Source organism: Bacteroides zhangwenhongii (genome assembly GCF_009193325.2).
GTDB lineage: Bacteria > Bacteroidota > Bacteroidia > Bacteroidales > Bacteroidaceae > Bacteroides > Bacteroides zhangwenhongii.
The window spans coordinates 3,455,927-3,513,597 of the sequence record NZ_CP059856.1 but is presented as its reverse complement, the minus strand read 5'-3'; the positions used below and the strand labels follow the sequence as shown (position 1 = coordinate 3,513,597).

Below are 57,671 nucleotides of genomic sequence, written 5' to 3'. Positions count from 1 at the left end.
GGAATCACCGTTTGCGGATAAAATCCGTTTTTATATAGGTGATGCGTTGAGCCTGGTTCCCGATTTGGGGATTATTTTTGATATGGCTTTTATAGATGGAGATAAACGCAAGTATATTGAATATTACGAAATGACGCTGGCGCATCTCTCACAAGGAGGATATATCATTGCCGATAATACGTTGTGGGATGGTCATGTGTTGGAACAACCTCGTAGTGCTGATACTCAGACGATCGGGATTAAGGCATTCAATGATTTCGTAGCAAAAGATGAGCGGGTGGAGAAAGTGATATTGCCCCTGCGTGATGGGTTAACGATTATAAGAAAGAAATAAAGGAGTAGATTTATGGAAACAACTAGACAGAATAAGATATCTCGACTGTTGCAAAAAGAGCTTAGTGAGATATTTCTGCTTCAGACAAAAGCAATGCCGGGTGTTCTGGTATCTGTAAGTGCTGTTCGTATCAGCCCGGATATGAGTATAGCCCGTGTTTATCTTAGTGTCTTTCCGTCCGAGAAGGCAGAAGAAATAGTGAAGAATGTCAATGATAATATGAAGACCATTCGCTATGAGCTTGGAACCCGTGTACGCCATCAGTTACGTATTATTCCGGAGCTGAAGTTTTTTGTGGATGATTCATTGGATTATATTGAGAAGATTGATTCTTTGCTGAAATGAAATAATTTGTTGCAGAGTTGAATTTTCCTTTTTATATAGCCCGGCGTTATCTTTTTTCGAAGAAGAAACATAATGCCATTAATATCATATCCGGCATTTCTGTGTGCGGAGTAGCTCTTGCTACGCTTGCATTGGTCTGCACGCTTTCTGTTTTTAATGGATTTCAGGATATGGTAGCCGGCTTTTTTACAGCATTCGACCCGCAACTAAAAATTACTGTTCGTGAGGGGAAAGTCTTTGATGGTCAGGACAAACGGATTGGCGTAGTTTGCCTGCTTCCTGAAGTAGATATATTTACAGAAACTCTCGAAGAGAATGCGATGGTACAATATAAAGACCGTCAAGCTATGGTTGTTCTAAAGGGGGTAGAGGATAATTTTGAAGAATTGACAGCCATCGATAGTATTCTCTATGGAGCCGGTGATTTTCTTCTTCATGATTCTATTGTGAATTACGGTGTGATGGGGGTAGAGTTGGTGGCAACCTTGGGTACGGGACTTCAATTTGTTGATCCTCTTCAAGTGTATTTACCCAAACGGAATGCTAAAGTAAATATGGCAAATCCGAGTGCTTCCTTTAATCGTGATTATCTTTATTCTCCCGGAGTTGTCTTCGTTGTTAATCAGCAGGAATATGACGGAAAGTATATTCTTACCTCTCTTGATTTTCTTCGTCAACTGCTGGATTATACAACAGAGGTTTCCGCTATAGAATTGAAATTGAAGCCTGGTGCAAATGTTTCATCTGTACAAGCCAAAATTGAGAAAATACTAGGTAATGATTTTATCGTTCAGAACCGCTATCAGCAGCAAGCGGATGTTTTCCGTATCATGGAGATCGAGAAATTGATCTCTTATTTATTCCTTACTTTTATCTTGATGATTGCTTGCTTCAATGTAATCGGTTCTCTTTCTATGTTGATTTTGGACAAGAAGGATGATGTTGTAACATTACGTAGCTTAGGAGCGGATGATAAACTGATCTCTCGTATCTTTTTATTCGAAGGTCGTCTTATTTCTCTTTTCGGTGCCGTTTCCGGGATTGCTTTAGGGTTGCTTTTGTGTTTCATCCAGCAGGAATTCGGGATTATCTCATTAGGTGGTGGAGGTGGTACTTTTGTTGTGGATGCCTATCCTGTGAGTGTTCACGCTTGGGATGTGTTACTTATCTTTGTGACAGTTCTAACGGTCGGCTTTCTTTCTGTATGGTATCCGGTGCGATATTTGAGTAAAAGACTTTTGTAATATTTATTGTATATACTTTTCTATAATTGATAACTTTTAATTCGGTTTTTATTTTTATATTTCCTAATATACTACTATATTTGGCACAATTTTGTTAATTAGAAGTAATCTGTAAAACACTTCCGTGAAACTTGAAAGTAATGACATAGACAGAATTGTAAACAGTGATGAAGCGGCTTTTTGCCGCTTTATGGAACATTATTCCTCACGTTTATACCACTATGTTTATGCTTTGATTGGTCAAAAGGAGCCATCTGAAGAGGTTGTAAGTGATGTTTTCTTTGAAGTTTGGAAAAATAGAAGAACTTTGGCTGGCATAGAAAATATGAATGCTTGGATACAAACAATAACCTATCGGAAGGCTCTTTCTTATCTGAGAAAAGAAAAGGGAAAGGCAGACTTATTGCTTGATGATATAGGAGATTTTATATTTGCCCCAATCCAATCTCCGGATGAGGCTATGATTAGCAGAGAAGAAATGGAGAAAATAAACAATGCTATTCAACAGTTACCACCGAAATGTAAACATGTTTTTTTCTTGGCGAAAATAGAAGGCCTACCTTATAAAGATATTGCGGCATTATTAGATATATCCGTGAAGACTATAAATAATCATATAGCTTTTGCATTGGAAGAAATTGCTAAGAAACTAAATATTCGCTTTTGAGAATAATATTTTTATTCTTGCCTTATTTGTTTGATTATCAATAGCCTATTCGTGAAACAAATCTGTCTTATATATTTTTTTTACATGAAATGAGAAAAAAGTTCATTTTTAACTAGGAGATTCTTTTTTTAATTGCGTCTTTAATTATAGAACAACATTAAAAAAGATTATGAACTTGAAAGAATACTTTCGCCTTGCAAATTTATTTGGTAAGTTGAATTCTCAGGAAAAACTTGAGGATGATTTTACCACTATGCCTGAAGGTGAGACGTTGAGGTTCTTTTGGGAAAGCTGCGAACAAGAGAAAATTGATGCTTCTTCCATTATAGAGAGAACTCGTATGAAAATACAAAAAAGCGAAAAGAAGCGCAAACGGAACTATTTGTTAATAACTTCCGCTTCTATTGCTGCTTCTATTCTAGTTTGTATATCAACTATTTATTTTATGAATCTAGAAACTGCAGTTGATTTAGACTTACAAGCTATTGCGGAAGGTCTAGACAGCCAGACTGTTGATGAAGTAACTCTGATAACTGCTAAAGAACAATTGAACTTAGATGAAGATGCCTTTATTAAGTATTCAAAGGAAGGAAAAGTTGCGGTTAATTCTCAGGTTATTAAAGAAGAAAAGGTAAAAGATGAACAAGAATATAATCAGTTGATTGTTCCCTCAGGTAAGAGGGCTAGAATAGAGTTGTCAGATGGGACTCGTCTAGTGGTAAACTCCCAGTCTAAAGTTGTTTATCCTCGTCGTTTTAAAGGTGACATTCGTAAGATATATACTCAAGGGGAAGTTTTTCTAGAGGTTGCTCATGATAAGAAACGTCCTTTTATTGTTGAATCTGAGGATTTTAAATTACGGGTACTTGGTACAAAGTTTAATATTTCCAATTATCGGGGAAGTGCGACCAATATTGTATTGGTAGAAGGATCAGTAGAAGTAACTGATAAGAATGAGAAGAAGGCACAATTGGCTCCACATGATTTATTGAATATAGCAGATGGTTCAATTGTCTGTCAGAAGCAAGTGGATGTAGCTGAATATATTAGTTGGATAGATGGAATTATGCTGTTGAATGGCAATACTTTATCGCAGATTATTCAGAAGCTAAGCATTTATTATGGTGTATCCATACAATGTGATCCATTGGTAGGTAGTGAGAAGGTCTATGGAAAACTAGATTTGAAAGATGATATAGATGAGGTGATTGAATGTATTCAGCAAACATTGCCATTTACGATAGAAAAAAGAGATACTAGTATATACTTGAATAAATAATAATTTTTTAATTAATCTTTTAAATATGCTTGCCTATGAAGAACAGATTATCATCATGACACAAAAAATCGGATAAATATTGCCGTATTTACCCGATAGTAATTCCTTAGTTAAATCAATAAATCCCAAATTGTTAACCTAAAAAGAAATTTTTATGGTAAAGAAAAGTATTTTTTTACACTTAAAAAAAAGACTTAAGCTTTTTTGCATTATAAACGTCTTTTTTATGATTCCTAGTTCTTCGTTCGGTACTAATTCTATCCGATGGAATTCCGAAGAAGATTTGTTCTCGGTACAATATGAGAATACCACAGTTAAAGATATCTTAGATTATATCGAAAAACATAGTAAGTACATTTTTATTTATTCAGCGAATGTTCAAAAAAATCTGAATAATAAAGTCTCCATTTCAGTTTCCAATAAGAAAATAGATGCTGTGTTGAAAGAATTGTTTTCAGAGACAGGGCTGAATTATAAGATGTCGGGAAGGCAAATTACGATTTCGGTCCCAGAAGCTCCTAAAGTGCAGCAAACTACACAGCAAAAGGGTATTAAGGTAACAGGTAACGTATCAGATGAAAAAGGGGAGCCGCTAATTGGTGTAACAATCATTTTGAAGAATGATTCTACAGTACATTCATTGACAGACATGAATGGTAATTATAGCATTATGGTTCCTACGAGAAAGTCAGTACTTTCTTTCCGTTATATTGGCTTTGTGCCTAAAGAAGAAATTGTTGATAACCGGAAAGTTGTTAACGTGCAGATGGTAGAGGATGTAGGTCAGTTGGATGAGGTCGTGGTTGTTGCTTACGGTGCACAAAAGAAAGAGTCGGTAGTCGGTTCTATTACTACGTTGGCGCCTGAGAAATTGAAAGTATCTACAAGCCGTTCATTGAGTAATAATTTGGCCGGTGTTGTTTCAGGTGTACTTGCGGTACAGCGCTCCGGTGAGCCGGGCTATGATAACTCCACCTTTTGGATTCGTGGTATCAGTACATTTGGAAAAGCCGGTGGGGATCCTTTGGTCCTGGTGGATGGAATTGAACGTGATTTGAATAATATTGATCCGGAGGAGATTGAATCTTTTTCTGTATTGAAGGATGCTGCTGCAAGTGCTGTCTACGGTGTTCGCGGTGCTAATGGCGTAGTGCTTATTAATACGAAACGCGGGCAGGTCGGTAAGCCGCGTGTTGTAGTAAAGAGTGAGTTCTCATTTACTCAACCGGTTAGATTGCCTGAATATATTGGAGCAGCTGATTATATGCAAGTATTGGATGATGCTCTGATTGATACTGGACAGTCTCCTATGTATGCTGATAGAATTGCAAAGACTCGTTCAGGATATGACCCTGATTTATATCCGGATGTTGATTGGATTGATGTAATCTCTAAAGATAATGCATCTAATCAGCGAGTGAGTGTTGATATCTCAGGAGGTACAGAGCGTCTGCGCTATTCGTTTGTTGCGGCTGTGTTCAATGAGCAAGGTATCTTGCAACGAGATAAGAAGCAAGAATGGGATCCTTCGATCAAGTTACAGCGATATAATGTTCGTTCAAATGTTGATTTAAAACTTTCTCCGACCACTCAATTACGTTTTAACATTGGTGGTTATTTGCAGGACCGTAATTCTACTACTCAGGATGTTAGCTTGATTTTTAGTCGTGCATTCCGAGCTGTTCCTTTTACCTTTCCTGCGCAGTATTCTTCAGGAGAAATGGCTGGAACGGAAGAAGGTAATGTTTGGGCAATGGCTACTCAAAGTGGTTATCAACGTACTAGTGCGAGTAAAATTGAAACATTATTTTCATTGGAACAGGACTTGAAATTTATAACACCGGGTTTAAAAGTTAAAGGTGTATTTTCTTTTGACCGTTATTCAAGCGGTACAGTGAAACGTTCAAAAACACCGGAATATTATAATGCTGCTACATCTCGAAATGAAGAGGGAGAACTTGTTTTGACAAAAAAGCAAAACGGTAGTAATTTTTTGGGTTATGATAAATCTGCTGATTATGGGAATAAGAGTGTGTATATGGAGGCAAGTCTGATGTATGATCATACATTTGCAGAGAAACATGCAGTTTCTGGTTTGCTTTTATTTAATCGCCGTAATTATGATAAAGGTGAAAAGTTACCATATCGTACTCAAGGATTGGCTGGACGTGCTTCTTACACTTACGGTGGAAAATATATAGCTGAATTTAATTTTGGTTATAATGGTTCTGAAAATTTTGCAAAAGGTAAGCGATACGGTTTTTTCCCATCAGGGGCAATTGGCTGGATTGTATCTGAAGAATCATTTATGCAACCAATGAGAAATATTATTTCAAAGTTGAAGTTGCGTGCTTCTTATGGACAAACAGGTAACGCAAACTTGTCAGGACGTCGTTTTGCTTATCTTTCTACTATATTGGATGATTATGCGACTTTGAAACTGTATAAATGGGGAGTAGAGTCTGGATATTCAAAAAATGGTATGGCAGAAGGAGAATTTGCAGTTCCTGATTTAACATGGGAAATTGTAAATAAAGCCAATATCGGTTTAGAATTAGGTTTATTGAAAGGTCTGGTTGACTTACAGGTTGATGTTTTCGAGGAACGGCGTCATAACATTTTTATGGAACGTGCTTCGGTTCCGGCAACAGCCGGCTTTATTAAAAAGCCGTGGAGTAATTATGGTAAAGTAACTAACCGTGGTGTTGAATTGTCATTGAATGTCAACAAACAGTTTAATAAGAACTTATATATAAGTTTAATGGGTACTTTTACTTATGCTCATAATGAAATAATAGAGAAAGATGAACCTCAGGCTGTAATTGGTACAAATAGAGCTGAAACGGGGCACCCGGTCAATCAGTTGTTCGGATATGTGGCTGATAGGCTTTTTACTGAAGATGATTTTGCAGATGTGGCAACAGGAACATTAAAAGAAGGAATTCCAGTGCAAAGCTTTACTGCTAAGGTACGACCGGGTGATATCAAATATGTAGATGTGAATAAGGATGGAGCGATTGATGCATTCGACCAATCACCGATAGGAGGTACAGTTGATCCCGAGATTGTATATGGTTTTGGACTGAATATGAAATGGAAAGATCTTGATTTTGGTGTATTGTTCCAAGGAATTGGAAGAAGTTGGAATATTCTTTCAGGAAACATTATACCGGCTTCTAACAAAGGTACTACTTATAATATATTCACTAATTATAATGATCGTTGGACTGTAGATAATCCTAGCCAGGATGTCTTTTATCCTCGTTTGGATTATGGAACTAACTCAAACAATAGTCAGCCTTCTACATGGTGGTTGCGAAATATGAGCTTTATGCGTCTGAAAAATATTGAATTAGGATATTCATTTCCCAAAAAATGGATGCAGAATATATTTATTTCTGGTGCGCGTGTCTTTGTCAGAGGTACTAATTTGTTGACTTTCTCGAATTTTAAATTATGGGATCCTGAAGTAAAAGATAAAACGGGTGCTGCTTATCCTGTAATGAAATCATTATCTGCAGGTTTTGAAATCAGATTCTAAAGATATAATAGTATGAAAAATAAAATAATAGTATTTATTGCATTAGGCTTAATAGCTTTAGTTCCTATGTCTTCTTGTTCTGATTATTTGGACAAAGAGCCGGATGATCAGTTGACATTGGAATCTGTATTTGAAAATAAGAATAATATGGAACGTTGGTTAGCATATATTTATAGCTTAGTTCCTAAATTTTATACATATGATGGTGCAGATGCTGTTGCTGATGAATTAGCGCCTTCTGTAGGATGGGAGTCTCAAGGCTTTAAAGCTATTTTCTATCAGAACGGAAACTGGACGGCGAATAATGAAGGGGTAATTAGCTATTGGACAACTTTTCCAAAGGCTATTCGTTCGGCATATACTTTTATAAAGTATGCACATGCAATTGCAGATGTTTCGGAGAAAGAGGTTAATTATATGAAAGCCGAATGTCGCTTCCTTATTGCACAATTTCATGCGATGATGGTTATGACTTATGGAGCTATTCCTATTATTCGTGAAGCTGCTGAGGAAACTACAGGAGAAAGTTTATTATTAAAACAAGAGCCTTTCTATACAGTAGTAGATTGGGCTGCAAATGAAATGCTTGAGGCCTCAAAAGAATTACCTCCGTTCTATGACGATGATAATAAATATGGTCGTATTACTTCTCTTACCTGTTTGGCTATACGTGCCCGTCTACTTACGTTTGCCGCTAGTGATTTGGTGAATGGAAATCAGGATACAGACATGAAAAATATGAAGAACTGTGATGGTACGCCGATTTTTAATTCAGAACATGACCCAAATCGTTGGAAACAAGCAGTTGAAGCTAATAAACTGGTGATTGATGAGGCTGAGAAATCGGGGCATAAATTACATATTGAATATTTGAGTAATGGAGAAGATATCGATCCGTTCCTTTCTTATCAGAATGCATTGATGCTTCGGCGTAATCAAGGTAATTTAGAAATAATATATCCTAGAACTTATGACGATGCAGGGTATTTCGATCGTCAGGCAAACCCGCGTAGTATGGGTGGGGCTGGTGCCATTGGGGTTACCCAGTCATTGGTTGATGCTTTCTTTATGAGGAATGGGTTGGTTCCTATTACTGGATATACGAATGATGGTGGCACTCCTATTAAAAACGAGGCTTCAGGCTATAGTGAAGATGGATACTCAACGGCAGATGAATCTTTTAATACAAGATGGATGTATGGGACAGCGAAAGGAGATGCAGCAAAGGATCAGAATGTAATTGTACCGGCTAATACATATAAAATGTATTGTGGACGTGAACCCCGTTTCTATATATCTGTCTTATACAATGAAGAATATCATTGGGGTAAAAAGAAAGCAACAAACTTTTTTAATGGTGGTGAGGATGGAGGTCCCTCTCATGATTCACCATGTGCTGGTTATTTGATTCGTAAGCGTGTAGACCCTTCTGCAATTCCTACAGAAAGTAGTGGTAATTATAAGAATCGTCAAGGATGTCTTTATCGTTTGGCTGAAGCTTATCTGAGTTATGCTGAATCTTTGAATGAATATAGTATTGATATGGGAACTTATGATTCTAATAAAAAGGAAATATTGAAATATATCAATAAGATTCGTGAAAGAGCGGGTATTCCTCAGTATAGTGAGGGTACGGAAGCTGGAAAAATAACAGCTCCGACTGATCCGAAAGAGATGCGTCAGTTAATTCGTAGAGAGAGACGGGTAGAAATGAATTGTGAAGCAGGATTACGTTTTGATGATTTACGCCGTTGGAAGGAAGCTGAAACTGCGTTGGACGGAAAGTTTTGGGGAATGAATATGTTGGCGAAGAAGGAGGATAGGGACTCTTATTACAAGCGTACTGTTTACCAAACAAGAAAGTTCATCAGCTATTGGTGGCCTATACCTCAAGATGAGATGGATGTGAATATAAATTTGAGACAACTGCCCGGATGGTGGAAATAATGTTTTACCTTAAAAACAATAAGTATGAGTAAAATAGGATCATTATATAAGTGGTTGCCGATGGCTGCTGTAATATGCCTGAGTGCATGTAATGATGATGACAAGAATAATAATCAATCTGATGCTGTAGAGTGTCTGGAACTGACTGCTTCGACTACGGATATAGAATTGGATGGCGACAGACTGGATGATGTAGTGCTGACTTTTGAATGGACCCCAGCCCGGGAAATGCCAGAGGAATACATGATTTCTTATGTGACTAAGATAGATATTGAAGGAAGCAATTTTAATTCCTGTGTGCGTAATGATGAAGAAGAAGGTGTGTTTAGTAAAAGCTACACAACGGCAGAATTACAGAACTTGCTGACAGAAAAATGGGGGCAGTCCAGTAATAAATCTGCAACGATTCAATTTCGTGTCATAGCTAAATGGGATGGTGGAACCCGTTGGGCAAAACCGGAAGTTCGTACGGTATCAGTAAACGTTCGACCTTATAAACCAATTGTTTTCGATGCAGATAGAGTTTATCTTGATGGAACTGCAATGACCGGAGGTAGAATCACGATGAGTAAGACGGTGGAGAATGAGTATCAATATGCTTTCTTGGGCGATTTGAAACAAGGAGAATTGGAGATTCCCGTAGAATTTGAAGGGGAAACTAATTATATCTGTCCGGCAGATGGGGAAGGTACTTTGCAAGATGGTGAAGCTGAAAATGTTATGATGAAGGCAGAACCTATTGCATGGAATATTCCGAAAGATGGTGAATATCGTATCGTAGTTAATATGGAGAAAAAGACTGTGACGATTTATTCTCCAGATAAAAAGCTGGAGCCGGTAGTTGTTAAATGGATGGATGTGGCTACTCCACCGGAAGAACATACTACCGTAGTTACAAATTTGTGGATGTATGGAGATGGAACAGGTTGGGGATGGTGGACAGGATTTACGCCAAGTCTGGCAGATCCTCAAGTATTGGTATATTCGGGTAATGCAATAAAGGGAGCTAAGGGAGTGAAGTTTGTTGTAGATGGTGGTACATACAGAAATAACGCTTGGGCATATAGTTGTAAACCGATTGATGATCAAACAGCCGGAAGTGCTTCGTTAGCTTTAGGAGTGACAGGAGAATTGTATGGCGGTTCTAGTAGAGGACAACGTAACTCTTATTATAACCTTCCGGTTGGCGCAAATTTCATTGTTCTTGATTTGAGAAATATGACAATTCGTGCAGAGAAACGTTGACGCAGTAATGTAATATTAATTATTGCCGTATCGGAATAGCGATTCAGATACGAAAGGACTCTCTTGATAGATACGGCAATATTTTTTAATTAAATAAGATTGGAATATATGAAAATAGAGAAAATGTTATCGGTTGTAAGACTATGGAGTTTGGCTTGTTTACTTTCTTGTTCGGGGACTTTATCTGCATGTTCAGGTGGCGATGACGGAGCGGTTGATGAGGGAGATAAAGGGCTTCCTGCCGGGAATGTAACAGTCAAGGTTATTGGAGATAAAAAGACAGTTCTTCGTAATCCGTTAAATGGATGGGTTATGTATATGGGACGTGGTTGGGATGAAAATTTCTGGACCACTATGGGATACGATAACATGAAAGTGCCGGAATTAGCAACACCGGTTAAGGTTTCCGATTATGCAAGTACTTGTTATATTCGTACTAGTTGGAGTTCTTTAAATCCGAGTGAAGGTGTGTATGTTTGGAATGATCCGAACGCTCGACTGACAAAATTGTTCAAAAGTGCGCTAGATAGAAATATGCGATTATCTTTTCGTATAGTTGTAGATGGGCGTGACCAAGGTCTGAATACCCCACAGTATGTATTCGATGCAGGTGCTGCCTCCTATCCGGATCCTAATGGAAATAATGGCGAAAGCCGTAAATCTCCTTATCCTGATGATGAAATATTTCAGCAAAAATATGCTGCTTTTATTGAAGCATTTGCCAAAGAGTTTGATGATCCGGATAAAGTCGATTTTATTGATGCCTATGGGCTAGGTAAATGGGGAGAGGCGCATACTATGGTTTATAAAGATTATGCAAATAAGGAAAAAGTTTTTGAATGGATTACAAGTTTGTATTCGCATTGTTTTAAGAAAGTTCCTTTGGTCATCAATTACCATAGATTGGTAGGTGCTAATAATACTTCCGGTTGGGGGGCAGTAGCCTCAGACACAGAAAAACTTTTGAATAGTGCGATAAATAAGGGTTATAGTCTACGCCATGATGCTTTTGGTATGACAGGTTATTATCAAGACTGGGAAAAACAGTTTGCTGAAAGATGGAATTATAAACGTCCTATAATAATGGAAGGTGGTTGGATTACTGGAGGAACACACCGTTATTGGATTGACCCGAGTGGAAAATATAGAGAAGGCCATCCGGAAGATGTTCGTCAAGGGGAATTTGACGCTTCTGCCGAAGCACATGTAAATATGATGGATTTTCGTGTGGGAGATGAAACAAATTCATGGTTTACCAAATGCTTTTCTTTGGTACAGCGTTTTGTTACTGAAGGTGGATATCGTTTATATCCCGATATGATTTCTTTGCCGAAAGATGTGACAAGTGGACAGAAAGTGTCAATTGTTCATCGTTGGAATAATATGGGATGGGGATATTGTCCTACGAATATACCACAGTGGAATCAAAAATACAAAGTTGCATTTGCATTGTTAGATAATAACGATAAAGCGGTAAAAGTATTTGTTGATGAGCAAACTGACTTATCTACCTGGTTAAAGGGCAAACCGACTACATATAACTTTGATTTAACAATGAAAGGAGTTTCTGTTGGAGTTTACAATTGGGCTGTAGGGCTTGTTGATACGACCAAGGATAATGAGATTGGTTTGCAAATGGCTGTAACAAAGAACCTGACAGATTCTGGTTGGGTGAGATTGCTGCAGGTTACTGTAAAGTGATTTACTGAGTAGTCTTATTCATTTCTTGAATTTCATTGGACATAGTAACTAAAATTAATTATTATGAGAAATTTGTTTTGGAAAAGCAAATCACTTTGGGGTGGTTTACTTCTATTATATATATTTCTGTCGTTTGGAAATGTTTTTACTTCATGCTCAGATGATGAAAAGCCTTATCCTTATTTGAGCAATAAATGGATGATAGTAGCCTCTGAGCAGGTGACTGTGATGACAGGTGAGGAAACTAATGTAAATATTACATTTAGCTCAGATGAAGAACGTGAATTGGAGTATGTTTGTACTTCTTCTAATCCAGATGTGGCTACTGCTATTATGAACTATGATAAAAGTATTACCATAGCGGGTGTTTCGTCTGGAAAGGCTTCTATAAAGATAGAATGCCCGGGGGAAACAAAACGTCTTTCAGCTTTTATTTCTGTGACGGTTAATCAAAGCCCGACAAGAATATTGGCAATAGGTAATAGCTTTTCTCAGGATGCGGTAGAACAATATTTGTACGAACTGGCTCAGGCGGCTGGTATTGAGGTTGTCATTGGTAATATGTACATAGGCGGATGTGACTTGGATAAACATCTGAATAATATGAGAGGTGATAATGCTGCTTATGAATATAGAAAGGTGAAAGATGGTAAGAAGGTTAATAAAAGTGGTTACCGCTTGTCTGATGCCTTAATTGATGAGAAATGGGATTACATTAGTTTGCAGCAGGCAAGTGGAAAATCAGGTAAGTATGAAACTTATGCCGCATTAGCGGACTTGATAGCCGAAGTGCAGACATTTCGTCCTAAAGCAAAGCTGATGTGGCATCAGACATGGGCTTATGCTTCTACGTCAACACATGAAAGTTTTCCGGAGTATAATAAGGATCAGATGACTATGTACAATGCGATTGTGTCGGCAGCCAACCAGGCAATGGAGGATAATACGGAACTCAACATATTGATTCCTTCAGGAACAGCTATTCAGAATGGACGCACTTCTTTCTTGGGAGATGCTTTCAACCGGGATGGTTATCATTTGGAAGTAACTTATGGGCGTTATACGGCAGCATGTACTTGGTTTGAGGCTATATTTAGACAAACAGTAGTTGGAAATTCATATGCGCCTCAAACTATTGATCCGCAAATAGTCAAGATTGCTCAGAATGCCGCACATTTGGCAGTAATGAAACCGGATGAAGTTACTGATATGATTGATTTTAAAAAACCGGATATTATATCGGGAGGATTGAAAACACCTATTTATGTAGATTTCGGTTCGAACTCTTTATCGTCTCTTCCATGGAATAATGTAATATCATACGTTGCATCTTCCACTCCTGTATGGTTGAAAAATGCCGATGGAGATTATACGAATATAGTTTTGAAAGTTCTTGGAGGATTTACTGGAAATTATGCGGGAGTTGGTGGTGAAGATAGTCAAAAAGCTATAACTGTAGATGGAATGGATTTTCCTATCTCAGCATGGAAAGATGGATTGATGCTAATTGGAACCAAAGGCGAAGGTGATACAGGAGCTGGGCAGATTGAAATTTCAGAATTAGATCCCGCTAAAAAATATAATTTTACGATTTTGGCTGTGCGCTATGCGGGTAGTAAGGATGCACGAGTTTCTGCTTATAAATTGAAAGGTAAGATTGAGAGTGAGACGAAAGTAATTAAAACAGGTTTGAAGATTGCAACCTCTGGTGATGGAGTTTATCCTTCTTTTGATGCTGTTCCATTTGCCGAGTATGTTACTAATTTTGAGAATATTGAACCTGATAGTAACGGAAAGATTATAATAGAAGTTGTTGGCAAAGATACAGGGCTTGCTGCAGATGGGCATATTAATGCTATGCGTATCAGTCAGGTAGAATGATATAAAATGGGACAGATTTAGATAGAACGAGGTCATCGGATTGATGACCTTGTTTCCCTATAGATTTGTATGAAAATCAGTGACAGACAATGTGTTTGTCTGAAGAGCTATTTGGATTAATAAAAATAACTAACTGACGAAAACGTAATGAGAAGAAAAGCATTAATTTTCGGTTTATGCCTGTGGGGAGTAGCATGTACTCTTTTGGCAAAAGATAAAAAGAATCTTCCTTTGTATAAGGATGCAGAAGCACCGATTGAAAAAAGAGTCGATGATTTGTTGTCACGTATGACTTTGGAAGAAAAAATTCTGCAACTGAATCAATATACCATGGGGCGGAATAACAATGTGAATAATATAGGAGAAGAGGTTAAAAAAGTTCCGGCGGAAATTGGTTCGTTGATTTATTACGATACCAATCCTACTTTGCGTAATAATGTGCAAAAGAAGGCTATGGAAGAATCCCGTTTGGGCATTCCTATTATTTTTGGTTACGATGCCATTCACGGATTTCGTACTGTGTATCCTATTTCTCTGGGACAGGCTTGCTCTTGGAATCCTGAACTGGTAGAAAAAGCGTGTGCAGTTACTGCGCAAGAAGCCCGAATGTCGGGGGTGGACTGGACATTCTCACCGATGATTGACGTAGCGCGCGATCCCCGTTGGGGACGTGTTGCCGAAGGATACGGTGAAGACCCGTATACGAATGGAGTATTTGCTGCTGCATCGGTGCGTGGTTATCAAGGAGATGATATGTCTGCCGAAGACCGCATAGCAGCTTGTTTGAAACATTATATCGGTTATGGCGCTTCCGAAGCTGGACGTGATTATGTTTATACCGAAATCTCTAGACAAACTCTTTGGGATACTTATCTGCTCCCTTATGAAATGGGCGTGAAAGCGGGTGCAGCGACTCTGATGAGTTCTTTTAATGATATCAGTGGTGTCCCTGGATCTGCCAACCACTATACGATGACGGAAATTCTGAAAGAACGTTGGGGACACGATGGTTTCATCGTTTCCGATTGGGGAGCAATCGAGCAACTGAAAAATCAGGGACTGGCAGCTAACAAAAAAGAGGCAGCAGTGTATGCCTTCAATGCAGGTCTTGAGATGGATATGATGTCTCATGCTTACGACCGCCATATGAAAGAGTTAGTTGAAGAAGGAAAAATAACGATGGCTCAAGTGGATGAATCAGTCCGTCGTGTTTTGCGTGTGAAATTCCGTTTAGGTTTGTTTGAACGTCCCTATACTCCGGTTACAAGTGAGAAAGAACGTTTTTTCCGTCCGCAAAGCATGGATATTGCCGCCCAGCTTGCGGCTGAATCCATGGTATTATTGAAAAATGAGAATCAGATATTACCACTGACAGATAAAAAAAGGATTGCCGTAGTAGGTCCAATGGCAAAGAATGGCTGGGATTTGTTAGGCTCCTGGTGTGGGCATGGAAAAGATACGGATGTAGCAATGCTTTATAAAGGGGTGGAAACTGAGTTCGCCGGAAGAGCCGAACTACGTTATGCGTTAGGTTGCAGTACTCAAGGAGATAACCGTGAAGGATTTGCAGAAGCACTGGAAGCTGCACGCTGGTCTGATGTAGTCGTTCTTTGTTTGGGTGAGATGATGACCTGGAGTGGTGAAAACGCTTCCCGTTCTTCCATTGCCCTGCCTCAGATTCAGGAAGAACTGGCAAAAGAAGTAAAAAAAGCCGGCAAGCCAGTTGTATTGGTACTCGTTAACGGCCGTCCGTTGGAACTGAATCGGTTGGAGCCAATTTCAGATGCGATACTGGAAATCTGGCAACCGGGTGTAAATGGTGCTCTCCCGATGGCGGGGATATTGTCAGGACGTATCAATCCTTCGGGTAAATTAGCTATGACTTTCCCTTATTCAACAGGTCAGATCCCTATCTATTATAATCGTCGTAAAAGTGGGCGTGGTCATCAGGGATTCTATAAAGATATAACAAGTGATCCTTTGTATCCTTTCGGGCACGGTCTGAGCTATACTGAGTTCAAGTATGGTGTTGTTACTCTTTCCGCTTCTAAAGTAAAACGCGGCGAGAAATTGTCGGCTGAGATAGCCGTTACTAATACAGGGAAACGTGATGGTTTGGAAACGGTACACTGGTTCATCTCCGATCCATATTGCTCGATTACACGTCCTGTAAAAGAGTTGAAGTACTTTGAAAAACAATCTATCAAAGCCGGAGAAACGAAAACCTTCCGTTTCGACATAGATTTGGAACGTGATTTGGGCTTTGTAGACGGAAATGGTAAACGTTTTCTGGAAACTGGAGAGTACTATATTCAGGTAAAAGACCAGAAAGTGAAGATAGAATTAACGGATTAATTTGAATCTTTTACAGGCTTGGTTGCCAACCGGTTAAGAAAATTACGGTTGATTTGAATTACCGAGTGATCAATAAATGGGTATATAATGAAGAAAATACTTTTACCAGGAGTTTTTCTGTTATGTGTTACTTTTATACAAGCAACAGAAGTTCCTTTTCAAAAAGCAGAAATTAAGTCTATCATGCGAAAAGTTGCGGATTGGCAAATTGCCAATCCACATCCTGCTCCGGAACATGACGACCTGAACTGGCCGCAAGGTGCTCTCTATGTCGGTATGGTCGATTGGGCTGGACTGGCAGAGAAAGAAGACGGTGATGATACCTACTATAAATGGTTGACCTGTATAGGTCACCGGAATTGCTGGCAGCCGGACAAGCGATTTTATCATGCTGATGACATTGCCGTGTCCCAATCCTTCTTGGATTTATATCGCAAATATAAAGATGAAGCGATGATTATCCCCACACTGGCTCGCACGGAATGGATTATTAATCACCCTTCTAAAGGTAATTTCAGATTGGTGGAGGGAGATTTGAAAACTTTGGAACGCTGGACTTGGTGTGACGCTCTATTCATGGCTCCCCCTGTATATGCTAAACTGTATATGTTGACAGGAGACAAGAAATACATCAGATTCATGAATCGTGAGTATAAAGCGACTTATGATTACTTGTTCGATAAAGAAGAAAATCTATTCTACCGTGACTGGCGCTATTTTGATAAGCGTGAAGCTAATGGAAAGAAAGTCTTTTGGGGACGTGGTAATGGTTGGGTACTCGGTGGCTTGGTTGAAATATTGAAGGAGTTACCCAAGAAAGATAAGAACCGCAAATTCTATGAAGAGCTGTTTGTAAAACTGGCTACACGGGTTGCCGGATTGCAGCATCCTGATGGCTTTTGGCACGCTAGTCTGTTAGACCCTTCTTCTTATCCGTCGCCGGAAACCAGTTGTACTACTTTTATAGTGTATTCCATAGCTTATGGTATCAATGAAGGTTTATTGGATAAGGAGGTTTATCTTCCTGTAATGATAAAAGGGTGGAATGCGTTGGTTTCAGCAGTCGAACCGGATGGCAAACTAGGTTATGTGCAACAAATCGGTGCTGATCCGAAGAAAGTGACTCGTGATATGACAGAAGTTTATGGGGTTGGCGCTTTTTTGATGGCGGGTAATGAAGTCTATAAAATGGCAAGATAATTTGCGCTTTTTCTTGAAGATGGTTATATTGTCACGTAATGAATGTACTGATGATTATAAGGAGCCACTACCTTGAACAACAACAATTAAAACATATATTCTATGAATAAAATAATAAAAACTGATATCAAAGTTTTGTCAATGTGTTTGTTGACTACTATTAAAAAGAATGCTATTAGTATTCAATAATCCTAAAAACGCTGTGTTGTGATGAAAAAAATCTTATTGATATGCATAGCCGTAGCCTGTAGTCTTATGGCTGTAGCCGAGGAACTGCTTATCGAAGCAGAAAGCTTCAGCCGGAGAGGTGGCTGGGTGCTCGACCAGCAGTTCATGGATCAAATGGGGTCGCCTTATCTCATGGCACATGGCATGGGTATCCCTGTGGCGGACGCTACAGCAGAGATTAACATTTCTCAGGCAGGTACATATTACGTATATGCCCGTACCTATAACTGGACTTCACCGTGGACTGGAGCGGCAGGTCCTGGAAGATTCCGCCTGGCTTTAGGCGATAAATTGCTGAAAACGACGTTGGGCCATACAGGTAATTCCTGGCAATGGCAATTTGCCGGAAAGGTAGTATTGAAAGCAGGGATTACCAGCCTTGCATTGAAAGACCTCACCGGTTTCGACGGCCGTTGTGATGCCATTTACCTTACGACTGATGCCAATACGCAACCCGCTACTTGGAGTGAGGCAGAGACAGCCGCACTTCGTACTCGCTTGCGACAACAACAGACGGTGCCCACTCATCAATACGATTTTGTGGTAGTAGGAGGGGGAATAGCCGGTATGTGCGCCGCTGCATCTGCTTCCCGATTGGGCTGTAAGGTAGCGTTAGTGAACGACCGTCCTGTGCTGGGGGGCAATAACTCGTCGGAAATTCGTGTGCACCTTGGCGGTATCATCGAAATGGCCCCCAACAAAGGATTGGGTCGTATGATACGTGAGTTCGGTCATGAACGTTCCGGCAATGCCCAACCGGGTGACTACTATGAAGACTGGAAGAAAGAAGATTTTATAGCTGATGAAAAGAATATTACCCTTTATGCCTCTCAGCGTGCAGTAGCCGTGAAGATGGAAGGAGACCGCATTGCATCAGTCACTATCCAGCATATCGAGACGGGCGAACGAACCGAACTTATCGCTCCTCTTTTTAGTGATTGTACAGGCGATGCTACCATAGGCTATTTAGCCGGTGCTGATTGGACTATGGGGCGTGAAGGTCGCGATGAATATGGCGAAAGTCTTGCTCCCGAACAGTCCGACTCATTGGTGATGGGCGCCTCGATACAATGGTACAGCAAGGATATGAAGAAGAAAACATCTTTCCCTCACTTTGAATATGGTGTGCGCTTTGATGCTGAAAACTGTGAACCCGTAACCATGGGCGAATGGAAATGGGAAACAGGCATGAACCGCAATCAAATCAGTGAAGGTGAACGTATACGCGATTATGGGCTTTTGGTGATATATTCCAACTGGAGCTATCTGAAGAATCACTATAAAGACCATAAGAAGTACGCTAACCGTTCGCTCGATTGGGTGGCTTACATCTCAGGCAAGCGTGAATCACGCCGTCTCTTGGGTGACTATGTATTGGCACAGGATGACATAGACAAGAATGTGGCACATGAGGATGCTTCGTTTACTACTACCTGGAGTATAGACCTTCATTTCCCTGATAGTGTGAACAGTGTACGTTTTCCCGGTGATGAATTTAAGTCGGCTACGGTGCATCGTTGGATTCATCCTTATGCTGTACCTTATCGCTGCCTTTATTCGCGCAATGTGGATAACCTTTTTATGGCTGGTCGTAATATGAGTTGTACACACGTAGCCTTGGGGACGGTGCGTGTAATGCGTACTACCGGCATGATGGGCGAAGTAGTAGGCATGGCAGCTGGACTCTGCCATAAGCATGGCGTGGAGCCGCGTGACATCTATCATCATTATCTGCCCGAATTGAAGCAACTGATGAAAGCGGGCTTGGGTAAACACAATGTGCCTGATAACCAACGTTTCAACGAGCCCAACGAATTGTTGGAAGTTCCGGGAGCTTACATCAAACCGTAGACAAACTATGAGCAAAAAAAGTATTATCACGATATTTCTATCGGCAATATGGACATTGCCGCTTTGGGGAGGACAACAGTATTACGCTTTTTTAAAAGGTGACACGCTACGTATGGGCAATGACTATATGGAACGCACCATGCTGTGGAATAACGGTGCGCCTGTTACTGTCAGCCTTACAGACAAGCAACACGGAAAAACCATTCCGACACAGGGCAAACAACCCGATTTCTCGATAGTGAAAGGTATCCCTACGAATGCTACGCTCACCGTGGGCGAGATACCGACGAACGGCATTCACGCCAGTTATCTGCAGGCTACTGTGGCTTGTACTATCGGTTCGCTGAATATAGAACGTCGCTATCGCATTTATGCAGACTGTCCCGCCATTGCTTGTGATACCTATCTGAAAGGACAAGTGGAACTTTATCAGAATAAAGAGGATAATCGTTCTAATGCCGATCGCAAAAATATAGAGCACACGGCTGATATGGCTACGGGGGTGAAAACTCCTACGCTGGACAGGCTGCAACTCAAGGGCAATCATTGGAGTGCCCGTACGGTAGAGTTTTTCGACTATACTGATTGGAATGACAACCTGATAACCGAGCGTACCTGGCTTCCTTACCGTCGTAATACATATCGTGGTAATCTGCTTTTTGCTCACGATGTGGCTACCCGTCAAGGCTTCTTTTTTTTGAAAGAAGCTCCTTGCAGTAGTACCCAGTTACATTATAATGGTTCTGACTTCGTGGCGGACTTTAGCGATTTTATGGTAGTGGGGCTGGGCATTGTGTCTAATGATGTAAAGCCGGATAGCTGGATTCGTATCTATGGATGTGTTATCGGTATCTATACCGGCGATGAGCAAGAAGCGCTTACTGCCTTGCGTCTTTACCAGAAACAACTGCGCCACCATACCGCTGCACAGGATGAGATGATTATGCTCAATACTTGGGGTGACCGCAGCCAGGATGCCAAAATAGATGAGGCTTTCTGTCTCGCAGAATTGGATCGTGCCGCACGCATGGGCATCACCCTTTTTCAATTGGATGATGGCTGGCAGAGCGGAAAAAGCCCTAACTCGAAGACCGCCGGAGGTAGTTTTAAGGATATTTGGAAGAACACCGATTATTGGACGCCCAACCCCATGAAATTTCCTCACGGACTGAAACCTATTGTAGAGAAAGGAAAGAAATTAGGTATTCGCATCGGATTATGGTTCAATCCCAGCATACAGAATGATTTTGCCGATTGGCAAAAAGATGCGCAAGCCATTATCGGACTTTATAAGAAATATGGCATCTGTTGTTTCAAGATAGACGGCTTGCAAATACCTACCAAGACAGCCGAACAGAACTTGCGCCGACTGTTTGATACCGTGTTGGAACAAACCAACCATGAAGTGATTTTCAATCTCGATGCCACTGCCGGTCGTCGCGGCGGTTATCACTATATGAATGAATACGGCAACATCTTCCTGGAAAACCGCTATACTGATTGGGGCAATTACTATCCCTATCGCACCTTGCGTAATCTTTGGATGCTGTCTCGCTATGTACCGGCGGAAAAGATGCAGATAGAGTTCCTTAACAAATGGCGCAATGCTGACAAGTATGACGCTGCCGACCCTTTTGCCCCCGCTCGTTACAGTTTCGATTACCTCTTTGCCATTACCTTGGCGGCACAGCCGTTGGCGTGGATGGAGGCTTCAAACCTGCCCGGAGAGGCTTATGCTACGGCATCTCTGCTTAAAGCATACCAATCCCTTCAACTCAGGTTTCATAAGGGCGTCATTTTGCCCATTGGTGAAGAACCTTCGGGACGCTCGTGGACCGGATTCCAATCGATTGTCTCCGACACGGAAGGCTATCTTATCGTTTACCGCGAAGACAACGGACAGGCCGAAGGAACCATTGACACTTGGCTTCCGAAGGGTAAGAAAGTCACCTTTACCCCTGTGATGGGAAGTGGCAGGAAGTCTACCGCTAAAGTCGGCGCACAGGGCAAAGTAAGTTTCGAGCTGAAGGATAAGAACTCTTTCGCACTTTATCAATATCGGATAAAGTAGTGGGAAAACGGCTTTCCGTATGTGTCTTGCCAATCAATGCGAAATATGCTAAGTGTTGATATATAGGTAGTTAATATGTAGTGTGAGAAGCGTTAATTCCTCAGCTGTTGGATGTTAACAGTTAAGGTTGTCAACTGTTAATAGTTGAGTCGGTAGGTATTAATAGTTGAAAAACGGAACATTAATGGTTGGGAAACGGAATATGAATTAAAGCAATGATACGTCAAATAAAAGAATGAATATGATAAAGATAGTACACATCTTTCTTCTGATGTTGTTTGTGTCCATGCCGTTAGGCGTATGGGCACAGCCACAAGAAAGACTGGTTCAAGTGCAGGTCACTCCCGACCATACCAATTGGCTGTATAAACCGGGAGAAAAAGTGAAATTTAAAGTGGCGGTATTGAAATGCAATATCCCACAAGATAATCTGGAAGTGCGCTATGAGATTTCGGAAGACATGATGAAACCTCATCAGACAGGCAAACAGCCATTGAAGAATGAAAAGCTTGAGATTAACGCAGGTACTATGCAAAAAGAAGGGTTTCTGCGTTGCCGTGCTTTCGTCAGTTGTCAAGGGCGTGAGTATGAAGGCGTGGCTACTGTCGGCTTTTCTCCTGAGAAGCTGCAACCGGTTACTCCGTTGCCCGCTGACTTTCTTGAATTTTGGAAGAGTACCAAAGAAGCCGCAGAAAAGTGGGCATTGGAACCTATAATGACTTTATTGCCGGAAAGGTGTACGGATAAAGTGAACGTATATCATGTCTCGTTTGCGAACAATGACTACGCGTCCCGTATGTACGGCATCCTTTGTGTCCCGAAGGTTGCCGGGAAATATCCGGCGATTCTGAAGGTGCCGGGTGCAGGTATACGTTCTTATAACGGAGAAGCCGAACGTGCCGGAAAAGGTTTCATCATATTGGAAATAGGTATTCACGGTATTCCGGTCAACCTGACAGGAGAGGTATATCACCGCCTTTATAACGGAGCTTTGAAGAATTACCACTCATTCAATATGGACAATCGGGATAAGTATTATTACAAACGGGTTTATACAGGTTGTGTGAGAGCCATTGATTTCATATATACGCTTCCCGAGTTTAATGGTAAACTGGCGACCTTTGGCGGAAGTCAGGGCGGAGCACTTTCCATAGTGATTGCAGGATTGGACAATCGTGTTAAGGGACTAGTTTCTTTCTATCCCGCCTTGTGTGATATGGCAGGTTATGCCCACGGTCGTGCAGGCGGTTGGCCGCATATGTTTAAGGATGAGAAAAACCGGACACCGGAAAAGATTAAAACCATTCAGTATTTTGACGTAGTCAACTTTGCCCGTCAAGTTAAAGTCCCGGGATTCTATACCTTCGGTTATAATGACAGGGTTTGTCCGCCTACCACTACTTACTCGGCGTATAACGTGATTAATGCTCCGAAAGAACTGTTCGTTGCTGAAACAACCGCCCATTATGCTTATGCGGAACAGTCGAGCGCAGCCTGGAACTGGATAATGAACTTCTTGAAGAATGAATCGAGAAAAGAATAATATACTAATACCACAAACTGATAGATAAATGAAAATAGCTAAAAAATTAAGCCTATCTCTCTTGTTGCTGACCGCTTTTGCAGGAAGTGCTATGGCACAAGAACTGATGACAAATGTATACGGTCGTGATATCCATTCATTGAATGGTAAATGGAATGCTATCATCGACCTGTACGACCAGGGGCAACGAATGAAAATCTATGAGAATCAGCAACCGAAAGGAAATACTGATTTCTACGAATACGCATTCGAAAGCGGATTGCGTCTTAATGTACCGGGAGATTGGAACTCTCAATTGCCCGAATTAAAATATTACGAAGGCACTGTATGGTATGGCCGTCACTTTGCTGCCAAACGTTTGGTAGACAAACGTCAGTTCCTTTATTTCAGTGCTGTCAGCTATCGTTGTAAAGTCTACTTGAACGGAAAAGAGATAGCGGAGCACGAAGGTGGTTTCACCCCTTTTCAGGTAGAAGTAACAGACCTGTTGAAAGACGGTGATAACTTTCTGACGGTAGAAGTGAACAATCGCCGTACCAAAGACGCCATTCCCGCTATGGCATTTGACTGGTGGAACTATGGTGGTATCACAAGAGATGTGCTGTTGGTGAAAACTCCCCGGACATTTATAGAAGATTATTTCATCCAACTGGATAAGAATGTTCCCGACCGTATCATCGTCCGTGTTCGTCTTTCTGATAAAAAAGCAGGTGAGAAAGTAGCAGTTGCCATCCCCGAACTTAAAATCAATGTGGAGCTTACCACCGATGCGGCAGGGAAAGCAGAAACTGTATTGAACGCAAAGAAGCTGCAACGCTGGTCGCCGGAGGAACCGAAACTCTATGGAGTAACCATATCTTCAAGTACCGACCGCATAGAAGAGCAAATAGGCTTCCGCAACATCACAGTGAAAGGTACAGATATTTGCCTGAACGGGAAACCTACATTTATGTGCTGTATCTCTTTCCACGAAGAAATTCCGCAGCGTATGGGGCGTGCTTTCTCGGAAGCCGATGCTGCTATGCTGCTAAACGAAGCGAAAGCGCTTGGTGTGAACATGATTCGCCTGGCTCATTATCCGCAGAATGAATACACGGTACGCCTGGCAGAAAAGATGGGCTTCCTTCTCTGGCAGGAGATTCCCATTTGGCAAGGCATTGACTTTACAGACAATGAAACCCGTAAGAAAGCGCAGAGAATGCTCTCTGAAATGATTCGGCGCGACCAGAACCGCTGTGCGGTGGGCTACTGGGGTGTTGCCAATGAAACACAGCCTTCCGAGGAGCGGAATAAATTCCTTACTTCCCTGCTCGAAACAGGCAAACAGCTGGACACTACCCGCCTATATGTCGCCGCTTTTGATCTTGTGCGTTTTGATAGCGGAAAACAGCGTTTTGTGATGGAAGATTCTTTTACTTCCCAACTAGACGTTGTTGCTATCAATAAATATATGGGTTGGTACCATCCGTGGCCCGTTGAACCGAAAGACGCTATATGGGAAGTTGTGACGGACAAACCGTTGATTATCTCAGAATTTGGCGGTGAAGCATTGTATGGTCAATCCGGTGATGAGAACGTAGTCAGCTCTTGGAGTGAAGAGTATCAGGCACGTTTATATAGAGACAATATCCGTATGTTCGACAATATCCCGAACCTGCGTGGAGTATCGCCCTGGATTTTGTTCGATTTCCGTTCTCCGTTCCGTTTTCACCCTACCAATCAGGATGGCTGGAACCGTAAGGGACTCATATCCGATCAGGGTATGCGTAAGAAAGCGTGGTATCTGATGAGAGATTATTACATGAAAAGGAGGAATAACCAATAAGTATAGTTATAGTTGATTGTGATGAAGAAATATAGAATTGTAGCGATTTGTATGTTTATGCTACTCATTTTGGCAGTGGGAGCGTACGGACAGCGGAAAGTGGTTAAGATATTGGCGATTGGCAATAGCTTTTCGCAAGATGCGGTGGAGCAATATTTGCATGAACTTGCAGAAGCCGAAGGCATTTCAACCATAATCGGTAATATGTATATTGGTGGTTGTTCCTTGGAACGTCATGTGAAAAATGCCCGTGACAATGCTTCTGCCTATGCCTACCGGAAAATTGGCACGGATGGAAAGAAGCGGGAAAAGAGCAAGATGTCTTTGGAAACGGTACTGGCAGATGAAGACTGGGATTATGTCAGTTTGCAACAGGCAAGTCCTTTTTCGGGAATGTATGAGACGTATGAAGCCTCTCTGCCAGAACTTATAGAATATGTAAAAGTGCGCCTTCCGAGGAAAACAAAGCTGATGTTGCACCAGACCTGGGCATATGCGTCTACTTCCAAGCATAGTGGATTTAAGAACTATAACCGTGACCAACTGACCATGTATCAGGCCATTGTCGATGCGGTGAAGAAAGCGGCTAAGGCGAATAAGGTAAAGATTATCATCCCTTCGGGCACTGCTATACAAAATGCGCGTACCTCTTTCATCGGTGATCATCTGAATAGGGATGGCTATCATCTGGATGTGAAGGTTGGACGTTATACCGCTGCCTGCACCTGGTTTGAGCGCATTTTCAAACACAATGTAGTCGGGAATCCTTATGGACCGGAAGGGTTGGATGAGGCGCGGAAAACTGTTGCTCAAAAGGCTGCCCATGCGGCTGTAAAACACCCGTATAAAGTGACTGACTTATGTTCTGTACCTTGTAGAAGAGTTGAAGCACCTTGAAAAACAACCTGTCAAGGCCGAAGAATATTCTACTGTAGGACCAAACTGTTAAAGTAGAACTGAAAGATATAGTTTTTTGCACATTCCATATTAAACACATGATTACCATGAAAAAGAAAACAGGCATTATTGGTCTTTGTATGTTCACCTGCAGCATTCTGACCTATGCACAAAGCATTACTCCCCAAGCCGAGCAACGCGCGAAGGAGATTGTATCTAAAATGACTCTGCAAGAGAAAATAGAGTATATCTCCGGATTTACGAGCTTTTCTTTGCGTGCAATTCCTCGTTTGGGAATCCCTGAAATAAGACTGGCAGATGGACCGCAGGGGATCCGCAATCATGCACCGAAAAGTACTCTTTATCCATCTGGTATTCTTTCCGCTTCTACTTGGAATCGGAGCTTGCTTTATAAATTGGGGCAGGGATTAGGGCAAGATGCAAAGTCCCGTGGAGTCAGCATTCTGTTGGGACCAGGGGTGAATATCTATCGTGCTCCCCTGTGTGGCCGCAATTTTGAATACTTTGGTGAAGACCCTTACTTGACGGGTGAAACAGCCAAACAATATATTTTGGGCGTGCAATCGGAAGGAGTGATTGCCACCATCAAGCACTTTGCCGCCAACAACCAGGAATGGAGCCGCCACCATGCGAGTTCGGACATAGACGAGCGTACTTTGCATGAGATTTATTTTCCGGCTTTCCGCAAGGCCGTACAGGAAGCCAATGTGAGTGCAGTGATGAACAGCTACAATCTCCTGAACGGTGTTCATGCCACCGAGCATAAATGGCTGAATATTGATGTCCTGCGCAATCTTTGGGGCTTCAAAGGGATCCTGATGTCTGACTGGACTTCCGTATATTCCGCCGTAGGCGCTGCCAATGCCGGACTTGACCTTGAAATGCCGAAAGGACGTTTCATGAATGCCGATAACCTCATCCCCGCCATCAAAACCGGTACAGTGACCGAAGAAACCATCAACCTTAAAGTACAGCATATCCTGCAAACGCTGATTGCTTATGGTATGCTTGATAAGGAACAGAAAGATAGCAGCATCGCAGAGGATAATCCATTCTCTCGCCAGACAGCTTTGGAGCTGGCACGCGAAGGGGTGGTATTGTTGAAGAATGAAGCAAACCTGCTTCCATTAAAAGGAAAAACAGCTGTAATGGGGCCTAATGCAGATTTGATTCCTACCGGTGGCGGCAGTGGTTTTGTCACTCCTTTTTCTACCGTTTCAGTGGCTCAAGGCTTGAAAGAACTGAAGAAAAAGAATCTGGTATTATTGACGGATGATGTGATTTATGAAAATATTGTCAATGAGTTTTATACAGATGCTAATCGTCAGGTGAAAGGCTTCAAGGCTGAATACTTTAAGAACAAGACGCTTTCGGGACAGCCGGAAGTTGTACGTACGGAGTCCTCTGTTGATTATGACTGGGGATATGGTGCACCGTTGGATGGTTTTCTCACAGATGGCTTTTCAGTCCGTTGGACGGCCTGTTATGTTCCACAGGCAGACGGTCAGTTGAAACTTCACATCGGTGGTGATGACGGTTATCGTTTGTTTGTGAACGACAAGCACATTACAGGCGACTGGGGAAATCATTCTTACTCCAGCCGTGAAGTTGAACTTCCGGTTGAGGGCGGTAAGGAATATCGTTTCCGGATTGAATTCTTTGATAATATATCTTCAGCAATTATCCGCTTCAACGCTTATAGCCTTAATGAGGCGAAACTTCGTCAAGGATTGGCGAAAGTGGACAATGTAGTGTTCTGCACAGGCTTCAACAGTAACACGGAAGGCGAAGGTTTTGACCGTCCGTTTGCTTTGCTCCGGTATCAGGAATTGTTTATCAAAAAGATTGCCTCCATGCATCCCAATGTCGTGGTTGTACTGAACGCCGGTGGCGGTGTGGATTTCACCAACTGGCATGATGCCGCAAAAGCTATTCTTATGGCCTGGTATCCGGGACAGGAAGGCGGACAGGCGATAGCTGAAATCCTGACCGGCAAGATTTCTCCAAGCGGAAAGCTACCGATTTCTATCGAAAAGAAATGGGAAGATAATCCGGTGCATGGTAGTTATTACGAGAACTTAAAGGCAGAGATTAAACGTGTAGATTATTCCGAGGGTGTCTTTGTCGGTTATCGTGGATACGACCGTTCGGGAAAAGAACCTTTCTATCCGTTTGGTTACGGATTGTCCTATACCACTTTTGCTTATAGCAATATGTCTGCGGAGAAAACGGGTGAACATCAGGTTACAGTTAGCTTTGATATAGAGAATACAGGTAAGATGGACGCCTCGGAAGTGGTGCAGGTGTATGTGCATGATATAGAATCTTCTGTTCCCCGTCCTCTGAAAGAACTGAAAGGATATGAAAAGGTATTCTTGAAGAAAGGTGAGAAGAAGCGGATTTCTGTAGTGTTAAATGAGGATGCATTTTCTTTTTATGATATGAATCAGCACCGTTTTGTAGTAGAGAAAGGAGCTTTTGAAATTCTTGTCGGCCCGGCTTCCAATCAATTACCTTTGAAAGCTACGGTTGAACTTTCCGGTTCATACTCGTTCTAATTTCCTCGTAAAGTCACATTTGACCAGTCTTAAACCAGGCTTATTTGATAAGAAAAACAAAAGAGGACAATAATAGAACCTCATCCCCCCAAAAATGGGTTATCCTGGAGAATGACAAAGGCGTAGAAAGAGAATTACTTCTCGATCTACGCCTTTATCTTTCTACGGATAGTGTGATTATTTCACTTCCCAAATATCATTAGTCATCAAAAGCTCCTCGAAATTATGGTATTTCTTTTTGCTTTTTACTTCTTCGATTTGTGCTTCTACCGCATCATTATAAGTCGGAGCGTCTACATCGCGGATGACACCAAGTGCGATGGGGAAGTCAGGGCCTTCCATCAAGGCTAGCTTTAACTGGAGTGTGTTGTCCTGGCAGTGTGCATCATGTATCAAAATATCTTTTTCTGTGATACCGTTCTCGCCTAGTTTCACTACTTTCAGCCCAAAACCTTCCTGCATTAATCCGAATTCCTTGTTTTCACCGAATAACATCGGTTTGCCATGTTCCAGATAAATCGCATTCTTGGCACGCCCTTCCTTGTTATATACGGAGTTGTGTGTACCATCATTGAAGATGACGCAGTTCTGTAAAATCTCGCAGACAGCAGTGCCCTTATGATTATAGGCAGCTTTCAATATGTCTATCGTACCGGGAGCATCTGTGGCAACAGCACGTGCGAAAAAATGTCCGCGTGCGCCAAAGCATAGTTCAGCCGGATTGAACGGGTCTTCTACGGTGCCGTAGGGAGAAGATTTGCTGACAAAACCACGCGGTGAAGTGGGTGAGTATTGTCCTTTAGTCAGACCATAGATACGGTTGTTGAGCAAGATCATGTTGATGTCGATATTGCGTCGGTTGGCATGAATGAAATGGTTACCTCCGATAGCAAGACCGTCACCGTCACCGCTTACCTGCCATACGGTTAGTTTGGGGTTAGCGACTTTGCACCCTGTCGCGATAGCGGCGGCACGACCGTGAATTGTATTCATACCGTATGTATTCATATAGTGAGGAAGGCGGCTGGAACAACCGATACCGGAAATTACTGCCGTATCCCATGGAGCGACACCGATTTCTGCCATAGCCTTGTGTAACGAAGCCAGGAAAAAGTGGTCACCACATCCCGGACACCAGCGTGGCTGTCCTTTTTTAAAGTCTTTAGCTGTATATTCGCTCATAATTTCTTGATTTTACTTGTTGATAATCTCAGTGAATGCATTGACCAGCTCATTGACAACAAAGGGCTGTCCTTTCACTTGGTTGAACTGATAAGGAACGAAACCGTCCACCTTCATACGGAGATATCCGGCAAACTGTCCCATATTTTGCTCGGCTACCACCACTTTTTTGTATTTCTTCATCAAGGCTGCCGTATTCTTTGGAAGAGGATTGATGAACTTAAAGTGTGCTAATGCTACTTTCTTGCCATTAGCACGGAGTTCGTCCATAGCGGCATGTAAATGTCCGTAAGTACCTCCGAAACCTACAATCAGCAATTCGGCATCTTCTTTGTCGCCTTCAACTTCTACGTCAGGTACTTCGATATTGGCAATTTTCTGCTGGCGTAACCGCGTCATCAAGTCATGGTTTTCCGGATCAGTTGAGATAGCTCCTGTCTTGTTGTCTTTTTCAAGACCTCCCAGTACATGAGTGAATCCTTCTGTACCCGGAACTGCCCAATAGCGAACACCTGTCTGCGGGTCCCGTTGATACGGTGTCCAGGTTTCCGACATTTCCGGACGTACGTAAGGAGGGTTGATAGCAGGATAATTAGCCAATTTAGGCAATTTCCATGCACCTGAACCATTGGCAACAAATGCGTCTGTCAACAACACGACCGGAGTCATGTGTTCCAAAGCGATCTTAGCGGCCATATAGGCTGAGTCAAAGCAGTCCGTAGGTGATGTCGCGGCAATGACAGGCATAGGGCTTTCACCGTTACGGCCGAAGAGAACTTGCAACAGATCTGTTTGTTCCGATTTGGTCGGTAGACCGGTAGCGGGGCCGCCACGTTGTACATCCAATACGACCAATGGCAATTCCATGATAACGGCCAAGTTCATGGCTTCTGATTTCAAACAGATACCAGGTCCTGAGGTGGAAGTAACAGCTAATGCACCGGCGTATGAAGCACCGATAGCAGAAGCACAACCGGCAATCTCATCTTCACATTGCACGGTGGTCACGCCCAATGATTTATGTTTTGAGAGTTCATGCAACACATCTGTTGCAGGAGTAATAGGGTAAGACCCTAAATAGAGTTTCAGTCCGGCTTTCTCTGCAGCTGCGATGAATCCGTATGCAGTCGCCTTATTTCCGGTGATATCCATATATTTCCCGGGAATGGCTGCTTTACTTTCAATCTTATATGTATGTGCTACGGAAGCGTGTGTGTTGTGTCCGTAGTCATATCCGGCACGAACTACTTTGATATTTGCTTCCGCTATTTCCGGTTTCTTGGAGAATTTCTCGCGGATAAAGTCTTCCGCTATGTTAAGGTCGCGGTTGAACAACCAGCATACCAGTCCTACGGCAAACATATTACGGCATTTCAGCATGGACTTATTATCCATTCCCGTATCTGCCAGACAGTCTTTTACCATCTGCGAGATAGGTGCTGCGATTACGTCCTGCTTGATACCCATTTCTTCAATAGGATTATCGGTGGTGAATGCCGCTTTATCTAAATCTGATTTTTGAAAGGCGTCTGTGTCGATGATGATACAGGCGGTGGATTTTGCAAATTTATATTGTGTTTTCAATGCGGCGGCATTCATAGCTACCAATACATCGCATTTGTCTCCCGGAGTATAAACCTTTTCTGCACCGATGTGTACCTGAAAACCGGAAACACCGGTTAGTGAACCTTGCGGTGCGCGGATATCTGCCGGATAGTCGGGGAATGTACTGATGTCATTGCCAATCGTAGCCGACACGGTCGAGAAGATGTTGCCGGCCAACTGCATACCGTCACCGGAGTCGCCGGAGAAACGTACTACTACCTCCTCCAATTCTTTAACCATCATTTCGTCTGCCATAACTTTAATTACTATATTTAATTTAAAAACTGTTTTTACTTTCAATTTGTGAGCGCAAAGGTCGGAAAGTTAATCGAATTATCAAAATAAAACGTACTTTATTGTCCTATTGACGCAAAATATTTGAAATATCTGGAAGGAACCTGTATTTTTATTCTTGTTAAATCAACAGAAACCGTTATCTTTGCAATCAAAATAGGAACGGCCTTGTAGTTCAACGGATAGAATAGAAGTTTCCTAAACTTTAGATAGGGGTTCGATTCCCCTCGGGGCTACTACAAAGAATCTATAGGAAGTTGTGTTGGATGCTTTCATGCTGTATCGAGTTTTAAGTTTTACAATGGCTTCTTTTAAGATGAACGTCTTATAGCTTCTATTTGTTTTAATAATCAATAGAAAAAGCCTCTTCCGAACTTCGGAAGAGGCTTTTTCTATTTCTGGAATATTTTATTCTCCCGCAGTTGTTGCTACAGTCTTTTTGTTCTTCATAAAGTTGTATGCAATCGGAGATGCAATAAACAGTGAAGATAAAGTACCGATTACAACACCGAGAATCATTGCGAATGCAAAGCTGCGGATAGAGTCACCACCGAGGATGAAGATACACAGCAATACGATCAATGTACTCAATGAAGTATTGATGGTACGAGCCAGTGTAGTGTTCAGAGAGTCATTGAACAACTGACGCTTGTCACGTTTCGGATACAATCCGAAGAACTCGCGTACACGGTCGAAGATTACCACCTTATCATTAATAGAGTAACCGATAGCCGTCAGGATAGCACCGATAAAGGTCTGGTCGATTTCCAGTGAGAATGGCAGGATACCCCAGAATAATGAATAAGCACCGATAATCATGATTGTGTCACAAGTCAATGCCGCAATAGAACCGATACTGTATGCAATGTTACGGAAACGGATCAAGATGTACAAACCGATAGCGATCAATGCCAGAACAACTGACCAGATAGCACCGGTCTTGATATCGTCTGCAATACTAGGACCTACTTTCTGTGAACTTACGATACTACCGCCTGTATGGTTATCGCGGTCAATGAAAGTAGCCAATGTAATATTCTGAGTCAACAACGGCTTCAGTGTTTCATATAAATAAGATTCGATTTCCGAGTCAACATTATTACCTCCGTCTTCGATACGGTAGTTAGTACTGATACGAACTGTTTTCTTATCTGTACCGATGGCAATAACACTAACGTTTGCATCACCGAACTTGCTTGCGATCAACTCACGTACCTGTTCCGGTTCTACCGGGTTTTCAAACTGTACCTTGAAGTTACGTCCACCTGTAAAGTCAATACTTTGACTTAGGCCGCGAATAGCGAATGAACCGATACAAACGATGATTATAGCACTAACAATAATCATGGATTTCTTGTTTGTTCCCATAAAATCGAAGTGTGTATTGGTCATCAGGTTCTTTGAGATCTTAGTGGTAAATGTCAGGTTCTGCCATTTATCTTTATTCAAGAAATGTTCGTAAACCAGACGAGTCATGAACACTGCGGTAAAGAACGATACGAGGATACCGATAATCAAAGTCGTTGCAAAACCACGGATAGGTCCTGTACCGAAATTGAACAGAATGATACCTGTAATAATAGATGTCAAGTTTGAGTCAAAGATAGCGGAGAAGGCATTAGAATAACCGTCAGCCAATGCTTTCTTCACTCCCTTGCCTGCACGAAGCTCTTCTTTGGTACGTTCATAAATCAATACGTTAGCATCCACTGCCATACCCAATGACAATACCATACCGGCAATACCGGACATCGTCAATGCAGCCTGGAAAGAAGAAAGGATACCTAATGTGAAGAAGAAGTTCAGGAACAAAGCACCGTTGGCAACCATACCCGGGATGAAACCATACATAGAGCACATATAGATCATCAACAGGACCAAAGCTACAACGAATGAGAAAATACCGGCATTGATAGATTCCTGACCCAACGACGGACCAACGATATCTTCCTGTACGATGTGAGCCGGAGCCGGCATCTTACCTGATTTCAATACGTTTGCTAAGTCTTTTGCTTGTTCAGGAGTAAAATGACCTGTAATCTGTGAACGTCCGCCTGTGATTTCTGAATTTACGTTCGGCGCAGAATATACATAATTATCAAGAACAATAGCAATAGAACGACCGATATTCTGTTTTGTCAACTGAGCCCAACGGCGTGCACCGTCAGAGTTCATTGTCATACTTACAGCCGGTTTGCTGTATTGGTCAAATTCGTCTTTAGCGTCTGTTACTACATCACCTTCCAACGGAGCTTTGCCGTTACGTTCGGTAGACTTGATCGCGTATAATTCGAATGTTTGTCCTTTCTTGTCGAACTCAGAAGGAGAAACACCCCATTTCAGACGAAGGTCTTTCGGAAGTTCTGCCTTGATTTCCGGCATAGCCAGATACTTGTTGATATCAGCAGTGTCTTTATAGTTTGCATAACCGATAACAGGACCTTGTCCGCTTGAATTCAACTGAAGCATAGACAACAGAGGATATTGTTTTTTGAGCTCTTCCATGTTTACAGAAGGCTTTTCAGAGGCTGTTGTGTCACCTTTCAGTACAGCGGCAAGGCTATCGGCGGCACTTACAGCTTTTTTCTCCACCGGAGTAGCTTCAGTGAGAACGGCAGCTTCTATTGTATCTCCATCAGCTGCTGTTTCTTCAGCTAAGATAGCGCGCAATTTGGCGTCAGCAGACTGCATGGAAGGAAGAACTTCCTTGGCTGTATAAGTTTCCCAGAATTCCAGGTTAGCAGAACCTTGGAGAAGTTTTCTCACACGTTCCGGTTCTTTGATACCCGGCAGCTCCACCATGATACGTCCCATTTTGTCTTCCAGACTTTGGATATTCGGCTGAACAACACCGAAGCGGTCGATACGGGTACGGAGTACATTGTATGAGTTCTCAACGGCAGCTTTTACTTCTGCTCTCAATACTTTTTCAACTTCAGCGTCTGTTGATTTCTGGTTAACCTTGTCTTTCAACTGTTGTGTTGCGAAGAGTTCGGAAAGTTTCGCCTCCGGAGCAGCCTTATGGTATTCTCTGATGAACAGGGTAATGATATCATCCTGACTGTTGATTGCCTGCTTTGCAGCTTCTGCCAATGCTTTGTTGAAAGCTTCGTCCGGCTTGTTGTCGGCCAGTGCTTTGATAACATCGGGTACAGAAACTTCAAGGATAACGTTCATACCACCCTTCAGGTCCAAACCTAAACTAATCTCCATCTCACGACATTGTTTCAGCGTCCAGTTACCCAGCCAGACTTTCTCGTTGGAGAGAGAGTCGAGGTAGTCTTGTTCTACTTTCGGGTCGCCGTTCGCAATTTCTTTCGCCTTGTTGGTATAGTGGCGTGTTACGAAGGAGAAGGAGAGGTAGAACACGCATACCAGCGTGAGTAATACCGCAAAAACCTTTACAAATCCTTTGTTTTGCATTTTACTTTTAATTTATGATGATTACTTTTTTAATTTAATATTCAGTTAAATTCTGTCGTATACAAGTTCTTTTTGCCGCATACAAGGCTGCAAATATAGTTTTTTTTTCACATTTATATGTAACAAGCCCTCAAATATTTGATGTTTAAGGGCTTTTTTGCAGAATTATTTCATTCCCCTGTTTTTCAGCAATGGTTCCAGACTAGGCTCTGCTCCTCGGAAATTTTTATAAAGTACCATCGGATCTTCACTGTCTCCTTTTTCCAAAACATTGTGGCGGAACAGGTCTGCGGTGGTTTTATCAAAAATTCCGTGTTCTTTGAAAGCTTCAAAAGCATCGTTGTCCAATACGTTGGCCCACAGATAACTGTAATATCCGGCAGCGTATCCACCGATGATATGATTGAAGTAAGTAACGCGGTAACGTGGTGCTATCTCAGGGATCAGATTGAGTTTGTCCATCGCTTCTTTCTCGAATGAAAGTATATCCATATTGTTTACATCTGTCACTGTGTGCAGGTTCATGTCGAGGATAGCGGCTGCCAGCAATTCGGTAGTCATGAATCCTTGATTGAAAGTCTTCTGTTGCAGTATCTTTTCGATGATTTCATCGGGGATTGCTTCTCCGGTCTGATAATGTTTGGCATACATTTTCAGTACCTCTGGTTCGGTAGCCCAATGTTCGTTGATTTGAGAAGGGAGTTCTACAAAGTCACGTACTACGTTTGTGCCGGATGTTCCCTTGTATTCACATTTTGTCAGTAAGCCGTGTAGGGCATGTCCAAATTCGTGGAACAAGGTTTCTACTTCATCCATTGTCAATAGTGATGGAGTATCGCCTACCGGTTTGGTGAAACTGCAAACGTTGCACACTAACGGACGGGTTGCTCCTTGCTGCTCACGGTAATTACTCATCCAGGCACCTCCGCTTTTTCCGGCACGTGGAAAATAGTCCACATAGAAAATACCGAGTTGAGAGCCGTCAGCGTCTTTCACTTCAAACACCTCAACATCCGGATGATAGGTCGGAATTCCTGTCAGCTTGTTGAAAGTGATACCATATAGCTTGTTGGCTACGGCAAAAGCACCTTCACGTACATTTTCCAATTTAAAATAGGGCTTTGTCTCCTCTTCGGACAGATTATATTTCTCTTTTCGTAGCTTTTCGGTATAGTACCACCAGTCCCATGCCTCCAACTTTTCGCCTTTACCTTCCTTGTCCATCAGCTTTTGAAGCTCGGCAGCCTCTTCTTTGGCTTTAGGCAGTGCATAGCTCCAAAGATTGTTCAAAAGATCCATTACGTTCGTCGCGTTTTTAGCCATCGTCTCATCCAACACGAAATTTGCGTAACAGTCGAAACCTAACAATTTAGCTTTTTCCAGACGGAGAGAAACGATTTTGCGGATGTTCTCTTTGTTGTCGTTCTCATTGTTATTATTTCCCCGATTGATATACGCTTTGTATATTTGTTCCCGAAGCGGGCGATTCTCAGCATATTGCAGGAATGGCAGACGGCTGGCGTTATGCAGGGTAAATAACCATTTGTCCGGTTGCCCGGCTGCTTTTGCTTCTTCAGCTGCACTTTGACGGAACCATTCGGGCAATCCTGCTAAGTCCTCTTCTTTCTCGACGAAGAGCTGGTACGCATTATTCTCGTTCAGTACATTATTGCTGAATGTGATACCGAGTGTGGACAGTTCTTTGTTTATTTCACGCAAACGTGTCTGTTTTTCTGCGCTAAGATTGGCGCCTGAACGGACAAACTGTTTGTAGGTCTTGTCCAGCAGGCGTTTCTGCTCTGTGGTCAGATTCAGGGAATCTTTTTGTTGGTAGACATCGTTTACACGCTTGAAAAGTTTCTTATTCAAGGATATATTGTCTTCATGTTCCGAAAGAACCGGAGCCAGCTTGATGGATAGCGCAGTTAATGAGTCGGTCGTTTCAGCATCTGTCATATTGAAGAAAATAGCGCTTACCCGATCCAGGATTGGTGCACTGTTATCCAATGCCACGATGGTATTTTCGAATGTAGGGATTTCCGGACTTTCGATGATAGCTTCGATATTTTGATTTTGTTCCTCGATACCTTTCAGGAAGGCAGGCTCATAATGTTCCAATTTGATTTTGTCAAAGGAAGGAACGCCATACTCGGTTTGGAACTCTGCAAAGAAAGGATTACTTTCTGTTTTTGTAGCACAGGAGTACATCATACAACTTACTGCTAAAAGGGTTAATGTCTTTTTAATCATCATTATGTGTTTTATAATATAGAATTTTCCGTTTTTATCGTTTGCTGATATAACACCAAATCGGATAGTGGTCCGAAGCCTTAATAGAACGGTCTACAGTGCAATTATAGGCTTTCAGGTCGGGACTAATCAGGATATTGTCGATTCGGAAGTAGAACTTGTTCTGGTTATAGGAGATTCCCAATCCTTTACCGGACTGTGTGAAAGCGTCATCCAGTTCTTGAGTGAGAACCCGGTGGGTATACGAAATAGAACCGTCGTTGAAATCTCCACATACAATCATTGTAGGATAATGGCTTTCTGTAATAATTCTCGCTACGGAATCTGCTTGAGAGGCACGGATAGCCGATGCTTCCCCTAGTTTTCGAATTAGTTGGCGGAGTCCGGTCTTTACTTTTTTAGCATTCGGATCTTTTATCATATCTTCATAGATCCCTCTGTCTTCTTTGGTGAGCTTGTTGGATTCCAAGTGATTGTTGATTAATGTAATAGTGTCATTATTTACATTCAGCACATATTTCATAGAACCGTTATAATCACTTTTATACTCAATAAGTTGTGACGAGAGTATCGGGAATTTGGAGAAACAGGCAAGCTGCACATCTCCTTTCCTTTGTTGGCGAATGGATTGATAGGGATACGCTTTTAACGCTTTCTTTACATCCTGCTCCGTTACGAACTTCTTATTGCCGGCTGTGTTGTATTCTTGCAGGCAGATAATGTCTGCATTGCTGTTTTTCAGATAAGATAAAATCGGATTCTTCCCATCTTTCTTCTTCAGATTACTAAAGCTCATTACATTGTAAGACAGAACTTTGATACTTCCTTCCGGTATTGTCCGGGTAGTAGAGTTGAAAGGAATATAAGTCCGTATTTGCGGAAAGCAAATCAGAAAACCGATGACGGGTAGTAGTGCATATCTGTAATTGACAAATACCCAAAGAAACAGGAAAAATAGATTGATAATCAGGAATATTGGAAATGCAAGTCCGAGACAGGAAACTAACGGATTGACTTTGGGGCTGAGATAGGGGCTATAAGCGCTTAATATCAGCGTTCCCACGAAGAATGCGTTGATAGCCAGTATCAGATATGCGACAATTTTGCCAATGTGTTCCATTCTTTTATCTTTTGCTTGCGTCAAACAAGCTTTTCTTTTCTTCTGTCGTCAGACTGTCGTAACCGGATTTTTTCAGCTTTTCCAGAATACGGTCCACTTCGTCAGATTGTGCTTTTTTATGGGCATTATAATCATAATCTTTCCGTCGTTCGGTAGCATTGCTGCCATAGTGTACTTTCATTTTAGGTTTGCGTTCCCATGTTTTCTTTTGGAAAAGAGAGATGAAACCATCCAGAATCCAATTTATCCAGAAAGTTAAGTCAATTCCCTTACTCAGACTGGCTGCAAACCAGAGCCCGGCAAGAGCACCTCCTAGGTGGGCAATGTGTCCTCCGGCATTACTTGAGGTAATGGACAGTACGTCAATTCCGATAACGACCAGTGCGAGATATTTAAGACGGACAGCACCGAAAAGAAGAAGTTGCACCCTATAGTTGGGCTCACGATAGGCTGTAGCCGCTACGATAGCCAGTACGGAAGCGGAAGCCCCGACTAACGTTGCTCCGGGTACTTGTGAACTGAATAAAGGAAATACGTTGTAGGCGACCATATAAAGCAAACCTCCGCAGATACTTCCCAATATATATAGCCCTCTTAAATGCTTTGCCGAGAAAAAATAAAGGAATAAACTCCCGAACCAGTATAGCCAAAGCATATTGAATAGAATGTGCAGAATGCCGGCATGCATAAACATATAGGTAAACAACGACCACGGTTGATGGATAAACCCGACAAAAGAGGCCGGTAAAGCGAATATGTTGAATATATCGGGAGTGTTGACTTCAAACAGTCGTAGAAAAACATGAATCAATGTGCCGATCACAAAGATACCGACATTGATATAAATCAGTTGGATAAAAATGTTTCCTCTTCTGAATGTTTCCTTCAAATCAGCTATAATATGTCCCATTGTTATTACTTTTTTTTCTCCAATACAAAATCAGTATCAGACCGAACAACATTCCGCCTAAATGGGCGAAGTGGGCGACGTTGTCTCCTATGTTGTTGGCAAGTCCTGACCATAACTCAATTGCGGCATATCCGATTACGAAAAATTTGGCTTTGATCGGAAAAGGTAGCGGGAAGATAAACAACCGATTATCGGGAAACAGCATACCGAATGCCAGCAATATGGCATAGACAGCTCCTGAAGCACCTACGGTAGTCATCATGTTCAGATACTCTTCCATGGGAATAATACCGGTACCTATATTTACTTGTGAATATTGGCTGAGTTCTGTTGCATATTGAATATATTGTACTCCTTCTTGGATAACTCCCGCACCGATACCACAAAGGATATAATAGAACAGAAAACGTCTGGGTCCCCATGTTTGTTCGAGAATCGGACCGAACATGAAAACGGCGAACATATTAAAGAAAATATGGCTGAATCCGCCATGCATGAACATATAAGTAATAAGCTGCGCCGGATTGAAGTCACTTGCGAGGAAAAAATGTAATCCCAGATAATTAGTCAGATCTACTCCATAGCGTTGTGCTACGAATGTACCGAAAAACATTAGTACATTGATAATTATCAGGTTTTTAGTTACAGTTGGCATCATTTTTTTATTCTGAATATTATGATAATAGATGCAAAAGTACGAATAAATTCTGTTTTAAAGCATGAAAAGTGCTTCCTATTAGCTCTTTTTCAATAATTTGCTGCGTTTTTTTTATGTTTTTATTTGATATGTTGTTTTGTTCGGCTATATTTGTGGAATTAATCCATTGTGGGAGAATCTTTTGTTATATATATTAATTAATCATTTTACGTATTATGAATAAGTCTGATCTTATTAATGCAATGGCTGCCGAAGCTCAAATGAGCAAAGCCGATGCAAAAAAGGCACTTGATGCTTTCGTCACTTCAGTTACTAATGCCATGAAAGCCGGTGAGAAAGTATCTCTCGTTGGTTTTGGAACTTTCTCTGTAAGCGAAAGAGCTGAAAGAACAGGTATTAACCCTTCTACAAAAGCAACTATTACTATTCCCGCTAAGAAAGTAGCTAAATTTAAAGCCGGTGCTGAATTATCCGCAGCTGTTGAATAAGATAGATAGTTGAAAGAAATTAAAAAAGGTGTCCTTTAAAAGACACCTTTTTTAATTATCAATAAGTAGGCTATGGTTATTTCCCAATAATTCCTGCCCAACTATCCGTAAAGCGGAAATTACCTATATTTCCTGCGTAATTATTGCGATTCTTTAGCATTATTCCTTTTATTCCGGCCTTCAAAGCCCCCTCTTCAGTAGCTACCGCATCCGGTGTGGGCTCTTTATCCTTCAGTTCCGGGTCGACAAATAATGAAGCTTGATTCTGTGCGAAATCAATTTTTAATACAATTAGGTGTGTGGCATTCAGGTCATACGTCTTAGGAGAAGAAGCACGTTGTTTGTGTATACCCACTCCGAATTTAAGTTTGCTGCCTTGGTTGGAAGCAAAAACGAATCCACGACTTGTTCCGGCAGCGTGATTGGTACTTGTAGAAATAAAATCCATATTACCTTTTGCCTTGAATTTGGAGAAGTTTACCAGGAATGACACATAATAAGTTCCGGTAGAATACGCTCTTCCTAATTCCAAGCCGTAGATACTGGGGCGGAAGGTTGCGTCTTCGGGTAGTCCGCCCCAAATAATCGACAGTCCTTTCTCATTGTATCCTTTGTAAGACAGTTCTTTGCCTGCTACGGGACTCTCACCTATATAAGGTGCTTTCTCATTGAATACAGCACTCCATACATCTTTATTAAGAGGTGCTTTCTTGGCTGTGTAGGCTGCCTTTTCGATAGGTTCCCCTTCTTTGCATCCGTTGAGGAAATTGTTTCTCAATACTTGCGCATTGCTTAATGAAGCTGTGGCAACTAATGCCAGTGTTAATAGTACTTTTCTCATGGCTATTTCTGTTATTAATTAAAATTTATGTTGTTAATTCATTCAGTTATAATTTTTTAGTGACGGAAATCAAACCAAAGTTTCATGCGTAATCCGTCGTCTCCCGATTTGATGCGAATGCTGCTCGGCTGACTTTTCGGACCATGTTCTGCTATTGATTTGAAAGAACGTATGGCGGGAATATCATAAAGGAAGGAAAGATCGCCTTCCGGAAAACTATGCATACTGTTTTCCCCATCTCTTCGATGTATCGGTTCTTCCGGAGTGAATACCCGGAAATATAGCCCGTCTGTTTCCGAATAAACGGTGAAAGGTGCTTTATCCGATTGTAGGGTTGCCCAATATAGATTGCCATGATATCCTTTAAATTCAGGATATATTAGTTTCTCGAAACTTTCTCCGGTAATGGTATTGTTATATTCTTTCTCCCATATATTGTAATTAGTTCCTTTAATCCGGTTTTTCCAGACACGATACGGACCGCGTCCCATCCAGCGCATTCCTTTTACTTCTTTTTCCGGAAATGAAAAACTGAGTCCCAAATAATAGATGTTTTTATCAAAGAATTCTCCTTTGTATCCACCTCCGTTACCACGATTCAACATACGAGCATCCATGCCTAGTAAACCGTCTGCTGTCATACGCCAGACGATGGAATCAATGGCCCCTGTATATTTAACAACGAAAAGTGCATCTTTACCTTCCATGTGGGACTCTCCTTTTTTGAAATCGGCTTTTATGCCTACGGGTAACGGACCGTTATTTAATGGAATGACTTGACCATTGCATTTTACCTTAGTCAATGCTCCGTCTTTACCGCTGAAGGTTACTGAAATTCCGTTTGCGGAAAGAATGATATCTTCATTTTCTTTTCTAATTTCTGCAGGTTTTGCAGGGGTGCTTTGTGTACGTTGGCTTTTAAAATATTCATCGGCATATTTCACCGGCCATGTCCAGGTGCAAATAGACTTCCCGTTTCTATCGTAAGCTTCCAGTTCCAATACATCACCTTGAAAAAAATTATCCGGTAGTTTCATGCGTGCTTTCCCTGTTTCTCCCGGATCAATAGGCGGTAGGCTGACCGTCCCTTCATTCAGTAATGAACGCTGACCTCCCTTTAGTGGAGAAGGAGTAGCATACAGGCGGTATCTCATGCTACATTCTTTCAAATTGGTGAACAGATAAGTATTACTTACCGCAAATTCTCCTTTGAAAGAAGGGGTGATAAACATATTTTTGAATTGAATGGGAGCCCATACTTCGCGGACTGTGTAGAAGCTACCTTCTTTTTCCCTTCTGGGACCTACAATACCATCAGGACCGTTCGGCCCGTCTGAGTCGAGAATTCCTCCCTTGTCACTACGTGCAACGGCTTCATCCATAAAAGTCCATAAGAAACCACCGGCAAATAACGGATTGGAAGTATAATTGCTCCAATAATCTTCCAACCCCGCGCCCAGTCCTTTGTCATACTGTCCATGCAGGAACTCTGTCGGCATGAAAACGTTGTATCCATTGGCGAGACGTGCCGTTCCCGTTTGGTATGCAGGGTAATGATGAGTGTCCAGTTGGTTGAAATCTGCCCACGGATGAATTACATGCCGCTTTTGTGGGTCATAATCGGCAAAACGGGTATCCAGTTTCTTATTCCATCCTCCTTCATTGCCGTTGCTCCATAAGAAGATGCAGGGATGGTTCACGTCATGAGCCATCATCTCTTTTAGTAGTTTCTCTCCCACTTTCTCATCATATCTTCCATGCCAACCGGGAAACTCTTCCAGGTAGAAGATTCCCAAAGAGTCGCATACATCCAAGAAATGCTTGTCAGGTGGATAATGTGAGCGGACCGCGTTCATATTCATCTCTTTGATTAGCAGTGCATCTTGCAGGCTGATTTCTTTGTTTGTTGTACGTCCTCCATCGGGATGGAAACTATGACGGTTGACGCCTTTCATTACTACTTTTGTTCCATTGATATAAATCCCGTCTTTAGGGCGGAACTCAACGGTACGGAATCCGATTCGTTCTTCGTGTATATGTACAAGTCTTTTTTGATTGTCGAGCAGTTCCAATCGGAGCAGATAAAGGTTGGGATGTTCACAATCCCAGGTGCGGATACCTTCCCAGTCAGTCGAGATGGTTTGTACATTCCCGCTATCCAAAGTAGTTGTTTGCCTTCCGATGGACTTGTTTTCTCCTACCGGAGTCAGTGAAGTTGCCAGAGAATACCCCTTTGGTAGATTATTCATATGAACTTCTGTTGATAACTTGCCATCGGCTGTTGCATTCACGGCAATACGTTCGATATGTATCTTAGGTATGGCTTTCAGATAAACCGGACGGTAGATACCACCGAACAGCCACCAATCGGCCCGGCGTTCCGCCGCATTCACCGATTTATTGGCAGACTCTTTCCATACTTTTACTTCCAGTTCATTACTTTTACCGAACTTGAGTTTGTCGGTAATGTCATAATTAAAACTGATGAAACCGCCTTGATGAATATCTCCCGCAAGTTTGTTGTTAATCTTCACTTCCGTATCAGTCATTACTCCTTCGAAAACAATGCTGACCTGCTTATCTTTCCAGTCAGCGGGAACTTTGAATTTATAACGGTAGAGCCCCGTTTCATCACTTGGCTTGGCTCCCTTTACCAGATAGAAACGGCCGAATGTATATTCCCCGAAACCTTGCAGTTCCCACTGTGAAGGAACTTCTATCTTACTCCATTTACCACTGTTCATGCCTTCGGAACAATAAAAATCCCAAGTCACGGTGTTTCCCAGTCCGGTGCCGGACAAGTATAGTGTTTCTGTGTTCTGCGCGTTTGTCACAGTCGCACATAAGCAACTGGCTCCGATAAAAAATTGTTTTATTCTTTTTATTATCATATCAGATATGTCGGATATAAATTATTTATTCCCTTCGATAGGGAACACATAAAATTTACGGTTCGGCTTAAAGTCGAGCATCCATTGGTCTATTACGACGTGCTTGTCCAACGCTTTGATTGTCAGCGTGTGCTTGCCTTTTTTAAGTGAATGCTTAGTCTCCTTGACGGCTTGCCCACGCAGTACATTACGTTTCCATGTCTCCGTACGTCCCTTTTCTCGGAAAGAAAGCACCTGCGGTTTTCCTCCGTCTATGCTGACACTGAAGCGGATATCTCCTTTGTCATTCGGTTGGGTCGGTATGACGGCAGTACGTAACAATGCCTCTCCTTCCCACGGACAGTCAAATTCAAATGTCAGTGAGCCGCCTTTAGGCAGGGCAACAGCGTTCATACTGTGTCCAAGTGCTTGAATAGGCGTAGCTCCTTCCGATGCTTGGGTATAATTGCAAGCATTGTAACTGATACATTTATCTGTTTTAACCTTGCGGGAAGATGTTTTCTTTGGACCTTCAGCCAAGTATTTATCTACTTCTTTATCGGTCAATCCTATAGGAAGAGTAGGCGGATAGAACACATACAAATCCCGCGGGTAGAAACACATGGAATGTTTCCATTTACCGTTCGCCATCTCATTGTTATAGTAATCAGTCAGTTCCTTGATTTCCTGATAAGCTTTTGTGCTTCTGGCACAGGCTGATAACATAGCCTTGTCACGTCCCCAAAGAGATTCATCACACTGTCCGGTAGAGTAGGAACGGGCGCGTTGTGCTTCCAGCATTTTGGTACTCATGGCGGCGGCAGCAAATACCTGATATTTGATATGTGAGAAGAAAGCGTCTTTTCGTTCGGGTGCAATCAGGGCTTCTGCTTCGGTAACAGTCTTTTTGATTGCTTCGTACGAATCCAGATAACGGTCTAGCTCTCCGCCGAATTCAGTCAGGCTGAATTCGGTATCAATCACTTGTGAACGCCCTCTGGGGTACTTTCTTTTATCTAATTCTACTTGTGTCCATCCCATGTGTTCCGGTTTACGGATACCACATAAGCGGTAGAACTCATGCATGGCAGGGAACAGTTTCTTTCCGGCCTGTTCGCCAAATTCCCGGCAGAGCCATTTTTCCTGGTGTGCGTTTAAGGTAGAAGGACCTACGGAATTGATGTCCCAGGCCATATCCAGAAACAGTTCGAGATTATAAGCCGACGGTTTCAGATCGTGCACATTGACTATCCATATACGACGGGCATTATGGTCGTATGCCTGCTTCATCTCATTATAGATAAGTCCCGGCTGAGTGGTGCACAGCCACATATAATCATGTGGACGTCCCCAGTAGCTTAGATGATAATAAACACCGCCACCACCGCTTCGTTTTTGCTGTTCTTCATCGCTGAGGCGTGTCATGTATCCGTAATTATCGTCACACCACATAAGTGTAACATCCTCAGGGACTTGCAAACCGTTTTCCATGATCTGCAATACTTCTTTATAAGGAACAAACACCTGCGGAACTTTTGTAACGTCCGGATTAGTATATTTAGCCAACAATTTACGCTGGTCGTTAATGACCTGCTGAAGAGCGCTGACTTTTTCATCCATAGTCTTTACCCCCTCCATGTGTCCGTCATGAATACCTCGCATACCGATCGTATACATATTCTCATATTTCCCGGCTTCTTTCAGCCGTTCTATCCAGTAAGCCTGTACGGAATCACGATTGGTAATGTAATTGTAGGCTCCACGTCGTTTTACACTCCATTCTCCTACATTGTTGCGCATTAAAGGTTCACAATGCGAGGTACCGATAGCAATGCCGCAACTGTCGGCCACTTCCTTTGCACCGGGCACGAAGTAGAAAGGAGTGGTGATGCCATGCATACCCGGCCAAATCGCATTGGCGCGCAACCGCAACAGTAATTTGAAGATCTCTTTGTAAGTACGGGCTCCGATACGTCCTTTGATGTTGGAAGGTTCGAACGTTTTCCAACTCCAGGGTTGTAAAGACCAGTCTTCATCATTCAGGAAAATGCCGCGATATTCGACAGACGGACTCTGAAAAGTCTGAAACGTATCGGCTACAGCGAGCCGGTTCTGCTTTCCCGGAGTGACATCTCCCCACCATACCCAAGGTGATACGCCTGCCAGACGTGACAATTCCAATATTCCATAAGCAGTTCCTCTGCCGTCGCTACCTATAACAAAAAGCTGTTTTCCCGTAGAGCTTCCGGCCACTGCCATATAAAAACCGTCCTTTTTAGCGGCAATTTCATCAATGGGGATATTTAGTCCGCGTAATTCCTTCTGTTGTTTTTTATCCGCTTTGTCCAACTGTATAATGCGGATTGTTGCTTGGGATGCAGGACTTTGTTTGGGTGATAAACCTGTCACCTGTTTCATGTCCTCCGTGAACATGTCAATAGCTATTTTTACAACTGGGGCGGTAGACTGGGGCATGGCGTATGATATAGCCTGTTTTCCATTGTACCAAACGAAGTCGTTACTGCGTACAATCTGACTACATACGAAAACGATGATTAGTAAGAAAGAACGTAAAAGCATGATATTAGTTTTTATGGTTATGTACTATTAATTTCCGTCGGGTTTTTCCATTTCACAGAAAGGGGCCGGACACCAGTGGAAACTGTCTACGTTATCCGGCTTGGCGGGATCGTAAGAAGTATCTGTTTTCAGATATTTCGTCAGTTCCGGGGTAGCCTTTTTCATTCCTTCTATCACACATTTCGCTATTTGGTAAGCACCGTAAGGGTTAAAGTGGGTATTGTCGGCCAATTCTTTCTTTTGTCCGGGAAAGCTGCCCATCGGATAGTGTACAAAAGCCTTTTTCGAACCGCTTTCGCCCAACGCTTCATACAGTGTACCGGTCATGTTGTTCAGTTCTATCAAAGGTACATTTTCTTTTGCTGCAATCCAGCGTACTGCATCCGGATACTCGCCATGTGTATTGACGGTACGGCCTTCCTTGTCAAATCTGCGGCGACGTGTCGGAGTAACCAGCACCGGCTGTCCGCCTTTCTCCTGTATCTGGTCGATAAAGGTTTTCAGACTGGTCATAAAAGAGTAATAGGCGCCTTTACCGGGACCTTTCTGCTTTTGGTCATTGTGTCCGAATTCAACGAAAACATAATCTCCTTTCTTTATCTGCGACATAATCTTTTTCAGGCGGTTCCCGCTGATAAATGTATTGGCGGATAATCCGGACTCTGCATGGTTGGCTACCGATATTTTGTCCGTAAGGAAACGGGGAAGCATTTGTCCCCAGCTGGCCCAAGGTTCATTTTCCTGATCTACTACTGTGCTGTTTCCACATAAGAAAATAGTTGGAGTGGCAGGGTCTGCTGCTTCTACACGGATACTTTCACATACGGGAGCATCTCCGTTAATTTCGATTGTCAGTCTGTCGTCCCAGTCCAATTTGCTTTTTTCACGGTCTTTGACCTTTACGGATTCTTTGGCGGAGATACGGGGACTACGTTTATTGACGATGAATGTTTCTTCTACGAATTCTCCTTTTTTAGTAGGCAGATTCTCTACGAACAGGCGGCGTGATTCTGCACGTACAGTTGTATTCCCTGCCTGTTTCTTACTGCCTAAACGTACCGTGACACGGTAATTTCCGTCCGGCACACGTACCGAGAAATAGAAAGGATCATTACTGTTTTTCTTGGGTGTATCTACACGGTCGAATCCGTATCCGGTTTTTTCCGAGTAACGTGGAGCATCGGCTAATTGAAAAGTCTGTGGCAGATTTTGTGCTTCTATACTAACTGCTGTTGCCAGTAATAAAAGGCTTAATAAGGTTGTTTTCATTCCAGGTAAAAATTAAATATGTAATAAGTGAAATTTATCTTTTCTGTTTCCGTAGCTAAAGTACTGCGTTTTTTGTTTATGTATAATGGATATACGTGTGAAAAGATGGATAAATTGTGCTATTTTTCATCTTCTCCAATATAATAGCCCAAATGTGTAGGCTGATTGTATCCTATATTCTGCATAGCTTGTGACATATCATAGGTATGGTCGTTCGTCAAATGTACAAACCGGTACTCGGTAGGATGATTGGTCGAAAAGATATAGATGGACAATCCGTCGCTGCTTCTATAAATCACTTCTTCGCGGTAATCTCCCAGAAAGTCTCCATAATAACAAGGATTGGCTTTGGTTGAGTTATTGGATTTTACACCGCCACCGTATTTTTCGAAAGTTATCACCCGCGACATATTCCAGGGAGCGGATTTCGTATAACTATGAACCATTACATCATCCAACATCTGACGGGTCAATGTTCCGGTCCAGAAAACAGCGTTATTATAACTTTTGGATCCGGTTTTGGCAGAAGGCAATGTTGTGCTAAGCAATTGTCCGGTTTGGCAACTGTATACTCCGCTGGCTTCGGCAGACCAATATTCGTGTCCGGGACTTTCCGGAATAATATCCGCTACCAGGCATCTTCCCACGTCTCCCGGAGGGTTATTGTCTTCATCATCCTCGTCGGCACTGTCTCCGCTATCTCCGGAAGTAGCTCCGCCTGCATGGCCGGTTATAAACTTCCCTGTCGCTGCATCGAATACGGCACAGCCGTAGCCGAAGCCGCTATTCATATATTTGTTAGGATTTTCAAAGCAAGCTACTACTTGCAGCCCCGGACGGTCGGGGATAAACTTGCCCACGTGCAACGCATCCCCATGTCCGTTTCCTGTACAGTAGAGACCTTTTCCATTGCGTGCGATGGCTGCCGAACCATAAAGTATCTCATCGTAACCGTCTCCGTTTAAGTCTGCTACCCTGAAAGAATGTGACCCCATGTCTCTGTACGATTCACATCCTTTATCGTTTGTATTGAATTTCCATCGGGGCAATAATGAGGAACCGTTAAAGTCCAACGCCCATACCTGCCAGTTTTTATAAATTCCCCGAGTGATGATCAGGCTGGGGTTGGCTTTCCTGACGCCATTCTGAGGAATTCCGTCCAAATAAGCGGCTCCGATAAAGAAACGATCCATTCGGTTGCCGTAGTCGTCTCCCCAATAATTGTGCCAGTATTTGGCACGTTCGTAATTACTGCCTTCTCCTCCGCGTGGAATATTGTTGGTACGTGCCACTTCCACACCTTGTCCGTTGACAATGGATATATATTCCGGCCCGTCAAAGATTAGTCCGTGAGTGGAGTGTAGTGATTTCCCTGAATACCATCCTTTCCCGGGAGAATCAACCGGCTGCCTGTAATCGTTTACCTCTCCGTTGGCGGCTGTTATTATCGTATTGTCGGCAAATTTGGTTCCTTCGGAGGTGCGGAAAGCGATCTCACATTTTCCGTCACCGTCAAAATCATATACGATAAAAGAAGTATAATGGGAACCGGAGCGTATATTGATTCCCATATCTATCTGCCAAAGGAAGGTTCCGTCCAGCTTGTAAGCTTCCAGCAAAGTGGTTCCTTCCTGCCATCCGCCTTTATTGGCACCGTCATAGGGTTGGCGTTTTAATATGATTTCCATTACTCCGTCACCGTCGAGGTCGCCCACTTGTGCATCATTGGCATTATATGTGATAGCGGGGTTTGGCACGTTGGCGTTCAACCGGATAGCCCGGTAGAAAGTCTGCGCCATTGAGGGAGTCAGGGTATATTCGCAAAGTGTCTCTTTTGAACCGGATATGGTAACGCGATATGTGTTCGTGGTTTGAGGGTTAATATCTTTGTCCGCCCAACAGGTGGTATGGTCAATAGGCGTTTCGTTCAGTTTGGTTTCTTGTCCGTTATCTTCACTTTTATAAATATCAAAGGAAATATTATCCGGATCTGTCGGGAGTAGTCTCCAACTGATTAGTGCATGGGAGTAACCGGAAGTATGCTGTTTTACATCCTTATAATTAGGGTCGTAGCTGACCCACATACTGCGCTCTCCTTTGATAACTTCCTCTTTGGGTTCTTCCTCTTGATTCTCTGCATTATTTGTGTTATTGTCTTCCGGTGACTGTATGGACTCATCTCCGCAAGCAATAATAAAGAGCAGCATTCCGATCAATGACAAATAGCGTAAATATTTCATGGTGAATACATTTGGTTAACGTTCGAATACAAAGATGAGGAGAGTCTGGCGTTTGTGACATGGATACTTGTACGTTTACATGGATTATTTGCCGATGAGACCTTCGTTTGTGTGCCGGTTTGATAATCTGTGCTGGTTTGTGTACGTTTGTCCATTTTCTATTATTTCTATTCCGTTTAATTTTGCCATAAAGTGAAAGCAAGCCTTTGTATGCTAGAATTTTGAGCTATTAATCAAACATGAATTTATACTATTATGAAAACTCGTAAAATGATGACCGCGTATGTTTTCCCTCTTTTATTATCGGGAATTACGTTCTTGCATATCTCCTGTTCCGATAATGAAGGAGATGAAATATCCAAGCAAGGTACTGTCGAAATCACTGCCGATTGGGGGGATTATTCTGCGGAAGCGCAACTTCCGGACGATTACACTCTTTTTATTACCGGAATCGGCGAACGGAATGTGGATAACCGGACTGCAACTTATCAATCTGCCTTGAATGTCGGGACGTATGATGTGGTAGCTTATAATAAGCCTGCCAATGTGACTGTGAATAATCTTACAGCCAGCGTTGCGCATGGCGAAGACGGGACCTTGCAACAGCCTGGTTGGTTTTTCTCTAATGCCCGTGCTAAAGCGGTGGTAGTGGAACCCGACAAAACGGTGAAGACCTCTATTAAAATGAAACAGCGTGTCCGTCAGTTGACATTGACACTGGTTCCTCAAGGCGGAGAGCCCGGACAGGTGGCAGGAGAGATTGAGGCGACATTATCCGGCATTGCTTCCACCTTTAACCTGTCTACGGGAGAACTGTCTGAACCCAAAAGTATAAAGCCGGTGTTCACAAAGCAATTGTCTACCGGAGCTTATTCGGCTACCATCTATATAATAGGTATAGCGGGGAATGAGCAGACACTTTCCTTGTCGTTACCGTTGACGGGAGGCAGGACCTGTTCTTTGGTCAGTGATATGACAGAGGAACTGAGATACTTCGGAAACGATATCTCTCCGCTTTATCTCAAGGCTGCGCTCGAACTTCCCGAAGGAGCCGGAACGTCAGGCAATATCCATACGTGGGAGCCGGAGTTTACAGACGGTCCGGATAATGTGGAGATTCAATAAACAATTCTTAAAACGACTTCTTAATTATAGCTTGATAAATTAGTGAATCATGAAAAACAGAATTCTTTTGACGGTCCTATCATTGATGGTATTGACCGCCTGCAATAACCAGCAAGAGATGGGAGATACGACAGGACAAATGCCGGTATCTGCCGGTGTATCGGGAATGATCAGTCAAGAAGCGGCTTCGAGAATGGCGAATGATACGTGGGAGGAGGAAGATGCAATCGGCATATCCGGAACAAGTGGGGATGTGACTTATACAAACAGGCGACATAACTTTACCGGAGGCTCTTCCTTTACTCCTGCACCGGGTGCTGTTATCTACTATATCGATGAGGAAGAATCGGAGTTTTCCGCATATTATCCTTATACTGCATCGGGGCACACGCTGCTCGAAGCGAACATAAGCAACCAGACAGGCAGTAAAAACTTTGATTATCTGTATGCCACCGCCAAAGGTTCTTTATCGTCTCCGATGCTGAACTTTAACTTTCATCATACCATGTGTAAGGTGGTCTTGAATTTTATTCCGGGCACAGGTTTTGCCGTAGATACAGACTTTAGCGGTTGCACAGTCCGTCTGGCTTCTCTCCATGCTTCCGGTTCGTTTGATACGTTGGCGGGAATTGCTCAGGCGAATACGGCAACTGCCGGAGGGTTGGAATTTACGGATGGAAGCACCGTTGCGGCAAATGCGAATACTTATTCGTTTATATTATTTCCGGAAACTGTCTCCGGAGGGACCGCTCTCTCTCTGATCCATAACGGGACCGCTTATGAAGGTGTTCATTTAAGAAGCAAGGACTCTTCTAATTTGGCTTTGACAGGCGGTAAAGTATATGAATATAACGTTAAAGTGAACCGTACCGGGCTTGCCGTCTCTTCCTCCGCCATTCATGGATGGAATGATGAACTTCCCGACAAAGATATAGATATAAACTTGTAGAACTTTAGAATCTGAATAGTATGATAATAGAGAATAGAAAACTACGATTGTTTGCATGGCTGTTCGTTGTTGCCATAGGCAATGTATTGATGTCATGTACCTCTGATGAAGAAAGGGGAAACAGTGTGCTTGACGGCACCTATCCGATGACGTTTGTAGGACAAGTGTTCGATCGGCCGTTGACACGGACAACTTCGGAAGGTAGTTGGGACGGTACGGAAAAAGTAGCCATACAGATAGGTGAGGAAGTGAAGCTGTATACTGCCGACGAGAATGGCGGACTGACTGCCGATGAACCTTTTTATTGGGAAAATAAAACTGAGGCAGTTGACGTATTGGCTTGGTATCCTTGCAATGAGGCGGAAGTTCCTGTTTCATTTTCTGTACAGCAAGATCAGAATCTGGAGAATGGTTATCAGAATAGTGATTTTTTGAGAGCTCGGAATCATTTTTCTTTTTCGGATCAGCCAACCTTAGACTTTTATCATTTACCTGCAAAAGTACAATTAAACTTGAAAGCAGGTGAGGGAGTGGAAGATGAGGAAACAATAAAAGATGCCTCTATTAGTTTTGTCAATATGTCGTTGACCTCCGGTGAGTTGGATATGATTTCGGGGACAGTGGCACAGACTTCCGGAAACACAGAGATTGTTCCTCTAAAGTTCTCTGGTGACAAGATAACGGAAGGTTATCTGCAAACCGTACAGGCATTGCTTGTTCCTCAGCAAATGAAAGGTATCCCTTTTATAAAAATTGTCATAAATAATGTTCCGTCCTATTACATTCCGGAGGAAGAGGAGGATGCGAACCTGCAATCGGGTTATCTGTATGTCTATAATGTTACAGTAAACAATAAAGGAGAAGTTGAAGTTTCATTAGCCGTTTCAGGACCGGAATGGACTCCGAATGGAGATGGACATTTGGTGACGAGCCGCACTTGCTATACGGCAGATGATATAAAACCCGGTGATTTCTTTTATCGTAGTGCGGATGGAAACAGTTGGCTCGTGAGTGATGGCGGTTTGCGCGAGGTGGATAACACGACAGGAGAGAAAGTTTGGGAAACCCCGTCTCAGACTCCGGCAGATTTCAAAGATGGAAGAGCCTATATTGGTGTCGTGTTCCAAACAGATCCTAGAAGAATGAGCGAGTTGGAGAAATCAAAAGGATGGACGCATGGATATGTGATGGCATTGACTAATGCCTCTGAGGCTTGTACTTGGGGGGAAAATGTTGATGAGGATAATACTTATTTTCCTAATGTGTCGAGGTTTGCCGATATGTATTCGGATATAGATGGATACAGTAAGACGGGATATATGATCGAGAATAAACTTGATGGGGTAGAAAGTGCCGATATCACCACTTATGATGCATTTTATTATGCTAGTAAATATGGAATGGGAGAAAGTGAAGTATATGCTGCACCTGGCACTACTTCTGGATGGTTCTTGCCGGCCATTGGACAATGGTGGGATATTCTGGAGAATTTGGGAGATGTAAATGCTCTTTTAAAGAATAGGACAAGTAGTACTACTGGTGTTATGACACTAAAGAATGATGCGAATAACTTATCTCAAGTTACATCTGAAGAATTGAATAAGCGAATGGGGGTAAGTGGCTCAGGCTTTACCCCTTTTGCCGAGAGTACTTTTTATTGGTCAAGTACAGAACAAGCACAGAAAAAGGTGCGTCGGGTTCTTTTTGACACTACTAAAAACAAGTGTACTTTGCGCTTGGGAGACAACGATAAAAATAGTAAGACTTCTACTGTTGTTCGTTGTATCCTGGCTTTTTAAGCGACCTATTACAACATTTCATTTATGAATAATAAAAAAGAGTATTATGAAACAATATAGATTATTTATGTTACTGGCTTCCGTTTTCCTGTTAGCAGGTTTGAATTCTTGTTCGCACGAAGAATTCTCCGAAAGTACTTTGCCGGAAAAGGGCTTGTCTTTATCACTCAACGTTATTTCCAGTAGCTATGCACCAGCTGGAGTAGAGAACACTGGAACGCGTACTTCGGAAGAAGACTATACTACCCGTTTTACTTCCAGCGACCGGATTGGCATATTGCAGATAATAACTCCCGACAATGGAGAAAAACAATATAAGAATTATTGTTGTACGGTTGATGATGACGGGAATTGGTCTTCAGATCAGCCCTTGATTCATCAATCCGGCAATGTAAACTACATTGCTTATTATCCTTATCAGAAGGTGAACGATGAAGCGGAGCTGAATGCGTATCTTGCAGATTTTACTCCTCTGCAAGATCAGTCGACTCCTGAAGGATACACCAATAGCGACCTGATGAAAGGTGAAGGCATTGTATCTAATACTACTTTGACCGTAACTTTGCAACACCTGATGGCATTGATTGTAGTTGAAGTTCAATACCCTTCTGATCTGGCGGAAACCTCTCTTGTAGTTTCGTGGGAGGACGGAAAGATTCTTTATCCTGTTGTTGGTCAGGAAGGAGTTTTTCGTTATCTTGTAAAACCAAATGTGGCAATCTCTTTAGAAGGAGGCTATCCTTATTATAGCGGTACACAGAAATTTAAGATTCAGGCGGAAGAATCCGAATTGCTTTCTGCACGATATTTGCTGTATAAAGTGGATGCGGAGTAAGAACTTGATATGAACCTACTAAATTAAAATAAGAAAGATAATGAAACTGAAATTACTGTTTTTAGCGTTTTTGGTGCTTTCTACTTCTGCCATTGTAGAAAAGTCTCCGGTAACGATTTATATGATTGGCGATTCAACTATGGCGAACCGTAACCTCAAAAATCCGAAGAACAAGGAACGTGGATGGGGGATGATGTTGGGCAGCTTTTTTCCGTCCGATAAAGTGGTTGTTTCCAACCATGCTGCCAGTGGACGTAGCACCAAGAGTTTTATCAACGAAAAAAGATGGGCGAGAGTAGTCGCTCTGATTAAACCGGGTGACTATGTGTTTATCCAGTTCGGACATAATGACGAGAAAAAGGAAAACCCGAAACTTTATACCGAACCGGGCGGCACATTTGATGATAACCTGCGTAAGTTTGTGAACGAAACCCGTGCAAAAGGCGGTATCCCCGTTCTTTTCAACTCTATCGTTCGTCGTAAGTTCTGTCAGGACGCAGCAGGGCAGTTCACAGATTCCTTGCTGGATACACATGGCGAGTATCTCCTTTCTCCCAAGCGGGTAGCCGAAGAACTGAATGTACCCTTTATTGATATGAATAAGATGACTCATGATTTGGTGTGTCAGATGGGACCGGAAAAGTCGAAGGAACTGTATATGTGGGCAGGTAAGAAGGACGATACACATCTGAATATCAAAGGTTCCCGCGTCTTTGCCGGAATGGCGATTGATGCGGTCGGTAAGAAAATTCCTGAATTGGGTAAATATATTCGCCACTTTGATTATGTGGTAGCTACGGACGGAAGTGGTGACTTCTTTACTTTGGATGAGGCTTTAAAGGCAATTCCTGCAAAGACAAAGTGTAAAGTGCTCGTACGTACAGGGCAATATGGTCCGAAACCGGAAATTAAGAACAAGTTGATAAAGATTACGGAAGATGAAGGCGTAACTTATGGGACTCCGGTAATTTAGCGAGAAACGCTACTTTCAAAGTTCAGAGAAGGAATAGAAGAACAATAATTCATTTTTACCACAATACTGGAACGGCTCATGTTTTCAAGGCATGAGCCGTTTCCGATTGGTTTATAATTTAGTTCCTGTCAGTATATATATTTGTTTCTGATACCTAATGAAATTATCCCTAATGCTACATAAAACTATTCGTCTGACAACTGTTAAACTTTCGTCTGACAGTTGTTGTTCTTTCGTCTAACAGTTGTCAGACGAAAAAGAAACAGTTGTCAGACGAATAAATTCATGAATGAAAACAGTTTATTTCTCTTTGTACTGCTGCTAGTGTTGTCTGTAACATTATAGAATGTTTATTTATAGTGTGATGGAACGATTTGCTTGCAGATGGTCGATAAAAATGTTTTTGGGATTTTATACTAATAGGTTGCTAAAGTCTTTACTTGATGATCCGGGTCTTTATAAATATGACGATACAAGAAGTGGATTATTGAGCAACTTTTCTAATTTGAGAACATTAACTAAAGATTGTTGAGTATGAGAATGATAATAACTTTAATCAGTACTTTGTTTTGTGTAGCCTATCTTTCTGTGCAAACACATTATTATGATGTTAGCAGAACATTCTATGAAAATGGGTATACTTATCAGTGTGATGTACAGCGTTCTAAGCGAGTTCGATTATATAATAAAGATAACGAACTAACTTATACAAAGTGGGTGTTTAAAGATACTGGGAAAGAACCACCCTTTCCATACGATATTGATGATACAAAAGATGATACATGGACAAAACGGAAATGTTATTCCATTGTTAATAACGCATTTTCTGTTGAGGAGAAGCAACGTACACGTGGAGAGGAATTAGATATATGTATGTATATAGATTCAAATACAGGGAAGGTAATAGAAGTAGATTTCACTTTTCTTGCTACTAATTCTTTTGCAACAATTCCAATTTCTGTCTATCGCAAGATAGAGATAGGACTAAAAGAGAACATTTGGTTTACCACAACTGCGGAGGGAAAGAAAATGAATTATCTGGTACGAACATGGAGACAAGAAATCGGAGCATTTATTGCCTGATTGATTTTCGTCTTTGTATTGTCAATAATAAGCATTGTTTAAGAATGAAAGTAACAGGATTATTAGTTGTTATATTTTTCACTAGCTCCTTTTTTGTTTCTGCTCAAAAGAATGAAACAGTATCGCCTAAAAACATCATATATTAATTGGCGTTTTTTATGATTTTGACATAGAGAGATTTTGCAAATGCAGGTTAAGTGCTCATTTATCATTGTTCGTTCGGCAATAGGGACTTTCTGTACGGTTTCTATTAGAATGTTTAATTCTTGATATCAATCAAAATATTGAAATTCTTCAAAAATTCTCTTTTCTTGAGAGTAACCATTCTTTATTTAGCGTGACAGGTACATTTGCGAAGCCCAGTCCACTCGGCGGATTTTTAGCAATCTGTTTGGTAGTCAGTGTCAGTTTATACATTGGTCGGAATAGTTTTGGATTAATTGG

38 protein-coding genes and 1 tRNA gene (1 of these 39 cut by a window edge) are annotated in these 57,671 nt (G+C 42.1%); 26 read left to right on the top strand and 13 right to left on the bottom strand.

Going from position 1 to position 57,671, the window contains the following annotated elements:
• The 18 genes from GD630_RS14135 to GD630_RS14050 all read left to right on the top strand — a co-directional run.
• Positions 1–334, top strand: partial view of an O-methyltransferase gene (locus GD630_RS14135; RefSeq protein WP_143866246.1) — the 3' portion only. 305 nt of this gene lie to the left of the window's left edge; only the last 334 of its 639 coding nucleotides appear in the window; its start codon lies off the left edge, out of view; its stop codon occupies positions 332–334.
• Between the two features lie 12 nt (positions 335–346).
• A complete protein-coding gene (gene rbfA / locus GD630_RS14130; protein WP_007747761.1) occupies positions 347–679 on the top strand; it encodes a 30S ribosome-binding factor RbfA in 333 nt (110 codons plus the stop codon).
• A gap of 17 nt (positions 680–696) precedes the next feature.
• Positions 697–1,923, top strand: coding sequence for an FtsX-like permease family protein (locus tag GD630_RS14125; protein WP_143866244.1), 1,227 nt, complete (start codon positions 697–699; stop codon positions 1,921–1,923).
• Between the two features lie 124 nt (positions 1,924–2,047).
• Positions 2,048–2,590 carry an RNA polymerase sigma factor gene (locus GD630_RS14120; RefSeq protein WP_007762125.1) on the top strand — a complete coding sequence of 181 codons (543 nt, stop codon included), beginning with the start codon at positions 2,048–2,050 and terminating at the stop codon, positions 2,588–2,590.
• Between the two features lie 169 nt (positions 2,591–2,759).
• A complete protein-coding gene (locus GD630_RS14115; protein WP_143866242.1) occupies positions 2,760–3,869 on the top strand; it encodes a FecR family protein in 1,110 nt (369 codons plus the stop codon).
• A 154-nt stretch (positions 3,870–4,023) separates the two neighbouring features.
• Entirely contained in the window at positions 4,024–7,410 is a 3,387-nt protein-coding gene (locus GD630_RS14110) for a TonB-dependent receptor (protein ID WP_143866240.1), read from the top strand.
• 12 nt (positions 7,411–7,422) lie between these two features.
• Positions 7,423–9,357: a RagB/SusD family nutrient uptake outer membrane protein gene (locus tag GD630_RS14105; protein WP_143866238.1), complete on the top strand. Its 1,935-nt coding sequence runs from the start codon at positions 7,423–7,425 to the stop codon at positions 9,355–9,357.
• A 24-nt stretch (positions 9,358–9,381) separates the two neighbouring features.
• Positions 9,382–10,602: a SusE domain-containing protein gene (locus GD630_RS14100; RefSeq protein WP_143866237.1), complete on the top strand. Its 1,221-nt coding sequence runs from the start codon at positions 9,382–9,384 to the stop codon at positions 10,600–10,602.
• 108 nt (positions 10,603–10,710) lie between these two features.
• Positions 10,711–12,303 (top strand): DUF4832 domain-containing protein, encoded by a 1,593-nt coding sequence (locus GD630_RS14095; RefSeq protein ID WP_143866235.1) that lies wholly within the window; start codon positions 10,711–10,713, stop codon positions 12,301–12,303.
• Positions 12,304–12,366: 63 nt separating this feature from the next.
• A complete protein-coding gene (locus GD630_RS14090; RefSeq protein WP_143866233.1) occupies positions 12,367–14,184 on the top strand; it encodes a DUF4886 domain-containing protein in 1,818 nt (605 codons plus the stop codon).
• Positions 14,185–14,331: 147 nt separating this feature from the next.
• Positions 14,332–16,539, top strand: a complete 2,208-nt coding sequence (locus tag GD630_RS14085) for a glycoside hydrolase family 3 N-terminal domain-containing protein (RefSeq protein WP_143866231.1) — start codon at positions 14,332–14,334, stop codon at positions 16,537–16,539.
• A gap of 87 nt (positions 16,540–16,626) precedes the next feature.
• Positions 16,627–17,739 carry a glycoside hydrolase family 88/105 protein gene (locus GD630_RS14080; RefSeq protein WP_143866229.1) on the top strand — a complete coding sequence of 371 codons (1,113 nt, stop codon included), beginning with the start codon at positions 16,627–16,629 and terminating at the stop codon, positions 17,737–17,739.
• A 210-nt stretch (positions 17,740–17,949) separates the two neighbouring features.
• On the top strand, positions 17,950–19,818 hold the full coding sequence (locus GD630_RS14075; protein WP_143866227.1) for an FAD-dependent oxidoreductase: 1,869 nt from the start codon (positions 17,950–17,952) through the stop codon (positions 19,816–19,818).
• A 7-nt stretch (positions 19,819–19,825) separates the two neighbouring features.
• Positions 19,826–21,889 (top strand): alpha-galactosidase, encoded by a 2,064-nt coding sequence (locus tag GD630_RS14070; RefSeq protein ID WP_143866225.1) that lies wholly within the window; start codon positions 19,826–19,828, stop codon positions 21,887–21,889.
• Between the two features lie 241 nt (positions 21,890–22,130).
• Positions 22,131–23,432 (top strand): acetylxylan esterase, encoded by a 1,302-nt coding sequence (locus tag GD630_RS14065; RefSeq protein ID WP_143866223.1) that lies wholly within the window; start codon positions 22,131–22,133, stop codon positions 23,430–23,432.
• A gap of 28 nt (positions 23,433–23,460) precedes the next feature.
• Positions 23,461–25,257 (top strand): glycoside hydrolase family 2 protein, encoded by a 1,797-nt coding sequence (locus tag GD630_RS14060; protein ID WP_143866221.1) that lies wholly within the window; start codon positions 23,461–23,463, stop codon positions 25,255–25,257.
• A 21-nt stretch (positions 25,258–25,278) separates the two neighbouring features.
• A complete protein-coding gene (locus GD630_RS14055; protein ID WP_143866218.1) occupies positions 25,279–26,154 on the top strand; it encodes a DUF4886 domain-containing protein in 876 nt (291 codons plus the stop codon).
• Positions 26,155–26,261: 107 nt separating this feature from the next.
• A complete protein-coding gene (locus GD630_RS14050; RefSeq protein ID WP_143866217.1) occupies positions 26,262–28,733 on the top strand; it encodes a beta-glucosidase in 2,472 nt (823 codons plus the stop codon).
• 177 nt (positions 28,734–28,910) lie between these two features.
• Here GD630_RS14050 and GD630_RS14045 read toward each other — a convergent pair whose 3' ends face one another.
• Complete coding sequence (locus GD630_RS14045; RefSeq protein WP_143866215.1) at positions 28,911–29,915, bottom strand: 2-oxoacid:ferredoxin oxidoreductase subunit beta; 1,005 nt, start codon at positions 29,913–29,915, stop codon at positions 28,911–28,913.
• Positions 29,916–29,927: 12 nt separating this feature from the next.
• The gene (locus GD630_RS14040; protein WP_143866214.1) at positions 29,928–31,775 is read right to left on the bottom strand and encodes a 2-oxoacid:acceptor oxidoreductase subunit alpha; all 1,848 of its coding nucleotides are present in this window, start codon (positions 31,773–31,775) and stop codon (positions 29,928–29,930) included.
• A 203-nt stretch (positions 31,776–31,978) separates the two neighbouring features.
• On the opposite strand from GD630_RS14040, the gene GD630_RS14035 reads away from it, so the two are divergent.
• A tRNA-Arg gene (locus GD630_RS14035) sits at positions 31,979–32,050 on the top strand.
• A 172-nt stretch (positions 32,051–32,222) separates the two neighbouring features.
• On the opposite strand, the gene secDF is transcribed toward GD630_RS14035, so the two are convergent.
• The 5 genes from secDF to GD630_RS14010 all read right to left on the bottom strand — a co-directional run bounded on the left by secDF (position 32,223) and on the right by GD630_RS14010 (position 40,172).
• Positions 32,223–35,237, bottom strand: a complete 3,015-nt coding sequence (gene secDF / locus GD630_RS14030) for a protein translocase subunit SecDF (protein WP_143866211.1) — start codon at positions 35,235–35,237, stop codon at positions 32,223–32,225.
• 165 nt (positions 35,238–35,402) lie between these two features.
• On the bottom strand, positions 35,403–37,490 hold the full coding sequence (locus tag GD630_RS14025) for a M3 family metallopeptidase (protein ID WP_394368235.1): 2,088 nt from the start codon (positions 37,488–37,490) through the stop codon (positions 35,403–35,405).
• 31 nt (positions 37,491–37,521) lie between these two features.
• Positions 37,522–38,607 carry an endonuclease/exonuclease/phosphatase family protein gene (locus GD630_RS14020; RefSeq protein ID WP_143866209.1) on the bottom strand — a complete coding sequence of 362 codons (1,086 nt, stop codon included), beginning with the start codon at positions 38,605–38,607 and terminating at the stop codon, positions 37,522–37,524.
• 4 nt (positions 38,608–38,611) lie between these two features.
• Entirely contained in the window at positions 38,612–39,517 is a 906-nt protein-coding gene (locus GD630_RS14015; RefSeq protein ID WP_143866207.1) for a rhomboid family protein, read from the bottom strand.
• Positions 39,498–40,172 (bottom strand): rhomboid family intramembrane serine protease, encoded by a 675-nt coding sequence (locus GD630_RS14010; RefSeq protein ID WP_007762035.1) that lies wholly within the window; start codon positions 40,170–40,172, stop codon positions 39,498–39,500. Before GD630_RS14010 ends, GD630_RS14015 begins: the two co-directional genes overlap by 20 nt.
• Positions 40,173–40,390: 218 nt before the next feature.
• On the opposite strand from GD630_RS14010, the gene GD630_RS14005 reads away from it, so the two are divergent.
• Complete coding sequence (locus GD630_RS14005) at positions 40,391–40,663, top strand: HU family DNA-binding protein (RefSeq protein WP_007762033.1); 273 nt, start codon at positions 40,391–40,393, stop codon at positions 40,661–40,663.
• Between the two features lie 76 nt (positions 40,664–40,739).
• Here the strand turns inward: GD630_RS14005 and GD630_RS14000 are convergent, their stop codons facing one another.
• The 5 genes from GD630_RS14000 to GD630_RS13980 all read right to left on the bottom strand — a co-directional run bounded on the left by GD630_RS14000 (position 40,740) and on the right by GD630_RS13980 (position 50,463).
• Entirely contained in the window at positions 40,740–41,504 is a 765-nt protein-coding gene (locus GD630_RS14000; protein ID WP_143866205.1) for a hypothetical protein, read from the bottom strand.
• 56 nt (positions 41,505–41,560) lie between these two features.
• The gene (locus GD630_RS13995) at positions 41,561–44,395 is read right to left on the bottom strand and encodes an exo-beta-1,4-galactosidase (protein ID WP_238482919.1); all 2,835 of its coding nucleotides are present in this window, start codon (positions 44,393–44,395) and stop codon (positions 41,561–41,563) included.
• 21 nt (positions 44,396–44,416) lie between these two features.
• Entirely contained in the window at positions 44,417–46,954 is a 2,538-nt protein-coding gene (locus GD630_RS13990) for a glycosyl hydrolase 115 family protein (protein ID WP_143866203.1), read from the bottom strand.
• 27 nt (positions 46,955–46,981) lie between these two features.
• Positions 46,982–48,223, bottom strand: coding sequence for a rhamnogalacturonan acetylesterase (locus GD630_RS13985; RefSeq protein WP_143866201.1), 1,242 nt, complete (start codon positions 48,221–48,223; stop codon positions 46,982–46,984).
• 119 nt (positions 48,224–48,342) lie between these two features.
• The gene (locus GD630_RS13980) at positions 48,343–50,463 is read right to left on the bottom strand and encodes a rhamnogalacturonan lyase family protein (RefSeq protein ID WP_143866199.1); all 2,121 of its coding nucleotides are present in this window, start codon (positions 50,461–50,463) and stop codon (positions 48,343–48,345) included.
• A 255-nt stretch (positions 50,464–50,718) separates the two neighbouring features.
• On the opposite strand from GD630_RS13980, the gene GD630_RS13975 reads away from it, so the two are divergent.
• The 6 genes from GD630_RS13975 (at position 50,719) to GD630_RS13950 (ending at position 57,227) form a co-directional block, all read left to right on the top strand.
• A complete protein-coding gene (locus tag GD630_RS13975) occupies positions 50,719–51,588 on the top strand; it encodes a FimB/Mfa2 family fimbrial subunit (RefSeq protein ID WP_143866197.1) in 870 nt (289 codons plus the stop codon).
• A gap of 49 nt (positions 51,589–51,637) precedes the next feature.
• Complete coding sequence (locus GD630_RS13970) at positions 51,638–52,537, top strand: fimbrillin family protein (protein ID WP_143866195.1); 900 nt, start codon at positions 51,638–51,640, stop codon at positions 52,535–52,537.
• Positions 52,538–52,557: 20 nt separating this feature from the next.
• Positions 52,558–54,336, top strand: coding sequence for a fimbrillin family protein (locus GD630_RS13965; RefSeq protein ID WP_143866193.1), 1,779 nt, complete (start codon positions 52,558–52,560; stop codon positions 54,334–54,336).
• Between the two features lie 46 nt (positions 54,337–54,382).
• Positions 54,383–55,171: a fimbrillin family protein gene (locus GD630_RS13960; protein WP_143866191.1), complete on the top strand. Its 789-nt coding sequence runs from the start codon at positions 54,383–54,385 to the stop codon at positions 55,169–55,171.
• Between the two features lie 40 nt (positions 55,172–55,211).
• Positions 55,212–56,144, top strand: coding sequence for a rhamnogalacturonan acetylesterase (locus GD630_RS13955; RefSeq protein ID WP_143866189.1), 933 nt, complete (start codon positions 55,212–55,214; stop codon positions 56,142–56,144).
• 534 nt (positions 56,145–56,678) lie between these two features.
• Entirely contained in the window at positions 56,679–57,227 is a 549-nt protein-coding gene (locus GD630_RS13950; protein WP_143866188.1) for a DUF5043 domain-containing protein, read from the top strand.
• Positions 57,228–57,521: 294 nt separating this feature from the next.
• On the opposite strand, the gene GD630_RS21450 is transcribed toward GD630_RS13950, so the two are convergent.
• Positions 57,522–57,644, bottom strand: a complete 123-nt coding sequence (locus GD630_RS21450) for a hypothetical protein (RefSeq protein WP_262890819.1) — start codon at positions 57,642–57,644, stop codon at positions 57,522–57,524.
• Between the last annotated feature and the right edge of the window lie 27 nt (positions 57,645–57,671).

Coding starts and splice junctions, on each gene's coding strand:
- rbfA (WP_007747761.1), top strand. CDS start 347: ATGGAAACAACTAGACAGAATAAGATATCTCGACTGTTGCAAAAAGAG.
- GD630_RS14115 (WP_143866242.1), top strand. CDS start 2,760: ATGAACTTGAAAGAATACTTTCGCCTTGCAAATTTATTTGGTAAGTTG.
- GD630_RS14110 (WP_143866240.1), top strand. CDS start 4,024: ATGGTAAAGAAAAGTATTTTTTTACACTTAAAAAAAAGACTTAAGCTT.
- GD630_RS14105 (WP_143866238.1), top strand. CDS start 7,423: ATGAAAAATAAAATAATAGTATTTATTGCATTAGGCTTAATAGCTTTA.
- GD630_RS14100 (WP_143866237.1), top strand. CDS start 9,382: ATGAGTAAAATAGGATCATTATATAAGTGGTTGCCGATGGCTGCTGTA.
- GD630_RS14095 (WP_143866235.1), top strand. CDS start 10,711: ATGAAAATAGAGAAAATGTTATCGGTTGTAAGACTATGGAGTTTGGCT.
- GD630_RS14090 (WP_143866233.1), top strand. CDS start 12,367: ATGAGAAATTTGTTTTGGAAAAGCAAATCACTTTGGGGTGGTTTACTT.
- GD630_RS14085 (WP_143866231.1), top strand. CDS start 14,332: ATGAGAAGAAAAGCATTAATTTTCGGTTTATGCCTGTGGGGAGTAGCA.
- GD630_RS14080 (WP_143866229.1), top strand. CDS start 16,627: ATGAAGAAAATACTTTTACCAGGAGTTTTTCTGTTATGTGTTACTTTT.
- GD630_RS14075 (WP_143866227.1), top strand. CDS start 17,950: ATGAAAAAAATCTTATTGATATGCATAGCCGTAGCCTGTAGTCTTATG.
- GD630_RS14070 (WP_143866225.1), top strand. CDS start 19,826: ATGAGCAAAAAAAGTATTATCACGATATTTCTATCGGCAATATGGACA.
- GD630_RS14065 (WP_143866223.1), top strand. CDS start 22,131: ATGATAAAGATAGTACACATCTTTCTTCTGATGTTGTTTGTGTCCATG.
- GD630_RS14060 (WP_143866221.1), top strand. CDS start 23,461: ATGAAAATAGCTAAAAAATTAAGCCTATCTCTCTTGTTGCTGACCGCT.
- GD630_RS14055 (WP_143866218.1), top strand. CDS start 25,279: ATGAAGAAATATAGAATTGTAGCGATTTGTATGTTTATGCTACTCATT.
- GD630_RS14050 (WP_143866217.1), top strand. CDS start 26,262: ATGAAAAAGAAAACAGGCATTATTGGTCTTTGTATGTTCACCTGCAGC.
- GD630_RS14045 (WP_143866215.1), bottom strand. CDS start 29,915: ATGAGCGAATATACAGCTAAAGACTTTAAAAAAGGACAGCCACGCTGG.
- GD630_RS14040 (WP_143866214.1), bottom strand. CDS start 31,775: ATGGCAGACGAAATGATGGTTAAAGAATTGGAGGAGGTAGTAGTACGT.
- secDF (WP_143866211.1), bottom strand. CDS start 35,237: ATGCAAAACAAAGGATTTGTAAAGGTTTTTGCGGTATTACTCACGCTG.
- GD630_RS14025 (WP_394368235.1), bottom strand. CDS start 37,490: ATGATGATTAAAAAGACATTAACCCTTTTAGCAGTAAGTTGTATGATG.
- GD630_RS14020 (WP_143866209.1), bottom strand. CDS start 38,607: ATGGAACACATTGGCAAAATTGTCGCATATCTGATACTGGCTATCAAC.
- GD630_RS14015 (WP_143866207.1), bottom strand. CDS start 39,517: ATGGGACATATTATAGCTGATTTGAAGGAAACATTCAGAAGAGGAAAC.
- GD630_RS14010 (WP_007762035.1), bottom strand. CDS start 40,172: ATGCCAACTGTAACTAAAAACCTGATAATTATCAATGTACTAATGTTT.
- GD630_RS14005 (WP_007762033.1), top strand. CDS start 40,391: ATGAATAAGTCTGATCTTATTAATGCAATGGCTGCCGAAGCTCAAATG.
- GD630_RS14000 (WP_143866205.1), bottom strand. CDS start 41,504: ATGAGAAAAGTACTATTAACACTGGCATTAGTTGCCACAGCTTCATTA.
- GD630_RS13995 (WP_238482919.1), bottom strand. CDS start 44,395: ATGATAATAAAAAGAATAAAACAATTTTTTATCGGAGCCAGTTGCTTA.
- GD630_RS13990 (WP_143866203.1), bottom strand. CDS start 46,954: ATGCTTTTACGTTCTTTCTTACTAATCATCGTTTTCGTATGTAGTCAG.
- GD630_RS13985 (WP_143866201.1), bottom strand. CDS start 48,223: ATGAAAACAACCTTATTAAGCCTTTTATTACTGGCAACAGCAGTTAGT.
- GD630_RS13980 (WP_143866199.1), bottom strand. CDS start 50,463: ATGAAATATTTACGCTATTTGTCATTGATCGGAATGCTGCTCTTTATT.
- GD630_RS13975 (WP_143866197.1), top strand. CDS start 50,719: ATGAAAACTCGTAAAATGATGACCGCGTATGTTTTCCCTCTTTTATTA.
- GD630_RS13970 (WP_143866195.1), top strand. CDS start 51,638: ATGAAAAACAGAATTCTTTTGACGGTCCTATCATTGATGGTATTGACC.
- GD630_RS13965 (WP_143866193.1), top strand. CDS start 52,558: ATGATAATAGAGAATAGAAAACTACGATTGTTTGCATGGCTGTTCGTT.
- GD630_RS13960 (WP_143866191.1), top strand. CDS start 54,383: ATGAAACAATATAGATTATTTATGTTACTGGCTTCCGTTTTCCTGTTA.
- GD630_RS13955 (WP_143866189.1), top strand. CDS start 55,212: ATGAAACTGAAATTACTGTTTTTAGCGTTTTTGGTGCTTTCTACTTCT.
- GD630_RS13950 (WP_143866188.1), top strand. CDS start 56,679: ATGAGAATGATAATAACTTTAATCAGTACTTTGTTTTGTGTAGCCTAT.
- GD630_RS21450 (WP_262890819.1), bottom strand. CDS start 57,644: ATGTATAAACTGACACTGACTACCAAACAGATTGCTAAAAATCCGCCG.